Genomic DNA, 57671 nt, shown 5'->3' on the forward strand with positions numbered 1-57671 from the left:
CAACATTCTGAACTGGAGAATGAAAAGATTCCTCTGGAAGCCTGGAAGAAGGATGCCTACCAGTTGTTCGCTTCCAAAATGAGTGATCGGGAGGCTCGTTTCCCCTGCATTCCGGCGACTCAGGCCTTCGCCATGGGGCATCTCCGATATGGTTTTGTGTCTTATTTGGATCCCGAGTCAGCACACCGTAGACTCGCGGACATCATTACCGAATACGGCCGGGAATCGCGTTCTTTTGGTGATTACTCATCCCTGATTGTGTTTTTTGAATTGGAGAAAACGATAAGAACCGTTTTGGACTATGAAGCGATATTCTGGGATTTATTAAGCGAGGTTAGCGTTTTGGATGTAAAGCCATGGCCTTCAGACATTCCGGAAAACCCGGAAAATCCCTTGTGGGAATTCTGTTATGACGATGAGCGATACTTCGTCTATTGCGGGACACCCGCCCACATCTCCCGTCAGAGCCGGAGTTTTCCTTATTTCATGCTGGCTATGACGCCTCGTTGGGTACTGGACCAATGGAATGCTCATCCCAAGAAAGCAGCGGCAATTGGCCCTAAAATCCGTGAACGACTAGCGGAATACGATGCCGTACCCGCCCATCCTGAACTAAAACAGTATGGAGCTCAGGGGAATCTTGAATATAAGCAGTATTTTTTGAGAGACGATGATACCTCCCCCTCTCGCTGCCCTTTTCTTCGCGCACTTCAAGCCAAAAAGGTACAAGAATAGAAGTGTTTCCCTTACTTGTCCTAAAAGAGCCCTCCTCCGAATAAGCTGTACTCTGCAGTGATAAGGAGGAGCGTTTCATTAACTGGATTAAGAAAGGGACATGACCATGGAAATGTATATCAAATATATTCTGATCGGACTAGCTATCGCCATGCCTGTCGGAGCGATCACTGTGGAGATGACAAAACAGGGTTTAAAAAATGGATTTGTTCATGGCTGGGCTGTGGGACTGGGCGGAATGACCTTGGACACCACATTAATTATAGCGATGTATCTTGGGTTTGCCTCCTTCCTCTCTCTGCCTTACATTCAGATTCCGCTCTGGCTTGTTGGAGCAGGCTTTCTTGCTTATCTGGGTTATGATTCGATCAGGAATGCAGATCAGGATATAACGCCCGCCGATGAAAAAGTGAAGAAATCATTTTGGAAAACATACCGTAACGGTTTGTTAGTTGCCATTTCCCCGGGTAATCTGATCTTCTGGGTATCCGTTTTTGGTGCGGTACTGTCTGATTCATATCGTTCTGCCGGGAAGGAAAGCTTCGCGATTGCAGCTTGCGGAGTGCTGTGCGGCATTCTGATTCATGATCTTGGTTTGGTTTCCCTGGTTTCCATGACACGAAAAGTGATGAGCAGAAGAATGATCCGTTTGGTCTCAGTTGCTGCAGGCACACTTCTTCTCGGTTTTTCATTCTATTTCTTGTATGAGTTCGTGGTGTCGCTCTGGACATATATTCTGTAATTGCCTTCGTTGGACAAACTTCATTATCCCTTGAATACTTAGACAAAAAAGGAACCTGAGTGTCGGGTTCCTTTTAATATTCCTGTGCCCATCTCCCCAGCAGGGGTTGAGATTGCTGCCGCCTCCGTATTCCTAAATCCGGCTAATCCCGCTGCTGTCAATAACAGGGTAGAATTGCAGGCTTCCATTGGATTGAGATTCGTCGGTGCAGGCAATATTAGAGTGCTGGTTCGGATATGGAGGGCAGGCCAGGAAATCTATTACGGATTGGAAAGCAATATTTTTGACAATAACATTATGATCAACGTGAGCACGGTAGATGCCGCACCATTAGGCTTGCAAGACTATCAATTGATTATTGAAAACCAGACACCCGCTACGACAGCATTTGTCACTGGTCCACTCGTATTCACCGCTACAGCCTACGGCCAGTAATATGGAGTGTGGAGATTAAATCTTACTCTTTATATTCCTGATGTAAAATCCCCCGATCCTTAGTTACAAGGATTGGGGGATTTCTGTGAGAAGATTTAATTTATGAGCTCGTGCCGGCAGCCAAAACTGCAACAATATCGCCATTGAACCCTTCACTCATATTAGTTGTAACCCACGCCTTGATAATAGTAGCCCAGCGATTTCATGAAGTCGGCATTCAACATGTTTCGGCCGTCGAAGATGTTGGGCTGCTTCATCTGTTTACTGAGCTTACTCCAGTTTAGGTCATGATACATCTTCCACTCCGTACATATAAAAACAGCATCTGCATCTTTAAAGCCTTCCTCAGGGGTAGTCATGGACTGAATGTTTGAATTCTTCAAATATGAGGGAAGTTTGGCGACCGGGTCAAACAATTTAATATGTGCTTGTCCGTCAGTCAATTCCTGAATGAGACGGATCGCAGGAGCTTCCCGTATGTCATCCGTATCGGGCTTGAATGCCAGGCCAAGAACCACTATTTTTTTGCCTGCGAAATCACCTAACCTTCTTCTAGCTTTCTCAACCATATACAAATATTGTGTTTCATTAACCTCAACGACATTCTTCAGTACCTGTAGTTCCGTATTATTATCCTTTGCTATACGGAGTAAAGCTGCAACGTCCTTTGGAAAACATGATCCACCATAACCAATTCCCGCTTGCAGGAAGCTGCTGCCAATCCTTTGATCAAGTCCCATCCCAAAAGCAACCTCTTTTATATCTACCTCGAGTTTGTCACTTAATCTGGAAAGTTCATTAATATAAGAAATTTTTGTGGCTAGAAAAGCATTCGATGCATATTTAATGAGCTCTGCGGTCCGCGGTGTCGTTACGACAATGGGACATTGGACTGAAGCGTAGAGGGTCTGAAGCATGTTGGCCGCTTTATCACTCGTCGTGCCAATAACAACCCGGTCTGGATTTAGAGAATCCTCCATTGCTTTGCCTTCCCTTAAAAATTCAGGATTGGATGCAACATCATAAGGATAAGATGCTGCCTGAGACCGCAATATCCATTGAGTCACTTTTTCCTGCGTCCCTACGGGTACGGTACTCTTATTAACGATGAGTTTATAACCGTTCATATAACGACCAATATCTTGTGAAACCTGCTTCACATAAGTTAAATCTGCATTTCCATCAGTAAGCGATGGAGTCCCGACACATATAAATATTACATCATTCTCCTGAATAGCTTTTGCTTGATTTGTAGTAAACATAATCTGACCGGATTTAAGATGTTTTACCAGTAGTTCCTTGAGACCCGGCTCATAGAAATAAAGTTCACCTTTCGTTAATTGATCGACCTTGTGTGCATCTGTATCAAGTCCTACTACTTTCAAGCCCATCTCGGCAAATACCAAGGCAGTGGTCGTACCCACATAGCCTGTCCCAATCACAAGTATTTTCATTCTTCGTCACCCTTCCTTTTCGCTTCTAAGCCAGCCAGGGTAGAACCGATCCCCACTACCGTATTAACAACAGCGTGTGATAGTTGCTTGATATGGACATTACTTAATAGAATGCTGTCTCTGATGTAGCAGCTTTCAATAGTGGAATCTGCACCAATAGAAACGTAAGGACCAACCACACAATCTTCTAGAATACAGCCTGCTTCTATAGAGACTGGGGCAATAATCTTGCAGTTTTTTAGAATCACCGAAGGATGAATATCATTTTCAACTGGCATCTCCCGAAGCATTTTTCGATTGGCATCAAGCCATCTCTGTAAAGTTCCGACATCAATATTTGCTATTTCAGCTTGATGATAAGATACCGAATAGCCCTGTTGGATCAGCCATTGGATCGCATCTGTAATTTCATACTCTCCTCTGGCCGAAGGTTCTATCTTTTTGGCAGCTTCGAAAATAGAAGAAGTAAAACCGTATGCACCTAATACCGCAAGATTTGATTTGGGAGCTTTCGGCTTCTCTACAAGCTTCACAATCCGGTGGTCTTCCACCTCTGCAATGCCATAATCCTGAGGACTGTCCACTTCCGATAGAAGCAGCGCAGCATGATTCCCATGTTCTTCTATTTGCTTTTTAAGTTGAGAGAGTGAAATGGAAATTAAGTTATCCCCCAAGAGTAAAATGAATGAGTCCTGACCAATAAAATGCTCTGCTTGCAATATGGCATCTGCGATTCCTTTTGGATCTTTTTGATAAATCAACGTAATATTCGTACTCCACCTAGTGACATTCTCTAAGCTGCTTCTAATGAGTGATTCTTGCGATTTTTGGATTACTATTCCGATCTCAGAAACCTCTTGTTCGACCAATTTATCTATACAGGAGTGCAACAAGGGAGTATTGGCTACAGGAATCAATGATTTTGGATAAGAGAAAGTGAATGGATACAAACGGGAACCTTTCCCAGCACAAAGAATTAGTCCTTTCAAGTCGTTTCTCTCCCTTCTAATTTTCACTTCTGTATACTCTATGAAAAACAAATATATTTGGATTGGACGAACATCTGATAGATTTTATAGAAAGGCTCTAACATTCTTTGAAACGTTTTTTAGAAAACTGAGTTTTCTAATACAATGAAGTGGTTCGTTCACATTTGTGAAATTTTCTGACGCCCATTCATTCCACAGGTCATTCGCATAAGATGACGGCAAAAGAGCCGTTGGCTTCATGCTAACCAAAGGAGACTGAAAAGGTATGAAAATAGTTCAAATATCAACGAATACACTTCCCGTTCCCCCAGAAGATTATGGCGGCACTCAGCGCGATATTCACTACCTGACAGAAGAGTTGGTTCGTCGAGGTCATGAGGTTATTTTATTTGCGAAGAAAGGTTCGAAAACCAACGCCACAAGGACGTACGAATATCCCACTGATGACCCGGATCAGCAGTTGGATTTCATCATTAAACGCATTCCTTCCAATGTGGATATTATCCATGATCACTATGGCATTGTTGCGAAAACAAATCCGCCCATTCCTACGCTCCACAACTCCCATTCCAAAAAGGCAAAAGGATCACAAATCCCCGTGTTTGTGAGCAAGAAAATTCGTGATAAGAACAAGAAGGGTTACTTCGTGCATAACGGGATTCGTCTTAGTGACTATACTTTTCGAACCAAGAAAAAGGGCTACCTTTTGTTTTTGGGTAGAATCATGAAGGAAAAAGGAGTTCATTTAGCGATTGAAGTTGCACAAAAAACTGGGAAAGAATTAATTATTGCTGGGACAATTAACAAGCCTGCATATCAAGAGTATTTCGATAGCGAAGTCAAACCGCATTTAAATGACAAGATACGATTTATCGGTCCTGTCGGTGGAACCAAGAAAATTAATTTAATTTCAAGAGCGAGCTGTGTGTTATTTACCTCTACATGGAATGAACCCTTCGGACTTGTGCTTATCGAGTCTTTGGCTTGTGGTACACCCGTACTTGGCTTCAAAGCAGGGGCCGTTCCAGAAGTGCTAAAAGGCTTACCACAATTATTATGTAACTCTACAGATGATATGGTTCGCAAAGTGAAATACCGTAACAAATTCCCCACGGCAAGAGTTTGCCGATCCTATGTAAAAAAGCGCTTTTCGGATAAAGTCATGGCTGACAATTTTCTTAAATTGTATAAAAAAGTTATTACGAATAAGGAATATAAAATTATCCGCCAGTCGGTGTGGAACACCAGAAAAAATATGATTCTGAAAAGGAGTTGAAATCGATGGCTTCAATTATAGCGTGTACCATGAGACCTGAATATATGGATAACATTTTTGCAAACTATGAACGACAGGAATGGCATAACAAAGAAATGATCATTATCCTGAATAAAGATAGTATGAATCTTAAAAAGTGGCGAAAGAAGGCAAAAGAATACGAAAATGTTAGAGTTTATAAGCTTCCTGAGAAATACAATCTGGGAAAATGTCTTAACTGGGCCATTGCCCGGGCAAAAGGTTCCTTTATTGCCAAATTTGATGATGATGATTATTATGGAGCTCATTATTTAAAAGAATCCATCCTTGCACTAAGAGCACGCAAGGCACCTATTGTTGGTAAACACACAACGTATATTTATTTTGAGGCGAAAAAAGCGCTTATGGAATACCGACCCGGACAAGAGAATGTACCTGGCAAAAGGATAAAAGGCGGGACATTGTTTTTTCGTAAAAGAGTATGGAAACATGTGAAATTTCCGGAGGATACGATCGGAGGATCAGATGCCAAATGGTCAAAAAAATGCCGCAGAGCTGGCTACTCCGTATATTATGTGTCTAAGAAAAATTACGTTTGTATTCGAAGAGAGAACATTCAGTCACATACGCAGAAACGGGATACTGAGGAATATATGAGAAATTGTAAATTGGTTGCCTACACGGATGACTTTATACCTTATACAACCGAAACTATTCCAGATGAAGATACCAGTAGAGAAGAATCCAATTCACTCTCAAATGGCTCAATTTAGCAAATTGCACATTTAAAGCGAAGAATGGGCTGTTCCTATAGTGTAACTACTTTAGGGACTGTCCATTCTATTCGCTGTTTTAAACAACATTGCCGCACATTTGATCATGATACCCTACCTTAATTTCCGAATACTTTCGTATTCAGTATATTTCTTTAGCCATTCAATGTCCTGACTTCTGTATCGTTTTAAAATTTTGTATTTTTGCTTTATCAAGTCTTCAGGCAACTTATATTTAGAGCGTTTAAAAATATACATCTTCTTCTGAGCTAACTCTCTGACAACCTGATGCAATGCTCTGTGTTGAGTATGGCCATATTCCCCTTTTTTATTGTGAGTCACAATCATGGTGATCTGAGGATTGGCTTGCAGCACCTGAGCGATATCTTTTTTCAAAGCCTTTCGATTAAAATCTCCTTCCCATTTGTCCTTATAACTCCACATTTCATACTCAGCTCCTACGTCTTTCATTGCTTTTTTAAATTCTCTTGCCCGCACTTTGTGTTTGCCATTGGTTACACAAATAACTTTCCATCCTTTTCCCTTTATAAGTTGAGCTCCTCCAAAGATTATTTCATCATCGGGATGGGCTACAATCATCAATTTATTGAACATTGTCTTCCCTCCAAATCTTCTAAATGAAGGAGTGATATAAGCTAAGCAGCTTATCGACGATGCCAGAGATATTAAATTGCTTCTTAACGAAATCACGTCCTGCTTCTCCCCAAGTTTTAGAGCTTTTCTTAGACCTTAATGCAGTAAGAATCAGACTTTCGATCTTGCTTATTTCAAGAGTTTCCTTGGCTCTGTGATCTCCGAAGTAATACCTCCAAGCAAGCTTAAAATTATCTGGCTTCACAATTCCAAAAATTCCTTTTGCACCGATCGCTATAACGGGCCGCTTGCAGGACATCGCTTCAAGAGCTACTCGACCTGTTCCTACAACAACGTCACTAATGGAGAAAAAGGACGATGTATCTAGGCGTTCACCCAATACATGAATACGACTACTGTGTTTTCTAGCTGCTAGTTTCTTGACACTACTCAATCCTGGTCCACCACCAACCACTACGACATGCATGATTGGGAATGAATCCATACAGCGCTGTGCCGCTCTTAAAAAACTTTTACATATCTCTGCTTTTTCATCCTCAATACGGCTGACATACAATAGCACTTTCGACTTACTGGCAATGTTTAATTGTGCGAGCAACTGCTGGTTTCTGCTGTATCTAAAATGCTGCGTATTAATTCCATTTGGAATTAATACAGATTGGATATTTTTCTCTTCCAGCCACTTTTTGACCGGCCAGCTAACGCTAATAACCGCGTGACGACTGTAACACCTCTTCATTATTTTCGTGATCAGTGCCCGTGGATAGTATGTCCCATGTATGGTGTAGACAAAAGGGATTTTCAGCTTTCTGCTGAGGGCGCTACCGATTATTCCGGTAGATTCATGGTGAGCATTAATGACGTTAATCTTATGTTTTATAATCCATTGCTCCAATCTTTGCCGGTCGTTTATTTTCGTAAATATCGGACAACCAAGCGTCCTGAACTTGGACAACAAACTCCCCCGTTTACCTGCTACATAAATGGAGACACCTCTCTTTTCCATCTCTTCGACAACGGCAGACACATATGTCTCTGTTCCTCCCACTTCAAATTTATCTATGATCATAAGCAACCGAAGAGTTGGCTTTTTCATGAATTCCCCTCCAATAAGGTTATGATTCTCACTCTTTATAGTATGGGGTGTTAATGCATGTCGTTACCGGAATTCACCCAGGATGACAAAACAGGCACTTTATAGGTTTACGAATTAAATCTCTTCATACGATTCTCTGTTTTTGAGCATAAAAAATCCCTTCCTTTTGACAAGAATAGGACATCTTCTGGATGTCTCTTTTTCTCTTGTCTACTAAAAAGGGATACTACCAATATAAACTTCTTACTTCTTAATTCTTAAGTTTCAGTTCGGCATCTGGACGGTTACCACTTCTTTTCCTTTCAAATTGTCATTGGTAAACTGCATCGCTTGATCGTATCCGGTATTCCGCAGTTGATCCCTCAACTCGTTAATAATGCTCATGGCAGCTTCATCCGATTTTGCAAAAACAGCTTCCTTCCAGGCGTCTCCCATCCGGTCCATCGAAGGTTTCAACATTTCCCATTCAGGCGCTTTGGTGATAACGTCACCCGGGTTATAGGCTGTAATGACCTGAATACCGTTTGGACGCAGTACCTTACGAGCATGATCCATTGCATCCAATCTGTCCTGATCTGCCCAGATGTCCCCACCTGCATACGAGTTGATGCGATCAAGTCCGGTTAACGATTCCAAACCAATAGAGATCCCTACGTTTTTGCGGACTTTACCGGATTGATCCGCTGCAAATTTATCAAACCATTCCTTATTGGCTACGGGTTTGCCGTCCTTCATATCCCATTGAACGCCTTGCACTCCGTATCTCGCCAGCATGAAACCTTCGTCAGAAGCCATGTAATCCAAAAACTTGAGCGCTGCATCTACACATGCGCCTTCGCAGCTCTTGGTGATAACCGTTACGTTGTTCCCCTGAATGCCAAGATCCACGGGACGACTCGGGTCGACATCAGCACGCTCTAACGGGCCAACAGGGATGTAATCGCTTCCAGGATGAGAGGTGACATATTCCTTGGAAGCATCCAAAATGGCCGGATAATGTGCCGCAAGGATGGCAATACGACCCTGATTGATTTTTTCTTTGGCGATGGGATCTGTCTGGGTAAAAACATCCGGATCCAACAGTCCTTCTGCCAGCAGTTTTCGATAGAACAGCATGTATTCTTCATAACCTGGAGTGAAGAAGCTGTGCTCAAGCGTACCATCGCCTTTGTCTACGTAGCCTGCTCCTGAATAAAACATCGTATTGCCGATACCTACAGACCAGCCATTACTGAATCCACCCAGCGGGAAGACAGGCTGACCGTTCTCCTGCAGGTTGGCGTCTTTAATTTTTTTGAGAAAAGCATAAAAATCCTCCTTCGTCACCACGGACTGCGGGTCCACACCTACCTTTTCGGCAATGTCCTTCCGTACATAGAATCCGTATAACCAATCAATACCGTCTTCGTTCGTAGCAGGCTGATTCTGCAGAAGAAGATATTTTTTACCGTCATACGCATTAATCGCTTTTTCATACAATGCAGGCGGAACGTTTTCTTCTGCGATGGATTTGGCCAGGTTCGGATAATTGTCCAATTTGTCGGATATATCGACTAACTGACCTTCTTTGGCTGCCTTGATAATCCCGTCAAGCTCGCCGCCCCAAGCAGGTCCGGTATATATATCCGGCAAATCCTGCGTGGCAAAAATCTGGTTTACCTTCTCTGTCTCGCTGCCTTTCGTATACTCCCACTCGAGGGTCACTCCGGTCTTCTCCTTAATAACTTCCTCTACAGGAGTAATTCCATTGTCCGATCCGCCCGAACCATTCCAATTATGCAGTATCTTAAGTGTGGTACCCTTACCCTCTCCATCGCCTTCTCCATTCCCCGCCGAATTCATGCAGCCACTCAGCAAACTTCCAGCCATAATGGACACGAGCAATACGAACATGCCTTTCGACCAAATCCTATTCAAACTAATCGCCTCCTGGATATGGATTCAATGAATCACGGTTAAGCGTGGGCAGATCAAACCGATATGATCAACCTTTAACCGAACCAATCATAACTCCTTTGACAAAATAGCGCTGCAGAAATGGATAAATGCACAGGATTGGGAAAACCGTAATGACCAGCAGAGCCATGCGCATCGATTCCGGTGTTGCCCCTGCACCACCGACACCGCCTACCGTCTGCCCACCTTGCTGTGCTGCTCGCTGCATTGAATTGGATAGTGCTTCCGCTTCCGTCAGCATTTCTTGCAGCAAGGTCTGAACCGGAATCAAATCCTTGTTGGATACGTAGTAGGCACCGGAGAACCAGTCATTCCAATGGGCTACTCCGATAAACAGCGAGATGGTTGCGAGTACCGGCCCAGAAAGAGGCAGAATGATTCTCACAAAGATTTGAAAGTCGCCATATCCGTCGATACGGGCAGACTCCTCCAGTTCCTCCGGGATGCCTTGCAGAAACGTACGAATAATGATGATGTGCATGAAATTAAATAACAGAGGCAAAACGTACACCCAAAAGGTATTGATCAGATGCAGTTTTTGCAGTGTGATGAAGAACGGAATGAATCCCGCACTGAAAATCGTGGGCAAAAAGATGTAAAAGGTAAAAAAGGAACGGCCCGGCAGTGTTTTTTTGGAAAGCGCATATGCCATAAGGGTACACAGGATTACATGCAGGAACGTCCCCAGCACGGTGCGCATGAGGGTAATTTGGTATGCCTTCCAGATGCGTGCATTATCAAAAACCTCGGCATAGTTCTCCAATGTAAATTTTCGGGGCAGAAAATAAATCGCTCCTTGCATCGAGTCCTTCCCCTCATTTAATGAATAGGCCAAAATATAAATAAACGGGTAGATCATGGAGAATCCAATTAACGCGAGAAAGGTATAGTTAAACACCGAGAATACAGACCATTTTCGTTCCATATCTTCACCTCCTTAAAACAGGGATACATCACTGACTTTGCGGGCTATGCGATTGACGGTCAATACCAGGATAAGTCCTATAATACTTTGGAATAATCCAACAGCTGCGGCATAACTAAGGCGCCCTTCGCGAATGCCGGAGTTGATGGCGTGTACATCCAGTACACTCCCGATACTCGCGGTCGCTGGGCCATTCAGCAGAAGCAGCTGTTCGTAGCCTGCGCTCATCAGGCTGCCTACGGCAAGAATGAACAAGATGATGGCCACGTTGCGAATACCTGGAAGTGTCACATGCCACATCTGCCTGAAACGTCCTGCACCATCAATCTTGGCAGCTTCATAGAGCTGCTGATCGATCCCTGCAATGGCGGCCATGAAGATGATCGAATTCCAGCCGATGTTCTTCCAGATGTCCGATCCAACAATCAGTTGATAAAACCACGTTGGATTATTCAGGAACTGGATGGATTCTGCACCCATCGCTCCCATGAAGTCATTTACCGGTCCGCCATATGGCGTCAGCAGTCTCTGCATCAGCGTGACCACAACGATCCAGGATACGAAATAAGGCAAGTAGGACAACGTCTGAATTGTCTTATTAAACCGGATCTTGCGAACTTCATTTAACAGGAGTGCGAAAATAATGGGCATCGGAAAGCCGATCAGCAGTTTCATAAGACTAATGATGATCGTGTTGCGGATAATGTCACCAGATTGATAATAATTAAAGAACTGTTCGAAATACTTGAAACCTGCCCATGGACTTCCGGTAAATCCACCGATGAAGTTGTAGTCCCTGAAGGCAACCTGAATTCCGTACAAAGGGACATAAGAGAACAGAAAAAACCAGACAATGCCTGGCAGCATGAACAAATAAAAGAGTTTATGCTGCCAGATTCGCTTCATCAACCGATTGTTGGTTGCTCTCGTCTTGATCACATTCCCACCTCTCCTTTCTCAAAATGAGAGACATTCGCTGCCTCTGCTATACCTACAGCAACTTCAAACGCAGCGTAATAATTTCAAATGGCTTGAACGATAGCGTGATCATCGATGGATCTGTCATCGGAATCGACGAAATGATGTTCTCCATCAGATCCGCTTTCCATGCTTCCGCGGTGTCGATTCCAAGATGAATGACCGTATGGGCATGTGTTCCGGATGTTTCATACAGGCGGACGATGACCTCGTCTCCATCTTCGGCCTTTTTGACGGACTCCACCATGACGTGTGCATGATCCGGCTGCAGGAACGATTTGGAAAGCGGCAGAGTTCCAGCCGGTTTATCACGTACAGAGGATAAGGGAACTGTACGCAATGGAATATTCAGTTCATTACCTCTCCGATAGATCTCGGCTTGAACATGATTACCTTGATGCGGATATAACGAATAGGTGAATACGTGTTCCGCACGATCAGCTTCCGGATCAGGATACGAGCTGCTGCGCAGTAGGTTAAGGTCAAGTATGTTATCAAGGGCTCTGTGACCGTACTTGCAATCATTGAGTAATGCGACTCCGTAATCAGGCTCCGAAATATCTATCCACTGGTGGGCACAGATCTCGTCTTTGGCAAAATCCCACAGGGTATTCCGATGGGTCGGTCTGGACAGACTGCCAAACTGGATCTCGCAATGAACCTGATCTGTACGAATATTCACCGGAAAAGACGTGCGAAGCATCTTGGCGTTTTCCCGCCAATCCACATCAGATTCAAAATCGATTCGACGACTGCCCTCCGTAAGAATAACGCTCTGAGTTAATTTGGATTCTCCATAGCTGTATTGAAAGATCAGTCCAATCCTCGGCCCTTCATGAAGCTCTTGAATGTTATGCAGTGTTAAAGGCATACCAGGATGCTCTGAATAATCATGACTGAAATCCCAAGCGTCTCCTTCATCATGATATACACGGAGATGATTTCCCTGATGTCCTTGAGGAATGATTTCTCGCCCTTCTGCTTTATCCAAGATCGATATGATTGCACCGTACTGATCAAACTTCACGAAAAGCACGTCATTTTCTATGAAGCGTTCTTCCACATTTACATGTAACACTGAATCCAGCGTCTCCGATCCCATTTCGATGCACGTTCCGACCTCACCCACCGTACACTGGCTAGGATATTCAGGTACAACCATGTATCCCATGGAGGGAACAAGTACCTTCATCCACCGTCCTTGCAGATAAAGCCATTCCTTCCGCTGCCAAGGCAATGAATTGAACACCACTGTAGGTGAGGATGTGGACTTGCTGCTTGAAGCGATCCGATCCGCCAAACTGCTGTAGGTTTCTGCAATCATGTTTTCTGTTTGGGTCAACAACTCCGCATATCTGATAAGTGATTCATCGTAAACCCGCTTGATCGAAGATCCCGGAAGGATATCATGAAACTGATATAATAAAACCTCTTTCCATATGAGTTCGAGCGTATCGGATGGATAGGATTTGCCTGAATGGGCTGCCGCCAGAACAGAGGCAAATTCCAATTCACGCAGCGCTTTTTCCATTTTCCGATTATACCGCTTGCTTCGCGCCTGACTGGTTAGCGTACCCTGATGCTTTTCCAGATACAGCTCCCCCCGCCACGTTTGAAATTTGTCTCGGTCTTTATTGAGCCTTTCGAAAAATGTCCATGAAGGCTCCTGTATAACGGGAGACAATCCAAGCAGGTTCCTGGTCCGTTCGAGCCGTTCCAGATGCTCTTCACCTGGTCCGCCTCCCCCATCCCCTATGCCGAAGAGCATCAGCGCATGGCCGGATACATTTTTATCCAGATATTCTCGCTCTGCCTTGGCAATGGATCGGGGTGCTGCCGGGCTGTTGTACGTATCCTCGGGTGGCATATGCGTTAAGACTGCTGATCCATCAATCCCCTCCCACATAAACGAATGATGGGGGTGTCGATTGTACTCACTCCAGGAGAGCTTCTGGGTCATCATGTAATCAACTCCGGACTGTTTCAATATCTGGGGCAAGCTTGCCGAATAACCAAATACGTCAGGCATCCAAAGTGACTTCATCTCCAACCCGAACTCCTGTTGGAAATAGCGCTTGCCATACAGAATCTGCCGTACAAGAGATTCACCACCGGGGACATTTGTATCCGACTCCACCCACATGGCCCCCTGTGGTTCCCATCTGCCTTCACGCACGCGTTCCTTGATCTGATCATACAATTTGGGATAATGCTGCTTCATCCAGTCGTACAGTTGAGGTTGACTCGCACCGAATACGTAATCCGGATAACGTTCCATCATGCGAAGCACGGTCGAGAACGTTCTTGCACCCTTACGGATCGTTTCCCGGATCGGCCATAACCAGGCCAAATCGATATGTGCATGGCCTACAGCACTCAAGGTTAAGACTGGATCTCCCCCTTGCAAACCGAGCTGTTCATCCGTACGTTTTTTCGCTAGCCGGACACGTACTTCGGAAAAATCGGTCAGCTGCAGCGAAACGTCATAGAGCGCCTGGTATATTCTCTCCTTGCGAGCTGATCCAGCTGCCAGGCAGTCTGCCGTTTCCAGAAGAACCTCGATATCGTAGTACAAACTGCGAATGTCTTCCCGACAGACCGCGATAACGGCCTCTCTTAAAGATCCTCCCTGATACTTGCCAAATAAATCGTTATTGCCCGCTTCCGCCCATACTTCAATCTCATCTCCCCTGACAAATCTCTCACTCAGATGAACGACCCGCTTGCCGGGCAATCCCAAGGAGAAATCAAATTCGGAGTTAATGGTCGTCAACCCTTGGACAGGCGTTCCTTCATGATCAAACAGACATTGTTCGCCACTGACATCCAACAAGAGAACAATGCGCTCATGGCTGCTGACACTACGGGCTGGCAATGGGCCTGCAAAACGGAACCAGGCACAGTCCCAGAGCTCACCCCATCGTTCTCCCTGCTGAAGAGTCACTTCCCTTCCCGACATCCGAGAATCGTAGGACACGGGCTCGGATGTAACCCATGCCTTCACTTCCAGTTCGGTCAGCGGATCATATATGGCTTCCCGAAGTTTGTTTAACGTCTGTTTTAACCGTTCTGGCCTTACCGGTTCATATGGCATGTTCGTTACTCCTCTCTGTTACGATGATTGGGGTATGACTCAAGAAGACCATCGCACATGTACCTCTGCTCGATTCTCGTTTCCATGCTCATATTGAATGAGCACGGTTCGCGAATCCGGGTCCCACTCCCAGACAGCGGCTACTGTTTTCCCTTGAACAGAATACTGGGCAGATACAGGTTTCGCCTTACTATACAGCCGTGCAGCAGCCTGCATGCGGGCAGGCCCTCTCGCCTCAAATTGAAAACCTGTGGCCGACTCGGAAAGAGCTTCAATTCGGGAGGATGCCGCAATGAGGGAAACTCCTCCAGCCGCTGGACGTCCTGAATCAATATCATAGAGAAGTGCCTGTTCTCCCGGTTTCAGAACAACTTGGTTCAGTACCGCGAGCTTCGCATCGAACAAGTCCACAACGGGACCCGGTACGGCCAGTGGTTCCTCGCTCACCGACTCGTCTAACGCAGCTGCGATGATGTAAGGCCCGCGCTTGATTTTGAAATATGACCTTGCTACCCACTGCATAGCTGGTCGGTTGAGCATTCCAATCAAATCCTGGACCGCATGGCGGAGACGATCGGCCCCTGCCTTGGACAACGTGAGATTAGCCGGATGTTCGTTCAGCCAAGCCACTCCTCCTTTTCCCACTTCTTTGATACCACTCTCCATCTTCTTCAGACCAAGCTGCTCGAACAAATGCTCCCGCGGGGAATGATACTTGGTTCCGAACTTCTTCTTCCCATCTTGTTGCTCGAGATTCCACCACGCACGAATAGCATGATAAGGGTCACTGTCATCGCCAACATAGATCAGTGCCCCGCCATCCTGCACCCACTGCGCCAGAACGTAATGAATATCCGGATACTCTGGTTTGATAAATTCATAGCTGAGTACGAGAACATGGTAAGGTGACAAATACCCCGGATATCGTCGCACATGATCCAGTAAAAGAGGGCGAACGGGTATCCCGTATTTTAGTAGCGGGAGCGCCAGACCGTAAAATGGAGAGAAATCAAGCAGCTCGGTATCGCCCTCTTGCTGAAAGCCTTCAGGGTCTGTTCCATCATATTTCCCCGGATGAGGCGCCTCAGGATCTGGCTTCATCCGCTGAAACATTGCGGAGTCAGCGATAAGAACGCCAACTTGCAGCGGAATCTGATCGATCTCGATCACATTCTGGTCCAGGTTACCCAGCGTATGCATGACTTGCAGCAGCGTCGTTGCGTAGTCTGCCGGAATGTTCTCCTTACCAGCACCTTCTTCCGCCGGATAAGTTCCTTGAAATATTCTTCGTGGCCACGGCGCAACTTCATAATGGGCAACCCCGGGATGCAGCAGCGAAGCAACCACGGTCTTCAAATAGTTCTGCTTGTAATCCGCCCAGGTGTAATTGGGGTTATCTTCGATCGGATCATGCAGGAACCACATGCGTCTGTCGGTTCCGCGGACCAGTTCCTGCATGACGCCATATTCAAGGTAAGCGGTTTCAAATGTGCGTTCCTTCCGAACCCCTTCATACACATTGGGTGTGCGGGATGTCCCCGTCCAGATCTGCGCGATGTATCCGTCGATGGAGGCCAGCTCAACCAGTTGAGATTGCGGACTGACGATTCGCCACTGCGTGTAATTGATCAGGCTGTGCGTTGGAACATAAAAGCGGAGAACACGGCCATATCGTTGCAATGCATAATCCTTCATCTCGGCACATAACCGGTCCAGAACCCGGGTATATAAATATGCCTTTAGTTTGGAGGCTCGATATTGTGCATCAGGAGAAGCATGCGGCGGAATCCAGAGTTCTTTGTAATACAGCTGCCACTCCCTCTTAAAGGCTTCAGAATAACCACCGTTCACCCAGAATTCAGGTTCTTCCAGATGGATGGCCTCAACGCCTGCATCTACAGCAATTCGAATGTGCTCCGCCAGATAGCGTCCAAACGAAAGAGTAGGTACCATGTACGGAATAACGGGCTGATCGCCGTGAAGAATCATCTGCTCGTGGCGATTCATCTGCGCTTCATCCCAATGGGGTATGCCACCCACCTCGCCATCAAGGTAGCTGTTGTAATTTCCCCAGGCTACTCCGGTCATGAGATGCACTATATATCCCTTCTCTTTCCATTGCTTGATGCGTTCCGGCATTGACTCGTCAATGCCATATACCATCACAAAGTCAGTTTGCAGGTCATAGTCGGGATGATACGGAGCGGACTCCTGAAATCCGGTGCGTTCTTCTTGCCGGTCTCTTGACACATTCTAACCCCCTTGTGGTGATGCAGGTTTGGATTGCGTTGTATGATTATCCATCATTTTCTAGACTATAATATATGAATTGAATATATTCAATATGTTTTTTTTGAAAACAAAAAACCTTCCCGCATTAAACGGTGAAGGTTTACTATGTGCATCCATGTTAAATTTGAGGAACTTTAGCAGTGGTTTGGCGTACCACTAGTTCCGGTTCGATCAGTATCTTGCTATAGGTTTTCGCTGTTTCATGTCCATGCAGCACTTCAAGTAATTTCACCGCAGCCTGGTATCCCATATCGCGCTCAAACTGATTCACATGAGTAAATATGCTGAATTCCTCCACGATGGATGTGGGATCATCAAAGCTTACAATGGACACATCTTCAGGAACCCGGAGACCTGCCTGCTTGGCTATTTGATGAATTTGTACACCGAGCCTTCCGTTCAGCGAAACGTATGCTGTCACCATTCGGTTTACGATATACCTGTACAGGGGATGGGACTCTGCATCTTTCAGCAAGCTTAATGGTTGGAAATCTGTAATCATATGTGCCGGGTTTATTAACGCCCCTTTGCCTTTCAAAGCATCGATATAACCTTCGATCCGTTCCTGGACAGTGACGGTTTGCAAAGGTGAATCCGAACAGATGGCGATATCCCGGTGCCCGAGCTCCCACAGATGCTCTACCGCAAGTTTTGTACCGCGTCTTCCATCCGCCGCAATATAGTGTGTCTCGACACCAGGCAGATAGCGGTCGATCAGTACAAAAGGAAAACCGGAGAGCTTCATGCCAAGGATCTCCTCGTTGTAGTTTTCCTCATCAACAGGAAAAATTAACAGGCCTTCAGCGCCGAGTGCCTTCAGTTCCTTGATGACATCCTTCTCTTTATCCAGCCTGCCATGCGTGAACATAATCATGCTTCGATAGCCTTTCTCGCTAAGAGCTTGTTCAATTCCCTCAACCAGTCTGATGGCAAAGTAATCATGGATGGATGGCATAATCACACCGACCATCCCTGCAGCCAGTGTGCCTTCTCTTCCCTTTATTGCAGCAGCCGGCGTTGAAGTCGAAGGTACGATATCGTTTTCTTCTGCCACAAAACTGCCCTTGCCAGGCACCCTGGCGATCAGCTTCTCATTCGCTAATCCTGTCAAGGCATTGGCAACGGTGATTTTACTGACCTGAAACTGATCCATCAGTTCCTTCTCTGTCGGTATCCGGTCACCGGGCTTCATCTTTTCTGTCGTTATGATCTGTCTGACATAGTCCTGGATTTGCTGATACAACGGAACACGTTCGTTTGTATTCATTCGGATCACATCACCAATTCATTCGTAATATTTGAGATATATAATATATCCTTTCACATAAGAGCGCAATAAACAAGCTGAACTTATCCGGAGTTTGACACAAGATCTCCTAGAGTTATCGTAATTAAAATGTCTCTTTTCCATAAAAATTGGGAACTTTTGTCGAAGCTCTTGCAATAACATATATGTATATATTTAATATATCTTGAAGTGAGATGTGTTGCCTGGCTTTTAAGCCGCAAAAGGAGGACGGGATGACTGAGGGATACACACGCTCATATTTCTGATTATAACAAGGAGTGAATTGGCCATGGCTCGTAGATTCACGATTCTCTGTTTAGCCTTCCTCTGTGCTTTTTCCTTAACTGCCGGAGCGGCATCCGCCTCGGAAACCAGTGTTCAAACCGCTAAACCTGGAGATTCCAAAGCTAACCGTGAACTCCCCCGTTTCAAGAAACCGAAACATCTGGATGCAGCCGATATCTATGATGCGCCAGGTGATATCAAATTACTGTTTGGAACGTTACAGGGAATAGTAAACAGGAAACAACCGCGAATCTATCTGATCGAATCCCAGGAAGAAGGAAAATTGACCTGGCTCAACGATCTCGATGTACCCTATACACTTCATCAGGATTATTGGGACGTGTTTTCGACATACCGCAGTGAAGTCAAAGGCATAATTGTGTATGATCCGAAGTTACCTGATTCAATTAACGTGGCAACCACGCTTGCCGGTCTGAAGGATGCTGTAGTTGCCAGTCCGGAGCTGGCGAGCCAATTATCCAAAGCACCGTACAACCTGAAGATCCTCGATGATCTACAGGGTAAGTTCAGCAGCCGACTTGATGCGTACACCTGGCAATATGAGCATCTGTGGAAGAAGACAACCCACCAGATGTTAGTTGGACTGGATCCGGATACAGCCATTCGTATTCCATCCGGTCTTCCCGAGTCATTTGTGACCATTGCAGAGGAGAAGCAGCCCATACGAGATGCTGGCAACCGAGACACGTATTCCCTTGACCTTACTTCGCTGCTTGGGAAATCAGAGGTTTATCTCCGGTTCGATGACGCCTTAACCCAGGATGGCTGGGGCCCAGCCGTGCATGAAGTTACCGTGAAGGCGGATGGCAAAATCATTGCAAACTTCGTTGCAGGAACACCTGAAGAAGAAGCTTTTCTGTATGACAGACAAAATTCCAAGGTTGCCGAGGGGCAAGGCGGTCACCGTTTCGCCGATAATGGCAATTATTTTGTATATGAATTCAGCCCTCCTGCGGGAACCCAAGAGCTGACGGCTGAAGTGGACATGTGGAACCAGTTTAAGGTATCGGCTGGTAATATCCGCCCGCTCTCAGCCGAGCAGCAAGAACCCTATGCCTATTTACGGGATTACGCGGTCGCTAACAAAGCGATGGTATTTTGGCTGGATTCCAATGTGCCTGATCAGAAAGCACTTTTTGAGAAAATCATGTCCGACGTGAAAACCGGTACTCCCTACCTTGGCTGGTTCAGCAATGATGTGGAAGGTGAGTTCAGCTCTGTTGAGATTGCTTCCCGATATGGCGTCTATGTACTCGCTGCAGACTGGTTCAGTAATCTGACTGTTTTCTCGGGAACCGAGCCAAAGTTCAAACCTGTCCAAAAATCTCCACGTCCGGAGTTGGAGAACAAAATCTACGTGACGTATACCTTCACTGAAGGCGATAATTTTCAGTACAACCAGCACCGCATGCGTGTCATGTGGGAGGATCCGGCGCGAGGCAAAGTCCCCATCAACTGGACTTCAAGCCCCCTTCTCTATGAGGGTGCACCAGCGATACTGAATCATTATGTGAATACTGCAACCCCCAATGATTTGCTGATTGCCGGACCATCCGGTGCAGGATACCTTTATCCGGGTGCATGGCCAGACTCAAGCTTCCGTCCATTTTTGCAGCAGACCGAAAAATACCTGGAAAAGACAGGGATGAATATCTCGTATGTGTTGAACCGGGAAGACAGCGAAAATATACCTCTCACGCCATTTAAAGCAAGCGCTTACGAGAAAGACTACCATTCACCAGGACTGTTCATAAGCTATGAAGACACTTATGGTGTTGAGATCGTTGGCGAGAGTTTGCCGGTGTCTACAATTCGTGGAATAAGTACAGCCCAGGACGGATTGCAGGTATTGAATGAGGCAAAAACGAATTGGGATGGAAAGTCGCCGTTGTTCATTTCCCTTGGGTTGCTTGCCTGGAGCATGACGCCATCCGATGCACTCGCACTCACCGAAGAACTGGGAGCGGAATTTAAGGTTGTGCGAGCGGATGACTACTTCTCCCTCATTCGGGAAAGTTACCATTTGCCTGCTTCCAAGTAATCTCCCATACTCATAGAGAATTTCGACTGATATACGCATAGAACGCATAGAAGCATCGGAACCCTTTGCTAGGGATTCGATGCTTCTTCTTCATGTTGATCGATAATAGATATTTTTAAGTCGACCATACAATAAGTAAATTATTTACTTGGCTTTTCTGGCTTGGAATGTTTGCCAGCCTCCAGTTTCGCAGCTGCCTCCAGCAGAAAGACACCGCTAAGCTGTGCAGTCAGGTGGAGTGGATTCTGGGCTGGTTGACCCCAGGCCTGACCGAATAACCCGCTTTTCCGGCTGCCTTTCAGTAACGCGTCTGCATTGCGATCAATCGCTTTCTTCAGATTCTTGTTATGACCAATGTCATATAACTCCGCCAGGTAACGGATCAATATGCCTTTGAACAAGGCACCATCTCCGTCCCCATCCTCTAAGAAAATCCCCGTCTTCTCATTCGTCAAGGACTTCAGGGATCCCGCGGCTGTCTTCTCTGCATCTTGCAAATACATCTGATCTCCTGTAATCCGGTAAAGCTCCACTCCGGCTCCAATGAATGTACCTTGGTTGTATGTGAAGATCCAAGCTTCATTAACATCAAGCGTGCCATCCTCGCGCAGCACCAAACCATCCGCTACGAGTCCCGTTTCCGGATTTACAAGATATTGTTTTTCCCAATCATATATCTTTTGCGCCCATTCCAGGTCCTGTGTATCACCAAAGCGTTCATATAACCTTGCTGCCAGAATGGAAGCCGGTCCGCTGGAGCATGCATTCCGGTTATACCGCTGATCCTTCTTCCATGCCATACCGCCCAGATCATCCTCCCACCAGGCTGTTTTAATGTCTTTCCAGAGATCCAGCACGTATCCTTTCATTTCTTCACTGCCTGTCGCATCATATAACCGAAGAGCAGCAAGGGCAAGCCATTCCATATCATCGTAGAACTCATTATGAAGGGAACCATTGTGTTCAATTATACTGCGTACCAGTTCTTCCGCACGATCCGTGTACGCTTCGTCTCCTGTCCGTTCAAATCCGTCTACCAGTGCATCAACCGCATGAGCTTTCCACCAATAATTCAGGGCTTGCTCTCCTTCTGGTGTCGATGGATAAGCGTTATTCATCATTTTTGTTTCATCGTTCCAATAGTATTCATGCAGCTTCTCTTGTGCCCACTGTGCTTGCCGGGTATATTGATTTTTGCCTCCACCGCTGGCACCCATTGTGGTTACCAAAATAATACTGAGTACAACCGTCAGACTTACGATTTTCTTTTTTCTCATCCTAATCCATCCCTTCTTCGTCATGAGATTATTCTTTCACTGCACCGAGAACAATTCCGTGGATTAAATAACGCTGTAGAAAAGGGTAAATCAGCAGAATCGGTATCATGGAGACCAGTATTTTGGCAGAATTCAATGTGGTGTTAGAAATTTTATTATACTGCTGCAGCTGTTCAACGGAGAGATTCTGCATCTGATCTCGCGTGAGACTAAGCTGCTGCAGATAGGTCTGAAGCGGTATTTTGGAGCTGTCGTTGATTAGAATGATTCCGTCAAAGAAGTTATTCCAGTGCCCGACAATGACAAATAGCATAATGGTCGCCAGACTTGGCATCGAGATCGGGATGAAGATTTTGAGCAAAATTTTCATTGGTCCTGCTCCGTCAATAAATGCGGCTTCTTCGAGTTCCTTCGGAATTCCTTTGAAGAAATTCATCAGAAGAATCACATTGAAGACAGGAACGGCACCTGGCAGTACGAGCGCCCATATGCTGTTGATCAGTCCGAGCTTGCTAATTACCATGTACCAGGGAACAATGCCCCCACTGAACAACATCGTAAATACGATAATCCACATGTAGGTGTTCCGGGATCTGAACTGTGTGACACTGCGTGACAACGGATAGGCCATAAGAATGGTCAGAACCATATTAATGGCGCCCCCCAGCAGCACCCGTTCTACGGATATCAGAAAAGCATTCCAAAACTTCGTATCTTTTAAAATCTGTGCGTAGGATGAGAAGTTCAACTCCACTGGGAAAAAGTAGACCCTGCCGGCATTCACAGCCGTACTGCTGCTGACGGAAACCATGATCGTATTCACAATCGGGGCCAGGGACATGAATGTAATCAGGATCAAAGTAAACATAATCAACAGGCGGGATAGCCTGGAACCCAGCGTTTTTGATTGAATCATGCTAACCCTCCTAGAAAATTCTGTACCCCGCATATTTTGATGCCAGTCTGTACGAAACGACAATCAAAACAAAGCTGATAACCGATTTCATCAAACCAATGGCCGTCGCGAATGAATACTGCATATTGATCAAACCCATGCGGTACACAAAGGTATCAATAATATCACCTGTTTCATATACGAGCGGATTGTACAGGTTGAATACCTGATCAAATCCTGCATTCAACACATTGCCAAGACTCAGCGTACCCAGAAGGATGATGGTCGGGAACATGCCTGGCAGTGTAATGTTTAGCGTCTGTTTCCAGCGATTCGCCCCATCCATTGCAGCAGATTCATATAAGGCAGGGTTAATTGCCGTTAATGCAGCCAGATAAACGATGGTTCCATAGCCAAATTCCTTCCAGGTATCCGTCACAATAAGCAGCGGCCTGAACCAGTCATTGCTCGCCAGAAACATAATCCGTTCCAGACCGAGGATTTCAAGGAAATTGTTAATCATCCCGTCAAAGGAGAAAATCATCGTGAGCATCGTACCCAGAACGACCCAGGACATAAAGTGCGGCAAATACACAATGGTTTGAATCGAACTCTTGAATACCTTCAGCCGCACCTCATTAAGCAGAAGGGCGAATACAATCGGGACAATCAATCCAAGCACTATTTTCCCGACCGCAATGACCAATGTATTGATAAAAATCTGCTTCGCGTCCGGCAGTTGAAACATATAGGTGAAATTGCTAAGTCCTGCCCATTTGGAGCCGAATATGCCTTTGGCAGGAATGAACTTCTGAAAGGCCATGATTACACCAAACATAGGCACAATGGAGAAAATGAACAGCATGACCATGCCGGGCAGCAGCATAAAATGGTAGGTCATCTCGTCAAATCTCTTACGTTTCTTTTTGCCTGGGTAGAGCACTTCCCTTTGCGGATGTATCGTCGTTTCCACTTGCGCCATTGTCCGTTCCACCTCCATCCTGCACGTCTATAGGCAGGTCTTATCGGTAAAAGCACTTGCGGAAGTCTGGTACCAGGCTTCCACAACATTGCGCTCCTACTTCACTCCGGTTATTTTTACCTTTTGCTCATCTCGTTGACTTCTTCCGTGATCTCATCTCCACCTGTGCGTTTCCATGTGTCGACAAACGTATCAAATTCGTCTACCGGAGCTTGGCCCATAATGATCTTGAGGATCGTTTCTTCCTCGAGCTTCTGCAGGTTCGCCCACTTCAGCTTCATGGTCTCTGTTGTTCCATAGAAGCCTGCAGGAGTCACTTCCAGATTGGGGTTATTTGCTTCACGTTGTCCTTCAATCCGTGAGAGGTATTCGCCGTAGGTGTTTACGTCTATGGCATTTCCTTTCTCCTTGAATTCCTGATAAGCCTTGAATGAAACGACCCGGTCTTCCTGAACTTTGGAAGCATCTCCGGTCTCATCGGCTTTCATTAAATCTTCGTAATAGCGCTTCAACACATCGTCATAATCGACTTGCATCGGGATTTGTGTTGGATCGTTGTTCCAACGGCTCGCATCGGTCAACATCTCATCGGGATGTTCCTTCTTGTAATTGATCGCATCCTCTGTTAATGCGTAGAGGAAATCCGTTGTGAGGTTAACTGATTTCATGATCGCTTCAGGGTGGGCAAAGTTCTTGTTCACCACGACGATCCCTCCCCCTACAGGATCCTGCCGAATCGTTTTGAACTTGCCGTTCTCATCCAGTGGTGCCGATACTGCAACCCAGACTGCATCCGGATCTTGTTTGATGGAGTCTTTGTAGTTGGTATAGCCGATCCACCATGGATTAAAAACCATTCCCGCCTGTCCGTTAATTACGAGTGCCTCTTTCTCTTCACTCGACCGGACAGCAAATTGTTTATCAATCAAACCTTCCTTATACATGGCACTGACTTCCGCCAGCGCTTGCTTCATTTCCGGCTGAACTGAGCCGTATACCACTTGACCATCTTTCTCGATCCAGTTCATCGGAAAGGCACCATGCGCAGCAAATATCGGGGTGAAGTTCATTGCATTGGAATCCATCACCATGCCCACCGTCTTGCCTGTGCCCGATACATCCTGTTCCACAAATGTTCTGGCGAGATTCCACACATCCTCCACAGATTCCGGCAGCTTGGCGCCCACCTTATCCACCCAATCTTTCCGAACCCACAGCAATTGGTGCTGATTCCCAATGTTTGTCATGGGAAGACCCATGATTTTGCCGTCCACCTTAACCTGATTCAGCAGCAAATCCCCATAGGATCCGTAGATATTCTTCACACCTTCGGACGCTGTCTTCTCGTATACCTCTGTCATGTCGGCGATCAGATCATTATCAACCAGCTGGTTAAAAATTTCGCGGCTGACCAGCATCACATCGGGCAAGTCACCCGTGGTCATGGATAAGGACAACTTCTGATCCATGTCGTCCGTTTCCCAAGCAACCTTGGCCTTGACATTCACCCGATCTTCGACATAACGTGTGGCCAAATTGTCCTCAATGGTATCGCCGGGAGGCAAGTTATTGACATGATTCGTATTTCGACCAATTGTGAATTCTACGGGTGTCTCATATTTACCATAAGGTTCGTAGTCCTGCTCCGATATCTGAGGCTGTGCGTTATCACTGGTCCCCCCGCTGCAGCCGCTGAATACAACCAGCATCATACAGGCCATCAGTAGTGAAGCGATCTTACCGCGTTTGTTCATCCTGTCATCCCCTTCATTTGATTTGCTTGAATAACAAAATTGTATGCGTTTTCAATTTTGGCGTATATGCAATTTTTTTCGGATATGTATCACTTTTTTCATGACCTCCACTTTCCTGCCGCCATCGTTCATCACTTGTACGGAGAACTAAATAAGCGGCTGCCGCAGCAACCGCCTTCATTTCTAACGTTTTGTTTTGAGCCTGTCTGTTGTTTAGTTGTTATGCTGAAGAAGTCGGGATCACCATAGACACTTCTGTTCCGTGTCCCGGCTCACTTCGAATGGCGAGTCCATAATCCTGTCCATAATACAGTTTGATTCGGTCATTTACGTTCCTCACCCCGCATCCCCCATTTTCACTGGTTAGCAACCGCACGATTTGTTCAGGCATCATGCCTACGCCGTTATCCATTACAGCTAATTTTATACCTTCACTCACCCGGCTGATCGTAATCTGAATGCAGTAATCCGTCGCATCCGGCTCTACAAAACCGTGTTTAATAGCATTTTCTACAATAGGCTGTAAAACAAAATGAATCACTTCAGCTTGCAGCAACTCTTCATCAATATCGTAATCCACGTCAAACAGACCATCATTCATAATGAGCTGCAAATCCAGATATGCCTTAATATGCTGGGTTTCAGCCTCAATTGTGGTCATATGTCTCCCCTGGTTCAATGTCGTTCTGTAGAAACGGGCTAATGCCGATACCATATAACTGGTTTCAATGTCTGCCTTCTTCTCGGCTCTCCATCGGATAAATGAGAGTGTATTATACAGAAAGTGAGGATTAATCTGGCTGATCAGCCTGTTATATTCACTTTCCTTCTTGGCGATCTCGGCGTGATATACCTGTGAGATCAGGCTGTTGATTCTTCTGAGCATTTTACCGATGCCGTTCGTCAGTTCACCGAATTCGTCCCGGGATGAACTCTGAATGATCACTTCCAGATTGTTCCGTTCAACCTTGTCAACCTTGTACTTCAGACGAAGAATCCGGCGCGTAAAGTTGTTGGAGATGACATAAATCAGCAGAAAGGTAATGATCAGGCTGAGAATAATGACAAACAGAGTTATTTGAAAAATGCCCATTGCATTTGCATACGCATTGGTATTCAGCAGACTATAATGGATCGTCCAGCCATTGCTGGAGAGTGATCGGTTTAGGCTCAGATCGCTGGAATCCCTTTTCTCCAATCCCGTTGCACCACTCTGCTTTCTGTTCTCCTGAAAAATAACCTGCTGATCCGAGTCTTCGATATGAACGGACACATGCTCAGACAGATTATCCAGATCTCCAAAGATGCTGTCATGCTGAATGGAAATCACCATAAAGTTGCTGTCTTTCGGGTTGCTGATCAGTTCCTGAACCAGATATAGCTTCTCCCCGTCCACAACCCAGCGCCTGCCTCGGAAACCGTCGTACCACGCTTGGCTCCTGAACTCCCCGATTGGCAATATATTATTGCGAATACCAAGAAGCTCTCCGGAAGTATAGAAGGTAATCCCTTCAATATTATCGTCCATCATTTTGATGTTTGAGATCAATGGCTCCATAATGTCACGAAAATCCAGGTACATATTATAATAATTATCATCGTAATCTTTGGTAAATATCTGCGAAAATTCCCGATTAAGTACCATAAACTCGCTCAGCGTATTGTACCGATTGATTTTGTAATCCATGATGCTCGCCACCTGCTCCAGACTTGCTTCCGCTTCACTTCGCAGCTCTTTCATCTGAATACGGTAGGATTGAATGAAGGAGAGCAGTCCAAGCAGAAGAATCGGAATAAGGGCAATGACCAGATGAGAAAGCAGCAGCTTGTTACGGAACCTGATATCATTGAATCTGCTCTTGATCCACCCGATCATGAAGCACCCCGCACTCTCTGAACTGTAACGGACTGATGCCGAACTTGTTTTTGAACAGCTTGGCAAAGTAGGAATGGTTGTCAATGCCGACAGCCACCGCAATGTCATTGATTTTCATATTCGAGTGAACCAGCAAATGACTTGCACGGCTCAGCCGGTAATCCGTCAAATATTTCGAGAAGTTCTCCCCGGTTTCTTTTTTAAACAAAATGCTTAAATATCCTGGTGACAGGTACACATCGTGTGCTGCTTCAGACAATGAAATATCTTTCTGATGATTATCCTTCACGTAGTCCTTAACCTGCCGAATAACCTTCATTTCCATGGATTCAGGTTCAGACTGCCCACCGTACGGGCTCAGTTTTGTGATATCCACCATGACCTGCAGAAACTCTTCCTTCACCAGTGGTTTAAGCAAATAATTCACGACGCCCAGTCGAATGGCACTGCGGGCATATTCAAACTCATCGTATCCACTGCAAATGACAATATCCAGGTTCTGCTGCGTTTTGCGTGCTTGCTTGCTAAGTTCCAATCCGTCCATGAGTGGCATTTTGACGTCAGTGATCAGGATATCAATTGCATTTTGAACCAGAATCCGTTCCGCGGTTTTTCCGTTCTCCGCTTCCATGATGTGAAAAGGAAAGCCATAGTGAGCAATCAAATTCTTAATTCCTTCTCTTTGAACAGACTCATCGTCAACAACCAGAACATTAAACATCATGACATCTCCTTTGCGAGTGAAAGTGAGAGGATATAGAGAATGGGAAAAACATGTTATTCATGATATGCCAGTTACAACGTAGTATATCATAGAATTAAGAAAGGGCTTTCATTTATAATCAGCATTTCAATAGCCGTCTTTTTCAGACCAAAAAAGCCGCCAATTTAGCGACTTCTCCAGCGTAACGATGTTCACTTGTATCTACATCTGACCATTGTTGGAACTTGCCATAGGTCTATTTCGTTTAAGAAACGATAATTTCTTTTTCCATGATAAAATCATCCATCACATATCCATGGCCAATATCAGCAACTTGTTCCCGAACCGTCTGGAATCCTTTTTTCTCATACACAGCAATACTGGATTCGTTATGACGATTGACTGTCAACCAGATCAGGTTAATGCCTCGTTCTATACATAGTTGCTCCAGAAAAGCAAACGCTTGGCTGGCGAAGCCCTGTCCCCTATGTTCCTTGCCGATATAAAATTTACTCAGGAACAGCTTGCCCTCTTCTTGTCTTACTGATATATATCCGACAGGAGAGTCATCACGTTGGATGAAATAGTATTCGTATCCCTGTTGATCGATCTGTTCCTTAATGGCTGACTCGGATTGATATTTTTGGATCATGTAATCAATTTGCTCAAGAGTAATGATAGCTACATAATATTCCTGCCAGATTTCTGCGGCCAAACGGGACAGCTCTGCGATTTCTTCTGATGTGCTAACTTGCGGAAATATAAGATTCATGGGTATGGCCTGCCTTTCGTGGATCTCTCTGGTATGACTCAGACTCCCTAAATATTATCAAATATTCCGATAGAATGTTAGTCACATCAAAGTTTCATTCCTCTAACCTTCAGGTATTCAAAATAGGTATCTCCCCAAGCAAATGTTTCAGGTTAATTGCATCCCACGGCATGTGCTCGGTTATGCCTAATCCAACGACTTCGGTCTCTTCAGACAGTTCCTTGATCAGGTGAAGAAGTTGTGGTATTGGCATGGTACCCGCTGGAGACAAGTCGTACGGTTTATCAGGGTTAGCGAATAACAGAGAACGGAATTTTGTGGGGTCCAGTACATCCAGATCGAGATGAATTGCAAGATGTTTGATGCCACTCTTTCTAATCCATTCTTTAATCACTTCAGTGCTGTTGGATAACTCCTCTGTTCCAACTGTTTTGATCCCCAGTCTATGAATGACTTCCGTTTCTTGTTCTGTAGGAGCTGTCAATCCCGCCATAAATACATTCTCAGGTTTCAGAGGCACTTTCACGTGTCTTGCGAACTCCGGATCTCCCTCTCCCAGAAGATTTCCCAGCGGTAGTGTATGTCCATTATCATAGCCTACATATCGTACCAAATCACTGTGAGCATCGATCCAGATCAACCCTAATTCACCGCCATATCGTTCGTTAAGGTAGGCAAATGGAGCTTGTTCAACCAAGCAATCGCCACCAAACATAACAATGCGATCAGGCTTATGGGCTTGGATGATATGCTCGGCAGCCTCTAATTGTTCCAGCAGCTGTGTTCTTCCATGCATACCGTTCTCATTTACAAGCGGAGTTCCATCATATGCTTGAACGGGAACTTTAATAAGTGGTTGATCATGATCCGGAGCCAGCCAGGCTAGGAGTTCGGCTCCAAAAGAATAGTTAGGATTGTCGCCCCCTTGCCATTGCGGCATTAACAGGCGTATTGTTTTTTTAGACATGTCATACTCTCCTTTACTTGAAAGTAAGGCTAGTATAAACTGAACGAAAATATAATCGTAGTACGCACTTTAATGGTAGGTACTACCCGGAAGGATAGTGTACATATGAGTATGGCTGAATATAAAGGCAAAGTGAAGAACATCCAGGATACCCCTTTTGGTTATACGGTGTCTGTAATCGGCGGCAAATGGAAAATGGTCATTCTCTACCTTTTGGCCGAAGGTCACACCGTTCGCTTTAATGATCTGCAAAGGCAGATTGGAGCCATTACGTATAGAACATTAAGTTCACAATTAAAGGAATTGGAAGCAGACGGTCTGGTGAACCGAAAGGAATATCCTCAAATACCACCCAAAGTCGAATACAGTCTCACAGCCAAAGCGGAGACGCTGCTTCCGATCATGGAAGAGTTGTGTGAGTGGGGTGTGAAGAATCAAAACAACTAATATAAAGCCATTCAATTATGTTTCAGGTTCAAATGTTGATCTATCGATCTCCACTGGTTCAATGGGATTAAACAAAAAAGGGTTTCCTTTTAAAAATTCTCTTATACACGCTTGAGCATATGGTTGTTCATCTATTAATCTTGAGGTTTCTTCCGGATCAGAAGCGTGATGACAGTAATTCTCAATCATAATCATGATAAAGAAACATTCCAAGTCCCGAATAACATCCGTTCCTGGTCTCCTCACCTTTTCATAACTTTGAATAAAAACCATTCGGTCTCTTGGATAGAGTCCCACTAGAGCACCTGCCAGGTCATAGAGAAAAAAGCCGTAACCACATCTTCCAAAATCAATGGGAAAAGGTTGATCACCCTTGAAAACGATGTTACCGATATGCAAATCAGCGTGGATCATTCCGTAATTTTGTTTATTTACGTCCATATCGGCAAGTGTAGCGAAAATCTTTTCGGCAGCATGCTGATATTCTGTCCAGGCTTGATGTGATAGAAAACGTGTATAATAGTGCTCCAGCTTAGCCATCTCACCTCTAAAAGAGTCTGCTCCCCAGACCGGCCTTACAAAACCCGGAGGTGAGATAAACTTGGCCGCTGCTTGATGAAGTCTCCCCATCATGTCTCCCATTATAGCTGCATGATTCCCTGTAATTTCACCGTTTAGATGCTCTCCTTCCACCCACTTCATCACCGTGACATACGGTCGTTTATAACCCTCAGCTGTGTTGATCTCCAGAACATAAGTACCTTTTATTGATGCTACTCCCACTGGGGCATATATCTCATCCAAAGCATTTAAAGATTGAAGAAAGATAAGTTCTGACTGGATTGCTTCCTTGCTCCAACGATCGGAATGAATGCGAAGCAAATACGAATCCGCTGTACTTGTTTCGATTTTGTATGTAATCGTATCCGACAATTGAATAAACTGAATGCGTTCCCACGCCAAATCATACTGCTGTAGCGCTGATAAAGCGACATTTCTGGCCCGTCCTAGCAGAGACTTTCTTTGCTCAGCCGTGTCATAGCGAAAAAAATCTTTCATGCACCTTCCTCCTCATCATCCTTTAAATTGAGCCTTGCTTCTGTCCTAAACAATTATAGGTTTCTTGGTGCAACCGAAATATGTAATGATTCATTATTAATTGACTTTTACCTTTGTTTATAGGTGAGTTCAAGAGGGTGAAATTTTTTTAAAATAGTCGAAGAACCATGACATTGAGATGACCATGGTTTAATTGTTCTTTGAGTATTTAGAGATAGCAGCAGACAATCCTTAGGGCTGATTTATTTAAGGTTTATAATTACCATGCTATCTACTGACTCCTGTTCGGTTATTTATAAAGTCTTCAAAAGCATCTTTGTGTTGCTGGTTAAAGAGTTCTGGAACGAAATCAGGGCTGAAAAATCTCAGTTCAATGCTCTCCTCATTGCTAGCATCCAATTGACCTCCGATAACTTTTCCGTGATACATAAATGCGATAGTCTGAGCCTGATCTCCATTGGGATATTCATCAAAATACTTTGTATATATGCCAACCAAATCTCCGATCGATACAATTAAACCCGTTTCCTCTTTTATTTCCCTAATTGCAGTTTCTACTGCTGATTCTCCCAGTTCCATTGCACCTCCGGGGAACCCCCATGCATTTCGATCCCTTCTTCTCTGAAGTAAAATTTCTCCTTTATTGTTCTCAATAATCGCCCCCGAAAAATTCAGGATAATCATGTCTTTTCCGACCTTACTTCTGATCCATTTAATATAATCCATATTTCCTCCTCATTTAGAAGACAGACAAATGGTGGTGGTCGGTTTGCCTTAGAATGCCATAGAATCAAACAACAAGGCACCCTGAATGCTTCTGTTGTAGTTCGATTAATAAGCTCTCTACTGATTAAACTCAGAGTTCGAGTACAGTTACAAAGCTCACCGTGACACACTTCACCATTTTCGTTGAAGCCTAGGCTCTCATACAGCTTTTTTGCAGCCAAGTTGTCTGGGCTATACGGAATCCAACATAATCGCGCAGGACCAGCTGGGAAAGTTCGAATGAACTCTATCGTTTTCTTCAGCGCTTCACGACCATAGCCCTGTTTCTGGTGCTCTTTATCAATCATGAGTCGTAAAATACAGTAGTTGTTGTCAGCGATTTCAGGAAGATCATAACCGGTGATTCCATATGTAACCATAACAAAACCTACGGGTTGTTCATCTGCATAAATCGCAAACGGAAAAGGGAAACCTCCATTGGTTGCAAGAACATAACAAGAAGCTACACTTGAAAGATTCGATGCAGCATATTTTTGCTGTTCTTCTGCTACTTCCAGGTTAAATATGGCACGTCGGTTATCCAGTGTAATTTTTCTGAGTGTAATCATGATTTACCACTTCCCTTCCATGCATAGATTCTTTAACTACCTCATTTGGCAAACTCCCTAATCGTTAGTCACCTCATGACTTTCAATTTCGCTGTCTTTATTAAAATTCAGTCTTAACAAGCTGTCATCAACTCCAAAACCCGCTCTTCCCAAGTAGTATACAAATTGATGAGAAGGCTCATTTACCTTTTGTGTTGGTTCACCAAGTAAATCAATAATCTCCGTTTCTGTCATGCCAATAAGTTCATACTTGTTTATCAAGCTGTACACCATGCTATTTCTTTTCTCTGGTTCTGTTAACCATGATTCTTTATCAAACTGATTATTATTACATGCACTAAGAATTAGTAGTAAAAGTACAGAGAGCATCATTCTTTTCATGAGATAATCCTTTCACCCATCTATTGTAGTACAGATTAAATATGTTTTTAAAAGATTGATAAACCTCCATCTTTACATTAATGTCTGAAAAAATTTATTTTTCACTTCTATCTTATTGTGTTCTGCCCATTCATTCAGTTCCCTTAATCCTTCGTTCTCCTCATCCTTGTCAAAATAAAAACACAAATCCATAGGTACCAATCGCCGATTATATAGTTTAAAACCAATTCTTCTATAACCCATATAAATAGATTCAATCTGAGAAGATTCATACTTGTTGGCTTTTGAACAGATGACATAATCGGTTCCTAAAGTAAACGTCAGTTTAGTGAAGAGCATTTTCAACAGCACGATGATATAAGTCAAAATCGTTATGCTCATAAACGAGTAAAAAAATCTGGACCATTGATCATCGCTTTCATTCAGATTAATAAAAAAAACAATTTCTAATATGGACATCGCTAGTAAATTTATTTTGGCCCTTGGATAGATTGTTTTAAATGTTTTTTCCATACCTTCTCTCCTTTCTCCATTAAAGTTCAGCTTAAGCTATCATCCTATATTCACAAAGGTTGTTTGAATCCATTCCAAACCTTTCATTTAAAGTCCACTAACTGACAGATATGAAAGTAACATACTTATGATAACCCATATTACTCCAATGAAGAAGAATTATATAGTTAAGGGAATATATTCAATATCCAAAATAAATAGTTGTTAAAACAAAAAAGTCGCCATATAGGCGACTTGATGTACAAATATTCTAACAATGATATCTAAGCGTGCTGCCTTGTCACTTTTCTCCTACATTTTCGCACCAGCTCGAACCAGAATCTCTTCAATTTCCTTGTAGCCTTTATTCTTCGCATGACTGAGCGGTGACACACCATCGCGATCCGAAATGTTCACATCTGCTCCATGATCAATGAGTAATTGAATCGTCTCCTGCTGACGTGCATTGCCATCGTTTAATATGATTGCTTCGAGCAGTGCCGTCCATCCCAATTCATTAACATGGTTCACATTCACTGAAGTTTGAGTCAGCAGTTCACGCACTACATCCACATATCCATGCTCCGAAGCCGGAATAAGCGCTGTTCCTCCATATCGATTCGTGATCGCCGGGTCCGCTCCTGCCTCAATCGTAAGTTTCAAAATATCCAAGTATCCTTCAGCGCCAGCGTACAGAAACGGGTTATTCTTCATATCGTCCTGTACATTAACATCTGCACCAGCTTCAATTAACATCGCGGCTGATGCCAGATCATTATTATAAGTCGCAATCATGGCAGCCGTTCTTCCGTTCTCGTCTTGAGCATTAATCTTAGCGCCCTCTTCGATAAGTTTTTCGATACTTTCGGTGTCTCTTTGCTCCGCTGCCTCTAACAACTGTATGTCCAGTGAAGTCATCGACATCTTCTCCTCCAATGTATAGTCGTTATTCTGTTCAGACACGCAGCCTTGGACGATGAAAATACTGCTTAATAGGATGACCATCATCAGCGACTTACTCATACTGCCTCCCTTCCTACGGTGTCACGATTACCGATGAAGCGACACTCCAGTCCCCTACTGGGCTTAACGTATAGGTAGTGCCTGACGTCAACTTTCCATCATTGACAAGGTCAAACACTCCAGTTGCACCTTTTCGGCTTGAATATTTATAAGTGGCTGTCAGAACGTCACCGCTAGGTGATGTTAACGTTACACTTCGACCAGAGAACAGTTCATCCCCAGGATCTTGCGCAAGCGTAACTTCAATTGAGGTTTCGCTTACAGCCTGAGCATTTGCAATCTCCAGCGCATCAAACGATCTCGCAGTGAATGAAGCATTGTCGATGTTTGCCCAGTCAGAAGAAACCGTATATGTGACACCGGATTGCAGCGTTTGACCTTCAGGCAAACGGAACTTCGGTTCTTGTTTGCCATCTGTCGATTGCGTGAACGGAACATATTTGGCAACGATTGGCTCGCCACCTTCTGGCGTAATTATAACTTGTCTTGCCTGCATGGAAGAGATTACTTGATATATTTTGCCTCCAGCTTGCTCCTGATCATTCAGCACAAATGCATTAGCTCCTCGTCCACCGCTGTAAGCCGAAATAATATAACCGTAATCCACTACACCGTTCTCTTGCAATGCTTCAATCTCGAATGTATCGTTTGTTACTTGACTGGCAGTCGTCATATTTAACTTCGTGCCACTGCCTTCAAAGGAACCAGCATCTTGGCCTTTATAAGTAAGGTTATACGTTTCCCCCGCATTTTGAACGGAGGTTGGGACGATATATGTCGCGATGGAGCCTGTTTTCAAACGAGGCATATTGGTTAACGTCAGTCCACCACTGAATGCAAAATCTGTCTGAGCCTTGGCAAATGCTTCATCCGCTGCTGTCAGCGGCTTGTCGAAGGTGACAATTAACGTAATGGCATTCAACGATCGAACACTCTGGATTTGAGCCTGGTCAGAAGGAAGCGCCTGACGGGCCGTTTGCAGCAGCACCGCTGCTTCGCCTCGCGCTGCTGAGCCGTTCTCAGAGTAGAAAGTGCTCATCCAATGGTGCACGGATTTTACATCGCGCTGCATTGCTTTGGATACGACTTGTTCGAGTTCTGCATCCGACACATGACTTTGCGGATTAAATTGACCATCGTTCGCCTGCATGATGCCGAGTTCAACGAGCTTTGATGCATAAGGTGCATACCACGCGTTCGGATTCACGTCCGTCAATTCGACGTTTTCTCCTGTCTTGCTCTCCAGATTAAATGTTTTATACACCAGTGACGCTAACTCTGCACGGCTAATGGCTCTATGTTCACCCATGGATTGATCGGCATATCCGTTCATGATTCCCAAGCTGTTCAGTTCTTTGACAGCAGCGTCGATCTGCTGATTGGTAAGCTGTGTCGTTGCTGCGGCAACGTTAGTCACGTATGTAGCTGCATGTACTTGATTAGAAGTTAATGGGAATACAGAAGTACCTAATGCAGTTATGGTTAGAAATGTAGCGATTTTTCGGGTTGTAGGATTCATGTTTGAATTCCTCCTCTATAGGTTGTAGTTGCCTGTACCTATAGAATAGAGGACAAAAAGAAACTCCCAAGGACAAAAATATTAACAAATTATAAACTGGATCTAATATTTCTCGAAACTTATACGGTGAACCGGTAGCCCGCGCCCCAGACGGTTTCAATGTAATCCGGATTTTTGGGATCCGCCTCCAGCTTCCCACGCAGTTTGCGAATATGGACGGTAACCGTTGCAATATCACCGCTGGAATCCATGCCCCAGATGCGCTCAAACAGATCAGATTTGCTGAATACCCGGTTGGGATGACTCGCAAGAAATACGAGCAGATCGAATTCCTTGGTTGTGATCGCAACCTCTTCTCCATTGGCAAAAACACGGCGTGATCCCTTGTCGATGTGAAGACCACGAATGTGGATTTCATCCTGCTCAGCTGGTTTGTTTTTGCCGAGGAGTCTCTCGTATCGGGTCAAATGAGCCTTTGCTCTTGCAACCAACTCGCTTGGACTGAACGGTTTAGTGATAAAATCATCGACGCCCAAATTGAAAGTCCTGATCTTATCGATCTCTTCCTTTTTCGCGGAGACGACAAGGATCGGCACCTCCTTCACCTCGCGAATGCGCCTGCACAATTCAAAACCGTCCAGTCCCGGAAGCATCAGGTCCACAATGATCAGATTGTAGTTTCCCTCCAGTGCCCTCTTCAGCCCTTCATCTCCGGTATGGCAGAGGTCCACAGAAAATCCGTTGAGCTCAAAATAGTCCCGTTCCAGTTCCGCTATCGTTGTTTCGTCCTCTATGATCAAAATGTTAGTCATTGCCTCTTATCCCCTTCTCGTCCATCAGCCGTTTCAGTTTAATATAAATGATCGTACCTTCACCCCGTTTGCTTTTCGCCCAGATGAAGCCTCCGTGTCCATCAATGATCTGGCGGGCTATCGCCAGTCCGAGCCCACTTCCGCCCGTTGATGAATTGCGGGATTGCTCTGCCCGATAGAAGCGTTCAAATATATGAGGCAGCGCCTCTTCCGGTATTCCCTTCCCATTGTCCTTAAAAGCCATCGTAATCCATTCGTCATCTGCTTGAAGCGTGATGCCGAATCGCTTGTTTTCATTTTCCATATATTTGAGTGCATTATCCACTACATTCACAACGGTGCGTTTTAATTTATCCAGATCCACAGAAGCCTTGACCGGACGAGACGCCTGATTATCCCAATCCAAGGCAACTCCCTTGTCTTCCAGATCATATCTCAGCTCTTCAATGCTGTCTTCAAGAAAATCGACGAGGTCTACCACCTTGAACAGGAACGGCTCTTGATTCAAGTCGAGCTTTGAATACAGAAACAGTTCATCCACCAACTTATCCATACTGACTGCTTTGGAGTGAATGATATTTACGTATGTCTCCATTTTCTCCGGCGTGTTGGCTACTCCATCACGAATGCCCTCGATATACCCTTTAATATTGGTGATCGGTGTGCGAAGGTCATGCGAAATGTTGGAAATCAGTTCTCTGCGGTTCGCTTCGTCTTGCTGTCGTAACGCATTGGAGCGCTGCAGCTGATTCCGCATGCTTTCAAAAGCCTCGCTAAGCTGTCCAACCTCGTCATTGGAACTGAGCTGAAGTTTAAAGGATAGATTCCCATTCTTAATATGTTCAGCTGAAGTCTTCAATTGATTCAACGGCTTAATGAAGCTGCGAGTGATCCAGCGGAACAAGAGCAGGTTCGCAATGATGAGAACACCGATAAGCAGGAGTGACATCACAGGTAGCAGCTTGCGCGTAAGCTCCGCAAAGGGACTTCTCTCACGAATAACGAAGATACTTCCCCGTTCTCCATCTGAATACTGAAAATCAAATTTCGCATACGCATAGAAACGTTCACTAATGTTGAAAGTGCTCCGAATCTGATAATTGTTAAGATCATAGGCAGGCAGTGCTTGCTTCAGCTCAGGCTGGTTGAAGGTCAGCGATTCGAAGATCTGGCTATTCTCCCGTCTGACGTAAAGCCCTGACTTCTCGGCTCGAAGCTTCATATCGTACTCACGCAGCAAAACCTTGTTTTGCAGCTCGTCGGGATCATTTTTGGCCAAAAACTTCATCTCTTGAAAGATCGCTTCTCCCTGCTCAGTCAGTGGATTGATCTGATAATGTACCTTGTAAATATCACGAAAACTCTGCAAATCCCCTGTAGCCGCAATCGTATAAAGACTTGCCGTAAGCAGGATGAACAGTAGACTTATGACGAGCATGCCCGTGAAGGACAGTAGCATTTTTATTCGAATTGACATGGGTTCCCCTTCTTAAACATGCTATAGGATTAGTTAGTGCACATGTTAACACAAGATCGATCCCATTGCCCATATGCAAAAAAAGAGTGCCCGTAATCGCATGACGATTCGTTATGTATGTAACCAAGTTAGTTCGTCAATTAAAACGAAACACCCGTATCAGGAACTTACCTGGTACGGGTGTTTTTAAACGTTCTTTGAAAACATCGGATTCACTGGTGTCCTACACTACAACGTAAATTTTTGTTGTGGGACTTCAATTTCCTTAAGCACCTTCGCTGGATTACCTCCAACAACCATGTTGTCCGGAACATCCTTGGTTACCACAGCTCCGGATGCAATGACAACATTGTTCCCGATGGTCACTCCTGGATTGATAATGGCTCTTCCGCCTACCCAAACATTATTACCGATCGTTACCGGTTTACCATATTCCGGCCCCTTATTTCTTTCGAAAGGATCGATCGGGTGTGTAGCCGTATAGATATGAACACCTGGTCCAAACATGCAGTGACTGCCTATCCGCACCTCGCAAACATCCAAAATGGTACAATCAAAATTGGTATAAAAGTGGTCGCCCACATGGATATTATAACCGTAATCGAACCGGATGTTGGGCTCCATGCCTATATGCTCCCCCGTTGACCCCAACAATTTCTTCAACATGTCTGTCCTGAGTTCCTCATCCGTTTCGGTACTCTGATTAAACATGCGTGTCATTCGTCTAGCATATGCACGATCACGCGTCAATTCAGGGTCCCAGGCCATATAAAGCTCTCCGTCCAGCATCTTCTGTTTTTCCGTTTTCATCGTATGTTTCACATTCCTCTCTGTTTTCTAATCATCTACGTTACCTCCGCTTTTCCACCAGTTCCAGCGAATAGGAGAGGCTTTCCAGCGTCATCGTAATTAATCCGTACATATAATCCTCATCTGGTTCGTCCAACAATCTGAACTGTGGCATATGCATCTCTGGTATGTACTTCAGGCATTCATTGCGAATAATATCCACATCTGCTGGCTGTACCAGATTGCCCGTTAATGCAAGTGTTTCCGGGTTCATCACAACAATCAGGCTCGATATCGCACGGGCCGCTAGCGGATGAAAGGTGTCTCGATTATGGAGCTGCCTGAACTGTTCATCATGGGTCAATCCTAACGGTAAAAAGGCGATCTCTCCAGCAAACCGGGTATTCCCCCTGTGTATGTGTCCATCTATCATGATGCCTGCACCTGGAAAAGAGCCTTCAATGAATGTGGCAACGACAATGGACTTCTCATCTTCGTATTCCTGCTTCTGATACAGACCGTAAACGGTTAGGTTCATGTCGTTTTCTACAATAACCTCAACACCATGTTTTTCTCGTATGGAGGCGGCGAGCGGAACATGAACCAGGTTTGGGATATCAGACACATTGATGACTCCTTGATGAACCGCACCTGGAACACCAATACCCACAGCTCGGATTTGCGGATAATTCTCTATAAGCCGATCAATCAGCTGATAGATGAATGCATCATTCATTTGCTCTAATTCCGTCATCTCGCATCCTTTTTCCACCGCCTCTCCCGCCAGATTAACAACGGCATAGGTGATGGAGTGCTGATCGATCCCAGCCTTGACCATAAGGCAAACGATATAGGAATAGTTTTCGTTATATTTATAAATCTGAGCAGGCCGACCTCCACTCGATTCCTCCAAATCGAGCTCTACGAGCTCACCCGCATCCAGCAGATCAAGCAATATGCTGCGGCAGGTCGCGACACTCAAGCCTGTTGCCTGTGCCACCATGGACTTGGTACCCTGTCTCATCGTTTTTAACGTTTGACGCACCAATTCCTGGTTCATTTTCTTAACTCGCATCGTGTTGTTTGTAATGGGCCCCTTCGTCATTTTTTCCACCTCCATTCACTTATAAAAACACTTTCGTTAAGTATTAACATAATTGATTTATTCAGTCTTGTCTACACATTTAATCATTGGGACATCGTACATAACATGATAATTAGATTTATAAAAATTCCTTATGGGCAAAATTTCTCTTTGGGTAAAATTGCACATTGGGCAACGAGTTGATATGATAGATGTATTCTTTAACTCATGGAAGCAACCGGAGGTGAGACCAATTGAAACAAAGTTTACGTGCCATTAAGAAGGAAGCCACTGCAAGTGCTCTGTCTGAAGCTGCATTTCAATTAGCATTAGAGCATGGAATGGACGGATTTGTAGTTGAGGATGTCGTACAGCGTGCCGGATACTCGCGAAGAACGTTTGCGAACCATTTCTCCTGTAAGGAAGAAGCTGTGGTTATGGCAGGCGAGCATTTTCACAGGATGGACGAATACTTCGAAATGATCAGTAACCTGCCCGAAGATACAACGCCGCTTGAGGTCATGTATCAGTTCATTAAGATGCAATTGACTGAAGAAGTTCTTCGTCGAATTCATCAGATTTTGGAGTTGTCTAAGTCTTATCCGAGCTTAATGCCCCACACGCTTACCCTCTTAAATCGCTTGCAACATGGAGCTAAATTGATGTTAAGTGAATTGTTCGGAGACCGCTACCCGGCTGGTTATAATCACTTTCTTGCAGGAGCTGTGTGTGCAGCAATCATCCCTATGCTGGACGGCAGTGTCCACATACAACTACCCGGGCTCTCTTCAGGAGAAAAGGAAGAATCTATTTCATTCGATGAGTACATAGATTCTATGTTTAAGTATTTGCGAGATGGATTTTAGATCAATAGAGATAAAAGGAGAGAAATCAATTCAATGTCTAAATTACTCTACAGGCTGGGGAAAACGGCTTACGACAAACCGTGGTATTTCATTATTGGATGGATTTTGGTGCTCGGCATTGTAGGAACAGCGCTTGGTATGAACGGCGTGCATGTCTCCTCGGACATTAAACTCGAAGGAACAGCATCCCAAAATGTTTTGGACAAATTGGAAAAAGAACTTCCTGAAGCCTCTGGCGGCCAGGGAAGCGTGATATTTAATATTCCTGAAGGTGAGCGGCTGGATACGCCAGAGAATCTGGCAGCTATCAGTAAGGCAGTAAGCGAGGTCTATAAAAACGATTATGTAATTAATCCTGCTGAGTTAGCTGCTGCAAGTGGCGCTGATGCCTCAGCCATGCAAGAACAGGCCAGTCAAAGTGCGGCTGCAGCCGGCCAAGCGAGTGCGGATCCAAGCAACCTGCCTCCTTATGGCCCATTGATGATTGATGGAATGCCTGTACCCGGGGTGTTGATCTCAAACGCTGGGGATGTTGCTCTATTCCAATTTCAATTCACCGTACAACAAAACTCTCTGCCAAAAGGTGTCACGGATTCAATAGTGAATGCCGTAAGCGAAGCTGAACAAGGTACCAACATCACGGTATTACCTAGTGATTCCTTGAAAGAAGTGGGTATTCCAATCGGAACGAATGAAATCTATGGTTTGATCATTGCTGCAATTGTGTTGTTCATGACGCTTGGTTCAATCGTTGCCGCAGGTTTGCCGATTGTCATTGCCCTCTTTGGAGTGGCGGCTGGTGTAGGTGGCGCATTTGCCATATCCAGTTTCGTAACGATGACATCCTTTACACCTGTTTTGGCCCTCATGATCGGACTCGCCGTCGGCATTGACTATGCGTTATTCATCGTCAATCGTCAGCGGAGACTGATTTTTGACCAAAATCTGAATGCACGCGAAGCAGCCAGCAGAGCTGTCGGCACTGCAGGTAGTGCCGTGTTCTTTGCTGGATTAACGGTAATCATTGCACTTTGTGGAATGCTGGTTATTGGCATCACCTTCCTGAGCATGATGGCCATTGTTGCATCGGTTACCGTACTCTTCAGCGTACTTATCGCCCTAACTCTTCTCCCGGCATTGCTGGGTCTTCTGGGTGATCGCATCTGCTCTCGTAAAGCAAGGGAGAACAATCAGTCCAAAGCACATAAAAAATCAAACGGTTTTGCGAACCGCTGGATCTCTGGTGTCGTGAAATTCCGTTGGCTTGTGATTGTAGGCGTCATTGTTATTCTGGGAACTGCTGCAATCCCGGTTGCCAAAATGGAACTGGGTATGCCTTCCGGTGCTACTGCCAACCTGGATACTACAGCACGTCAAAGTTATGATGCCATCACGAAAGGTTTCGGGGAAGGATTCAACGGTCCCCTGCTCATTGTCGCCGAACCAACAGATGCTTCCAAGACCGTATCCCTGCAAACATTGGGCAGTATCGCACAGGATCTGCAACAATTCGAGCATGTCTCTGTCGTGACACCTGCTGGTGTGAGTGAAGATGGCAAAATGGCGATTTTAAGCCTCATTCCGGATTCAGGTCCAACAGACTCAGCAACCAAGCAGCTTGTTGAAGAATTGCGTTCCCCGGACTCTTCCATTGCGGTTAATCACGACATGAAACTTGGTGTTACCGGACTGACAGCGGTCAACATTGACATGTCTGCCAAACTGGCTGAAGTTTTCCCGGTGTATATCGGAATTATAGTTGTTCTATCACTACTCATTCTTCTTTTGGTCTTCCGGTCCATCCTCGTTCCGATCAAGGCAACGATAGGGTTTTTGCTTAGTATTTTGGCCACGTTCGGTCTGACCACTGCCGTCTTCCAATGGGGATGGGCAAAGGCACTGTTCGATTTTGATACGGGCGGTCCTCTGCTTAGCTTTATTCCAATCATGGTTACAGGGATTCTCTACGGCTTGGCCATGGACTATCAGGTCTTCCTGGTATCCTCGATGAGGGAATCCTATGTACACGGTCATCGCGGTAATCAAAGTGTTATGAATGGTTATCAGATGGCAAGCCGAGTTGTGGTTGCAGCTGCCATTATCATGGTGTCCGTATTTGCAGGATTCATTTTCACACATGATATTATGATCAAGCAGATTGGCTTCGCCTTGGCCTTAGGGATTCTGATTGATGCATTTATTGTTCGAATGGCACTGGTTCCGGCTGTCATGTCTCTCTTCGGAGATAAAGCCTGGTGGCTGCCAAAATGGCTGGAACGTTTGCTTCCTAACCTTGATGTTGAAGGCGACAAGCTCATTGCTGAACTCAATGCAAAAGAAAAACAGTAAGGTAATTTTGACGAAGATTGTATTTAGCCTCTGACATCATTTAGATTAATCTCGTTATTTAATCCAATTGATTGTGTTATCTATATAATCAATCAAACAAAAGCACTTTCTTGGTTGCATCCTTGTCTGGCGACAGGGATGCATGACCTTGAAGGTGCTTTGTTTATGTGGGAGAGTTTGAGAGGGTTCATTTTACCCGTTCATGCACTAAGTCTTTCTGAAAAGCCAGAACCTTGTCCCAGTCGCCACTGAAAATAGGGATACTGTAATACCCCACTCTTTCATAAAGTGCTGCAGCTTCCGGCTGAAGTGGCCCCGTTTGGAGCTTCAAATTGGTATAGCCAAATTCAGCAGCAAGACGCTCGGCTTCAGTAAGGATGGCTTGGGCAACTCCTTTACGACGATAACCGGGTCTTGTGTACATGCGCTTAACCTCAACGGATTGATCATCCAGCGGCCTGATGGCTCCGCATCCCACCGGATGCCCATCCAGTCTGGCAACAATGAAAGCTGCGCGCGGCACCTCGACGTCCGATTGCTGAAATCCAGCGGTTCCATCTCCCCCATATAACAGGCCAAGCTCATGGCTTAATTCCCTGATCAACTGTTCTGAATCCTCACTGCGAACATCCTCAGCAGCCGCTCGTACGACCAATGACATAACTCAAACCCCCTTAACTCTATTGGTTTTATTGGCATTACCGTATATATATAAAGTAACACCCGTATCAGGCAGCGTCAATTGTTCCATCGATAGATCTTTTGAATAAGAGATTATCTACAACAAAATGCCGCCAGTTGGCGACTTGATGACCATAATCTTGTGTTATATTGTGATGCACAGTCTCACAAGAACGAACGATAAGGACTTTATTTTAACCACATAAAAACGGTTATAATCACGACGATAACCACTCCTGTGCCGACCCAACCCAAACTGCCCATCAGCTCTGCCAAGTTTCCAAATTGCGCACGATCCAACCCATCCTTGAATGTGCCAGCAGCATTTTTTTGATGCTCTTCTTGTCTTAAACGCTCCCTTTTTCTTTCCGGAGTTTCTTGATCTGTGTTCATCATTATCCCCTCCTCTTGATATAGCCTTAAGCTATAGCTGGATATAATTTAATGGAATTACATTATAGCTTCTTTTCTGTGATAACTTTTCTGTAACACATTGAAGAGGGGTTATGGTTATGACAAAAAGTAGCATTTTGGGTTACCCGCGTATTGGCGCAGATCGGGAATGGAAAAAAGCACTGGAAGCATTCTGGTCAGGTAAACTGGAAGAAGCAGCGTTTCATACACATTTACAGGAGATCCGGCTGGCTCATTTGCGTAAACAGCAAGATCAAGGAATTGATCTCATTCCAGTCAACGACTTCAGTTATTATGACCATATCCTGGATACAGCCGTGATGTTCGGGATTGTTCCGAAGCGTTTTACATATGACGGCGGTGCTGTTCCTCTATCCGTGTATTACGGCATTGCCCGGGGAACGAAGGACGCTGCAGCTAGCGAAATGACAAAATGGTTTAACACCAACTATCACTATATCGTCCCTGAACTGAATGATGTAACCCCGGTGTTTACCGAAAATAAACCCCTTATCGCTTATCGCGAAGCCAAAGAAAACCTCGGGATCGAAGGAAAGCCGGTTATTGTTGGTCCGTTGACCTTTTTGAAGCTCTCCAAGGGCTATGATAAATCCGAGACTGAAGCTTGGATTGATCGCTTGCTTCCCCTGTACACGCAGCTGCTTCAGGAACTGGCAGAAGAAGGTGTTCAATGGGTACAGATCGATGAACCCGTACTGGTCACCCAATTATGCGAGACAGACTTACAGCTGCTGCAGAAAATATATCAGACGTTTGCAGCGAAGGTTCCCAGCTTGAACATATTGCTGCAAACCTACTTCGAGTCCGTGGAGAACTATAGCGAAATTATTGCACTTCCGGTGCAAGGAATCGGATTGGATTTGGTACATGGACTCTCCGCTAATCTGCAATCCATCAAGGATTTGGGCTTCCCGGCGGACAAGGTTTTGGGAGCGGGCGTCATTGACGGACGCGGGATCTGGAAAGCTTCACTGAAGGAAAAACTGGCTCTGCTCGAAGAACTGACTGAATTCGTAGCACCTGAACGTCTAATCGTTCAGTCGTCGTGCAGCCTGCTGCATGTGCCTGTCACAACCGAACGTGAGACGAAACTTGCGCCTGCGTTGAAGAGTTCTCTCGCCTTCGCAGATGAGAAGCTGAATGAGATTGTTCTTTTGACAAAAGCGTGCAATACCGACAGTACTGACCTCCTTGCCGAGATCGATAACGCAGATCAGGCACTGCTGTCTCTTCAACAATCCGAAGAGCGCTACCGCATCGATATTCAGCAGGCTGTTGCATCACTCCGTGTACAAGAACCAGAGCGCTCCCTCCCATTTGCCAAACGTCATGCCGCTCAGCAGGAGAAATGGCAGCTGCCTCTTTTTCCGACAACTACGATCGGAAGTTTCCCCCAATCCGCCGAGGTACGCAAAGCGCGTCAATTATGGCGCAAGGGCGAATTAGACAACGAGCAATATGCCCACTTTATCCGGGAGCAAATTGATACCTGGATTAAAATTCAGGAAGACATTGGGCTGGATGTTCTCGTGCACGGAGAATTTGAACGTACAGACATGGTGGAATTCTTTGGTGAGAAGCTCGCTGGCTTCGCGTTTACCCAGTTTGGGTGGGTGCAATCCTACGGTTCCCGATGTGTGAAACCGCCGATCATTTTTGGAGATGTGGCATTTGTCCAGGAAATGACGGTTGAAGAAACCAAATACGCCCAGTCACAGACCAAGCAGCCGGTAAAAGGAATGCTGACCGGACCGATTACCATTATGAACTGGTCTTTTGTCCGTGAAGATATTCCCCGTGAGCACATAGCTTACCAATTGGCATATGCGCTCAGACAGGAAGTGGAAGCTCTCGAACAGGCAGGCATTGGCATGATCCAGGTGGATGAACCTGCTGTTCGCGAAGGCCTACCTCTCAAGGAAAATGAACAAGCGGACTATCTTGCCTGGGCAGTCAAAGCTTTCCGCATTTCCACATGCACGGTACAAGAGACAACCCAAATTCATACACATATGTGTTATTGCGAATTCCATGACATGATTGATTCAATTCAAGCCATGGACGCTGATGTAATCTCCATTGAAACTTCCCGCAGTCATGGAGAGCTGATTCACAGCTTCGAATTAAACACTTACAAACTTGGCATTGGGTTAGGGGTATACGATATCCATAGTCCGCGTATTCCAAGTTTGGAGGAAATGACAAACATGATTGACCGCGCTCTGCGTGTACTTGACCCCAACCTGTTCTGGATTAACCCGGATTGCGGTCTGAAAACCCGCGGACGTGAAGAAACGGTTGCTTCCTTGCGAAACATGGTTGATGCAACCAAAATTGCCCGTGAACAATATGATACAGTCAAAGTTCTCTAATCGTTAAAAAAGCAGGACATCCCTCTTCAGTTTAGGGTGTCCTGCTTTATTTGTATTACGTATTTTTTTGAGGAGACTTAATCAGTGCTTAGTCCTGCAAAAATTCGATCAACGCCGCATTAAATGCTTCAGCATGTGTGGCATTAAAGCCATGCGGTCCACCCTCAACAACCACAAGGCGACTGCCAGGGATGGATTCATGTGTGCGTTGTCCGCTGACTTCAAGCGGCACGATAGCATCCGAATCGCCATGAATAACCAGCGTCGGGATATTGAATTTCTCCAGGTCTTGACGGAAATCGGTAAGAGCAAAGGCAGCAATGCAATCCAGAGTACCCTTAGGTGATGCCAGAGCAGCGATATCCCGGTTATATACGCGGAAAGGTTCGCTCACCAGATCTGTACGATCGCCTGCAGCGAAAAAGTTATTCGTAAATCCATCTAAAAAGGCTAGGCGATCTCCCTTAACCCCATTTTGGAATTCTGCAATCGTTGCATCGTCCAATCCTCCTTGAGGATTGTCTTCTGTCTTATACAGGTAAGGAGGCACAGCACCTGCAAATACCGCTTTGGAAACCCGCTCTGTTCCATATGTTCCGATATAGCGAGCCACTTCGCCGCCTCCCATGGAGAAACCAACCAGTGCAGCATCGCGCAAATCGAGGTGTGTAATCAATTTATGTAAATCAGAAGCAAATGTGTCATAGTCATAACCATCCCAAGGTTGGGAAGACTGACCAAAGCCACGACGGTCATACGTGATAACACGGTAGCCCGCTTCAATCAGGGCAGGTACTTGCTTCTCCCAGGATCGTCCACTCAAAGGCCAGCCATGAATAAGGATGATGGGTTTTCCCGCGCCATGATCTTCGTAATACAGTTCAATCGGTTGTGCATTCTCTTCGCCTACATTTACTTTAGCCATGGAAAATCCCTCCGTTTAGTTATGATCTATTAGTTTGTTACTATTCAAATGCTACATATGCAATCTAGTATTGTCAATTGTACCCAAGAACTAAATAGAAACATGCGATTTTATTTCGAAGAATAGAGTGTTTGATCATCAGAAGAGGAGCTCTCATGTTGCAGCAAAAAAGCCGCCTGATAGGCGACTTCTTATGCAAATCTATTTTTTCAAAAAATATAATTTCTAACTTAGCTTAGTGGGCACTCGTTGCCGCGCCTGCTGCTGGCGATTTATGCAAAGCCATGCGTGCTACTGTTATTCCCCATGTAACTACAGCAATCAAAATGAGATTGATCACGATCGAAGTTACGGACGTTCCGCTATATATCAGTCGAACGTATCCCCGTACGGCGTTAGATGCAGGCAGGAAATCCCCAATGTGACGATAGAATGGTGTGAGCATTTCGGTCGCGATAATGTTACCTGCTGTCATGAGCTGGAAAGGAATCATGCCCACGTTAAACAGTGCACCCAAACCTCCAAATAGTACAAAAGACATTTGTGTCAGACACACGCAGGCGATGTAAACGAGAATATGGAATCCCCACATTTCCCAGAAGGAAGCGACAGGTGTGACAAACAACATGGCTACACTTGTAATAATTAGAGGAGCTACGATACACACGATTAATAACAGAAGCTGTCTTGCCCAGAAAATGTTCCATCGATCGTACTTGCGGCTAAGCATCATGGTCGACAGATTTAATTGAATATTCATGGTCATGACTGCAATATAGGTGATAAAACCGAGGATCATGGGCAGCATGCTAAGTGCAAAATTGGTGATATTATTGGTCTTAACCACATTTGTCGTTACCACTTCTTTTTGAACGATCCCCGATAGCTGAGCACCTACACTGGTAGATATGCCTTCAGCTGAACCTTCCAAAATGGATCTGGAAACATCCGAAGCGGCCTGATTGACATAATACGTTAATTCCCCTTTGCCCTCGTCCATGTTGGCAGAGAACTGAGCAGGAATGCTTACGATCATACCGATATCCCCATCATTCATCACTTGCTGCGCTTCTTCCAGAGTTGAGTAATTCTCTGTTTTATAAGGCACACTTTCCTTGATCATTTTTTCGATACTCTGTCCCTGGGCTCCATCGGAATTAACGATACCTATACTAAGTTGATCTACTCGTTCTGTCGCTCCGTTGTATCCTGTTAACCACACAATGGTAAATATTAATGGAACGACAAACGCAAAGACCAATCCGATCTTGGTTTGTAGAATCTTAAAGAAATCTTTTAATACTGAAAAAACGGTCATGAATTTCTCTCCTTCTTGGATATGCTCCGGGTACTAATTAATAGGCTAGCATATAATAGGCTATGCATGTATTTCGGCAAAAAAAGTCAGCTGACGGATCAGCTGGAGATCTTTTTATAGATTTTGTTAAGCAAAATGGCAAGTTGATCTGCCCCTTCAGGGGTAATTAAATCCCTCAATGAATGATCCAAATCATCCATCAGCGGGAGAACCCGTAAATAAAGCTCTTTCCCTTGCTCAGAAAGTCGCAGCAGGATTGCTCGCCGATCAACAGGATCTGTACTTCGAATAATAAGATCCTTCAGTTCCAATCGCTCCAGTGTTTTGCCAACACTCGTTTGATCTTTACCGTGGAGTTCGGATAACTTCTTTTGAGTGATGCCTTCGTTTTTATACAGCGATGCCAGTACACCAAATTGTTCGGGTGTTATACCGTAATCCTGCAGTAAATGTGTGACTCTTTTTTTGTGAACAAAGTATGTTCTGGATAGTAACAAACCAATGGGATCATTCTCTTGATGAGGTGACATTAGGTTAAACCCTCCCCGAAATACTAGCATAGCCTATTAATATTCTTTATGAAGAATATCTTTAATTTTAACCTTTGTCAATCTTTAGTTTCTTCCGCGTCGGAAGAGGTTCTTGTGAAAAATACACAAAAGCCGCCATACAGGCGGCTTGTTGCATATCTATTTCGCAAAACCATTGTTGTAAGCTACGATTACTCGAATCGATAGGTCCAGAATGTTTCTTTGCCGAATCTGTTCTGAATTTCTTTATCACTCAGTTTTTGGTTACCGACAAGCTCCGCAGCCTGAAACTGCGATCGGTGCGCTTGAATGGATCCCATTTTTTGTTCTATAAATTCAGCTACATCAACGATCACATCTGGTTTCCCGATGGCCTGCGCATGGTTTTTGGAGAACGCGACGCAATAAACGTTTGGACGCTTCTCTGCCGGAATTCGGGAAATTGTCCGGATGACGGCGGCTCCGGTAGCATCGTGATCCGGATGAACGCTGTAACCTGGGTAAAATGTGATCACCAGAGTCGGATGAAGTTCCTCAACCAGTGTCATAATTCGAGTGTCGAGCAAGTATGGATCTTCAAATTCGATCATTTTATCGTGAAAACCGAGCATTCTCAAATCCTGTATTCCAATGGCCTGAGCGGACTCTTCCAATTCCTTCTTCCGGATGGCTGGCAGAGTAACCCTATTGGCAAACGGCGGAATGCCCATATTGCGACCCATTTCTCCCAACGTCAAACAAGCATAGGTGACGAAGGCGCCACCATCTATGTATTTGGCCAACGTTCCGGCAACGGAGAAGGCTTCGTCGTCAGGATGGGGATACACCACTAAAATACGTTCATTTTCGTATGTTTTATTTTTCATGCTGTTTCTATCCTCCGCTTTCATCAGAAACTCTCCCGACTCAATTGAAATGCGACAACCAACTTGCCTTGACTATCGTGGCCAGCCAGAATTAATCGATCCTTTTCATTTTCGTCGATGTGTGTAAGGCCTTCTGCATATACCCAACCTGCAGTAGTCTTTAAGCCCACTCGGTATGGGTTCGTACCGGAGATGGATCCCTGTGTATATCGTATGGATGCATTCGAAATAAAGGCCGACGCCGGGTGACGAGTGCTGTCGAAATGATTCGCGTATGCACCGGTGGTCATTTCGAGGTGTAAGTATAGATCCTGATCGATGAATTGATTGATCCGGGCTTGAACATCTTGAGGTTGTATAAGCTGCATAGTAATCTCCTTATATGGTCTAAAGATCTAAAATACTAACTCCATCTTAACATATGTCAGGGGATAAAGAACAATTAGTGAGGACATGCCCACTTACTTCTGAATAGTTCTTTTCATGAGTAAACTGCTGCATGCTTCAATTCGTGTATGAATCGAATTCTGCTGTAAATGAAATTGCCGTCCCATTTGCAGTCTCATCCTCCGGTTCAATGGCAATCTTGCCGTTCATCAGTTGTACAATTCGACTGCAAATCGCTAGACCCAGCCCTGTACCTTCAGTCCGGCGAGTTATGCTGTTATCAACCCGATAAAACGGATGGAACAACTGACTTCGTTTCTCCAAAGGTATTCCGATCCCTGTATCCTTGACCGTAATTTGAAGCCGAACCTTGCTCTGATTGCTTGAGAGAAGTTTTGCCACTACGTTAATACTTCCTTCATTCGTGAATTTCAATGCGTTCCCCAGCAAATTAAGGATGACCTGTCTGAATCGTCCGTCATCTCCAATCAAAATCTCTGGAACATCGATATCAACGAACACGTTTACTTGAAGTTTTTTATTTAAAATACCTGCATGGAGAATTTCCAGCGTCTCTGTTATGGCTTCCCTGACACTAAATGCTTCCTTCAACAACTGCTCATGGTTGGAGTCCAATTTACTATAGTCCAGGATGTCATTCACGATTCGCAGCAATGACTTTCCGCTTTTTTGAAGAGTGGCGACATACTCCTTCTGTTTGTCACTTAGGTCAGTCGCCGCTAACAATTCCGTTATACCCATCACCCCATTCATGGGTGTCCGGATCTCATGATTCATTGTAGCAATGAACTCATTTTTAACTTGGTTGGCCAATTCCACTGCTTCTTTTTCAATTAAAAGGTGCTTCTGTTCATTCAGCAGTCTCCTTTGTACCGATAATGATGGAAACACCACGTCTTCCGAAGCTTGATGACTATAAAGAGGTGACTTAACAAACTCCACATCTGTCATCATATACTCATGTTCTCTCATCAATTTGAGCTGCAAGGAAGAAGAAATGGTGGCTGCGTTATAAGCACATACGGATACCATCCCAAACTCTTGCACTACACCACATGTTTGCCGCTCGTAATCAATCAGATTATCTTGGATCTTTGCTTCACTATGCTCTCCCCACGTCATTACATTGGCCCAGGTGCGGATGGACTCGTTCTTTTTTTGAACCGATCCCATCAAATCTTGAAAATGTGTTAATATGTGCTGAAAGTCAAAATCTCCCCGCGATCCATAATACTCCACATTGTTTGCATAATGCAGATAACCAAGTTGATCATTTGATATAACTTCGGTTAGCCTTTTCATAATTTCATCATATGCGGTAACCTGCTCTATCAGTAAGATGTGATGACCGTGGTCAATACCCGTTATGATATAAGAAACAGCATTATCAACATAACGATCGAAATCCTCGAACAAGTAAATAATATGTCCTCCGTTCGTGACACTAGTCAACGAATTTAACGGTACTGCTTGTTTGTTCATATAAGGACTCCTTGAATATTTCTTATTTTCTACTATAGATGATAAGGATTCATACGTCACACTATATTATATAAACCATTTGAGTTGATCCTGAGCATAGATAACGTAAAAAAGCCGCCAATAGGCGACCTTTTTAGTTAATTCATTATTGTATCTGATTAATTTCAGGAGACCGGAACTAGCACTCCCTTAACAAATGTCAGGTTATTCTCTAAATTCACGCTTTATTTCCACCAGTTTCTCTAAATGAGGTTTAATCTTTCTCAGGGTGAAATCTTTAATCTGTTCTGTACTCGCGAAATCTCCCCACTCCATATTGTAAGCGGCCCTATCCTTGAACGGTTGCAGTGTTTCATCCAATGACCTTAACTCACTGGCAATGGATGCAAGCATATTTTTCGTATCTTGTGGAATTAATTTGGGTTTGTCTTTCCAATAGTTATAACTAACCTCGTACATTGTCATGAATATATCAGCTTGCAATGCAAGTATAAACATATCCTCCTGGTTTTTAGAAGTCATGACGGTGTGATTCGCCATAAACCGGGGATCCGAATCGGATATGTAACTATCACTAAATTCAATAAGCGTTCCAAGATATTGATCGGCTTCTTTCGATTGGGTCTTGGCCAACTCGATGAGCTTCTGTACCTTAGCAGGATCTTCCTGATAACTTACCCTACTAATTTTCTCTATGGTTTCTGCCAGAGGAATATACGAATGTCCCTGTCTCAAAAGCGTTAAGAAACCTGTATTATTTTTGGCTTGGTAGAGCTCCTTTAAGTTGTCCGTCTGTTCTTTCGCAGTATTGTATCGATAGTTAAAGAACCCGATAATGAATAGGAGAATTGCTGCAAAAAGCCAGACCGGCTTGGGAATTTTCTTTTTCAAATGATCATCTGCCGTTCCTTGGGTATTAAATGCCAAGATTAACGTATAATAATTGGCATATCTGAGAATTGTAGCATACCACCAACCCAACGAATACAGGAGATCATTACCAAATCATTTAACCAGATGTTCTTCTCTTTCCAATAAACCATCCCGTAATACCAAACAAAAGAATCCCAACAAGCACGAGAATTTTTTGAGACGGATCGAAATTAAAATATGAAGTAAGTGAATTTTGTACGGCGCGTATTACAATAACCAATAAATAAGTAATGATCCATCCGAAAATGGTTCCAAACAGTGTCCAGCTTAGGACTTGATCCGATCGACTAGGCTTTACTAGAAAATAGCATGCAACGATTGCAACTAAAGGCAGATAATAATAAATCGGTAACGGAGATATCTCCATGAGCATACTAAGCAACCATAAACCGATGATCCCTCCGTATATGAGGCCATGAAGATTCATCTTTTTATAGAAAATGATATACAGCCCGAAGAATAAGAGAATAAGTACCGGCAAAACAATCAGGCTGGAAAGAAAAATCTGCAGACCTGGAAAGCTGCCTGGTCCTTCATCCGGAAGTGTCCCTATATAAAAAACGTCAATTAAAGGTATCGCGAAAAAATAGAGTGTAAGGACAGTAATTATACTTCCGAGCAACGAATAAACCATTTTCATGATGAGATTCCTCCCAAATACGATCTAGTGCACATGATGAGAATGGGTCAACTAAAGATCATCCCCGTCATAGTAAAAATAAGATTCATATAGACGTGCATCACAATGGAAGCAACAATCCCCTTAGATCGTATGGCGACCCCGCCCATAAAGAAGCCGCCAATGGCAAAAGCGATACACACCCAAACCGAAAAACCCAAGTCATAATGAGACATGCCAAATAGAAGACTAGTCACAATTAACCCATAGACGTTCCCAGACCATTGGACATATTGGTGTAGTGCAACACCTCTCCATACCCATTCCTCCAAGATTGAGTTCACCAGCGAAAAAATCAGTCCGTAGTACAACAAAAGTTTTAATTCATTTCTCTCTAGATCATTTAAATAGGAAAAGATAAAGTAAAACGTCCCCAGCGCCATGATCACTGCAAAAATGATAAGAAATCTCCATAGCGGATCTGCCTTTCCGCGCCATATAAAGGGAAAAGAAATGCTTGCCCGAAAGTTTCCAACACGAAGAATTTCAGAAGGGAAAACGCTGCGCGGACTTATAACCAAGAATGGCAGTACATAGGCAATCACACTAAATCTTGAAACAATAATTCGAACTTCGTCTGGTACTCCTTGAGCATAACAAATGGCGTTAATCCATTCCCTTAGAAAGTGAGACATGGTATAACCGATCAGGAAAATAAGTATTATTTTGATACCCGGCCGAATCAAACTCTTAATTTGCATACTTGTCTCCATATCCCATTTTTAATCTTGCACTATAAGTATTAATAAAAGAATTCGATATGATGTAACATAACATAAGGTAACCACAGACTTAAAGACTTAATTATGACTTTAATCTTGCACAAGCCTCTGGCTGCCTTCCTCACAAAACAACACCTGCAATACAAAAACAATCCTGACAACAAAGGTTGTCAGGATTAGCAATACACATTCATTTTTTGATTACTTGTCTTTCATTGTAACAACCAGGGTTCTCGGTAATCCATTCTTAATGGTGATCGAGTAAGGACCTTCCTTGAAATCAAAGCTTTTACTTTCCAACGTCTCCAAATCGACGTCCTTATAGCTTGTTAAGATTTGATTCGTGGTTTCCTCACTAATATCCAATGCGTGTAAAACAAGAACTGGATACTCAAGGTCAGAGCCAATATAGTATATCTCGTTTAAAGTTCCATTTTCTTCGATTTCAAAATGAATCTTGTTCGTGTACTGATTGTCATCATTAATCATTGCGGGATCGGATACCGTAATAATGGTGCCTTGTCCATCGTAAAAGGTTGTTCTTTTAAAATCCAAACCTTCCGTTGAGATGGGCTGAAGGAAATCCAGGTCTTTATTTTGGCTGACAAGTTGGTTAAATTCCGTTATGAAATCCCGCAGTTCTCCTTCCGGTGTGTACTTTTTCTCTTCTGCCTTTGGCGCTTCAAACAATTTTTTCTGAGATTTGAACAAGACCTGATCCTCTTTTGAAAATTCGATTCGAACCGTGGCACCACGTTCAATTCCATCTTGACCGTTATAGATCCATACATCATAAGGATTATTTGTTTCTTTCTCGGCAGGCGCCCCTGCCAGTCGTTCAACCTCCGATTGGCTCATTCCCTCCTGGATTTGCTTGTAAACCTCGGGGGTCAATCCGTTTTTACCACCGCAGGCCACTAGCAGTGACAGAAGCAAGACCGAGACCCATGTGTAATTCCATTTCTTCAAAGCTAATCTTCCTCTCTCCTATGTAGTGGACACGACAAGAAACAAACCGCGTCCGGCAGCTTTCACGGATGAAAGCAAGGCCTTCATTGTCTGGTTAATTATTTCACTTCAAATCCTTATTTTCTCTCATGAAGCAACTTTTGTATATAGATATAAACTAATTTAGGTAATTTGACACGTGTATGACTACACTAAAACAAGAAGAGATGAACCATATAATTTCTCTTTTTTCATCTCGTTTGTCTCTGTATGATTAACGGTAGCTCTACATATGTTCACTTATAAGTGCCTATCACTAATCTTCAATCATATCTAGAACACGGCACCGGAAGGAGATACCCCTCATTGAAAGCTTTCATACAATTATTGCATTTTGGCTATCATCAGGCGATGAGCTGCATTTTTCCTGTGGCCATATTCGGCACGCTAGCCCTTACCAGTGTAATAGAAATCCCTTTTTTCCATCGTTATGATGCTATTCTACTTATACTGCTAGGCGTCCAATATCTCATGTATCGCAGTGGATTGGAGACCCGGGACGAAATTAAAGTCATATGTGTGTTCCACATCATTGGATTGGTGTTGGAGCTGTACAAAGTCCAAATGGGTTCCTGGTCCTACCCTGAGCTCGGATATACCAAACTTTTTGGTGTACCCTTGTACAGCGGTTTTATGTACGCAAGTGTAGCGAGCTTTATGTGCCAGATCTGGCGCAGATTACGCATGGACATGACGGGATGGCCTGGATTCGCACCATCGTTTCTGCTTGGAGGAGCCATCTATCTCAACTTTTTCACCCACCATTTTATACCTGATTTTCGTTGGTGGCTAACGGCGCTGGTGTTTATTGTTTTCTGGAAAACATGGATCATCTACCGCGTACGGACGAAGACATATCGCATGCCTTTGTCGCTCGCTTTTATCATTGTAGGTTTCTTCATCTGGGCTGCCGAAAATATTGCTACGTTCTTTAATGGTTGGAAATACCCTGACCAGCACGATGCCTGGCAGTTGGTTAGTTTCAGTAAAATCAGCTCGTGGTTTCTTCTGGTCATCATTAGTGTTATCATTGTTGCCCAGCTTAAATATGTCAAAGCAAATCGTACTGCAAGTGGCCCTAGAATGGATTAGAATGTTTGATTAAAGAGAAGTTGGCTATTTATAAATTACTCCCTTTAGTAAAAATTGGGAGACTTGTTCCCATATGAAACGTATAACAAAGAAAGTCATCCTAAATTAGAGGGGGTTTTTAATGGATGAGGAAACTTTCTTGGCTATTTGGATTCATGTTGGTATCAATCATGTTAGTAATTGGGTGCAGTCAGGCTAACACACCGAATGAATCCAAGCTGCTCTTACCTAATGAAAAATCAACCCTGTCACCCACGGAAGAAGCCACCATTGCTGCTCAAGTTTTCAAGACGAAAGAATATACCATCGGCAAGGTCCCGGAATGGCCTTTGCCCGAAGATGTTGTTCTGGAACGATATGCAGAAATGGAGCCCTCCTACGCTGAACG

The 57671-nt window shown here is 44.5% G+C and carries 54 protein-coding genes (2 of these 54 cut by a window edge); 12 read left to right on the forward strand and 42 right to left on the reverse strand.

Annotated elements, in window-relative coordinates; all coding sequences use genetic code 11:
- The 3 genes from AB3N00_RS04155 to AB3N00_RS04165 form a co-directional block, all read left to right on the forward strand.
- Positions 1–735, forward strand: partial view of a YqcI/YcgG family protein gene (locus AB3N00_RS04155; RefSeq protein ID WP_413033438.1) — the 3' portion only. 15 nt of this gene lie to the left of the window's left edge; 735 of the gene's 750 nt are visible here — the last part of the coding sequence; its start codon lies off the left edge, out of view; its stop codon occupies positions 733–735.
- Positions 736–841: 106 nt separating this feature from the next.
- Positions 842–1477 carry a LysE family translocator gene (locus AB3N00_RS04160; RefSeq protein WP_413035184.1) on the forward strand — a complete coding sequence of 212 codons (636 nt, stop codon included), beginning with the start codon at positions 842–844 and terminating at the stop codon, positions 1475–1477.
- Between the two features lie 84 nt (positions 1478–1561).
- On the forward strand, positions 1562–1912 hold the full coding sequence (locus tag AB3N00_RS04165; RefSeq protein ID WP_413033439.1) for a hypothetical protein: 351 nt from the start codon (positions 1562–1564) through the stop codon (positions 1910–1912).
- A 161-nt stretch (positions 1913–2073) separates the two neighbouring features.
- Here AB3N00_RS04165 and AB3N00_RS04170 read toward each other — a convergent pair whose 3' ends face one another.
- Both AB3N00_RS04170 and AB3N00_RS04175 read right to left on the reverse strand, forming a co-directional pair.
- Complete coding sequence (locus AB3N00_RS04170; protein WP_413033440.1) at positions 2074–3366, reverse strand: UDP-glucose dehydrogenase family protein; 1293 nt, start codon at positions 3364–3366, stop codon at positions 2074–2076.
- Positions 3363–4355, reverse strand: a complete 993-nt coding sequence (locus AB3N00_RS04175; protein WP_413033441.1) for a sugar phosphate nucleotidyltransferase — start codon at positions 4353–4355, stop codon at positions 3363–3365. The genes AB3N00_RS04170 and AB3N00_RS04175 overlap by 4 nt, the downstream gene beginning before the upstream one ends.
- Before the next feature lie 265 nt (positions 4356–4620).
- On the opposite strand from AB3N00_RS04175, the gene AB3N00_RS04180 reads away from it, so the two are divergent.
- Both AB3N00_RS04180 and AB3N00_RS04185 read left to right on the forward strand, forming a co-directional pair.
- Complete coding sequence (locus tag AB3N00_RS04180) at positions 4621–5631, forward strand: glycosyltransferase family 4 protein (protein WP_413033442.1); 1011 nt, start codon at positions 4621–4623, stop codon at positions 5629–5631.
- A gap of 5 nt (positions 5632–5636) precedes the next feature.
- The gene (locus AB3N00_RS04185; protein WP_413033443.1) at positions 5637–6383 is read left to right on the forward strand and encodes a glycosyltransferase; all 747 of its coding nucleotides are present in this window, start codon (positions 5637–5639) and stop codon (positions 6381–6383) included.
- A gap of 114 nt (positions 6384–6497) precedes the next feature.
- Here the strand turns inward: AB3N00_RS04185 and AB3N00_RS04190 are convergent, their stop codons facing one another.
- The 8 genes from AB3N00_RS04190 to AB3N00_RS04225 form a co-directional block, all read right to left on the reverse strand.
- Positions 6498–6998: a PIG-L family deacetylase gene (locus AB3N00_RS04190; protein ID WP_413033444.1), complete on the reverse strand. Its 501-nt coding sequence runs from the start codon at positions 6996–6998 to the stop codon at positions 6498–6500.
- A gap of 19 nt (positions 6999–7017) precedes the next feature.
- The gene (locus AB3N00_RS04195) at positions 7018–8094 is read right to left on the reverse strand and encodes a glycosyltransferase (protein ID WP_413033445.1); all 1077 of its coding nucleotides are present in this window, start codon (positions 8092–8094) and stop codon (positions 7018–7020) included.
- A gap of 264 nt (positions 8095–8358) precedes the next feature.
- Positions 8359–10011 (reverse strand): extracellular solute-binding protein, encoded by a 1653-nt coding sequence (locus AB3N00_RS04200; protein WP_413033446.1) that lies wholly within the window; start codon positions 10009–10011, stop codon positions 8359–8361.
- A 67-nt stretch (positions 10012–10078) separates the two neighbouring features.
- The gene (locus AB3N00_RS04205; RefSeq protein WP_413033447.1) at positions 10079–10975 is read right to left on the reverse strand and encodes a carbohydrate ABC transporter permease; all 897 of its coding nucleotides are present in this window, start codon (positions 10973–10975) and stop codon (positions 10079–10081) included.
- A gap of 12 nt (positions 10976–10987) precedes the next feature.
- A complete protein-coding gene (locus AB3N00_RS04210) occupies positions 10988–11914 on the reverse strand; it encodes an ABC transporter permease (RefSeq protein WP_413033448.1) in 927 nt (308 codons plus the stop codon).
- Between the two features lie 52 nt (positions 11915–11966).
- On the reverse strand, positions 11967–15047 hold the full coding sequence (locus AB3N00_RS04215) for an alpha-mannosidase (protein ID WP_413033449.1): 3081 nt from the start codon (positions 15045–15047) through the stop codon (positions 11967–11969).
- Positions 15048–15086: 39 nt separating this feature from the next.
- A complete protein-coding gene (locus AB3N00_RS04220) occupies positions 15087–17297 on the reverse strand; it encodes a hypothetical protein (protein ID WP_413033450.1) in 2211 nt (736 codons plus the stop codon).
- Between the two features lie 160 nt (positions 17298–17457).
- Positions 17458–18606 (reverse strand): GntR family transcriptional regulator, encoded by a 1149-nt coding sequence (locus AB3N00_RS04225; protein ID WP_413033451.1) that lies wholly within the window; start codon positions 18604–18606, stop codon positions 17458–17460.
- A 310-nt stretch (positions 18607–18916) separates the two neighbouring features.
- Between AB3N00_RS04225 and AB3N00_RS04230 the strand changes: the two genes are divergently transcribed.
- Complete coding sequence (locus AB3N00_RS04230; protein ID WP_413033452.1) at positions 18917–20974, forward strand: GxGYxYP domain-containing protein; 2058 nt, start codon at positions 18917–18919, stop codon at positions 20972–20974.
- Positions 20975–21114: 140 nt separating this feature from the next.
- On the opposite strand, the gene AB3N00_RS04235 is transcribed toward AB3N00_RS04230, so the two are convergent.
- From AB3N00_RS04235 to AB3N00_RS04275, 9 genes are all read right to left on the reverse strand, one after another.
- Positions 21115–22251, reverse strand: a complete 1137-nt coding sequence (locus AB3N00_RS04235; RefSeq protein ID WP_413033453.1) for a glycoside hydrolase family 76 protein — start codon at positions 22249–22251, stop codon at positions 21115–21117.
- A 28-nt stretch (positions 22252–22279) separates the two neighbouring features.
- The gene (locus AB3N00_RS04240) at positions 22280–23167 is read right to left on the reverse strand and encodes a carbohydrate ABC transporter permease (RefSeq protein WP_413033454.1); all 888 of its coding nucleotides are present in this window, start codon (positions 23165–23167) and stop codon (positions 22280–22282) included.
- Between the two features lie 10 nt (positions 23168–23177).
- Positions 23178–24128 (reverse strand): ABC transporter permease, encoded by a 951-nt coding sequence (locus AB3N00_RS04245; protein WP_413033455.1) that lies wholly within the window; start codon positions 24126–24128, stop codon positions 23178–23180.
- 116 nt (positions 24129–24244) lie between these two features.
- Entirely contained in the window at positions 24245–25882 is a 1638-nt protein-coding gene (locus AB3N00_RS04250) for an extracellular solute-binding protein (RefSeq protein WP_413033456.1), read from the reverse strand.
- Between the two features lie 13 nt (positions 25883–25895).
- Positions 25896–26063, reverse strand: a complete 168-nt coding sequence (locus tag AB3N00_RS04255) for a hypothetical protein (RefSeq protein ID WP_413033457.1) — start codon at positions 26061–26063, stop codon at positions 25896–25898.
- Positions 26064–26102: 39 nt separating this feature from the next.
- Positions 26103–27758: a sensor histidine kinase gene (locus tag AB3N00_RS04260; RefSeq protein ID WP_413033458.1), complete on the reverse strand. Its 1656-nt coding sequence runs from the start codon at positions 27756–27758 to the stop codon at positions 26103–26105.
- Positions 27727–28479 carry a response regulator transcription factor gene (locus AB3N00_RS04265; RefSeq protein ID WP_413033459.1) on the reverse strand — a complete coding sequence of 251 codons (753 nt, stop codon included), beginning with the start codon at positions 28477–28479 and terminating at the stop codon, positions 27727–27729. The genes AB3N00_RS04260 and AB3N00_RS04265 overlap by 32 nt, the downstream gene beginning before the upstream one ends.
- A 247-nt stretch (positions 28480–28726) precedes the next feature.
- On the reverse strand, positions 28727–29233 hold the full coding sequence (locus tag AB3N00_RS04270) for a GNAT family N-acetyltransferase (protein ID WP_413033460.1): 507 nt from the start codon (positions 29231–29233) through the stop codon (positions 28727–28729).
- A 109-nt stretch (positions 29234–29342) separates the two neighbouring features.
- Complete coding sequence (locus AB3N00_RS04275) at positions 29343–30200, reverse strand: arginase family protein (protein WP_413033461.1); 858 nt, start codon at positions 30198–30200, stop codon at positions 29343–29345.
- A 105-nt stretch (positions 30201–30305) separates the two neighbouring features.
- Here AB3N00_RS04275 and AB3N00_RS04280 point away from each other — a divergent pair, with 105 nt between their 5' ends.
- Positions 30306–30647, forward strand: coding sequence for a winged helix-turn-helix transcriptional regulator (locus tag AB3N00_RS04280; RefSeq protein ID WP_413033462.1), 342 nt, complete (start codon positions 30306–30308; stop codon positions 30645–30647).
- Positions 30648–30662: 15 nt separating this feature from the next.
- Here AB3N00_RS04280 and AB3N00_RS04285 read toward each other — a convergent pair whose 3' ends face one another.
- From AB3N00_RS04285 to AB3N00_RS04335, 11 genes are all read right to left on the reverse strand, one after another.
- Positions 30663–31706: a phosphotransferase enzyme family protein gene (locus tag AB3N00_RS04285; protein ID WP_413033463.1), complete on the reverse strand. Its 1044-nt coding sequence runs from the start codon at positions 31704–31706 to the stop codon at positions 30663–30665.
- A gap of 267 nt (positions 31707–31973) precedes the next feature.
- Positions 31974–32432 (reverse strand): NUDIX hydrolase, encoded by a 459-nt coding sequence (locus AB3N00_RS04290; RefSeq protein ID WP_413033464.1) that lies wholly within the window; start codon positions 32430–32432, stop codon positions 31974–31976.
- Entirely contained in the window at positions 32387–33040 is a 654-nt protein-coding gene (locus AB3N00_RS04295) for a GNAT family N-acetyltransferase (protein WP_413033465.1), read from the reverse strand. Before AB3N00_RS04295 ends, AB3N00_RS04290 begins: the two co-directional genes overlap by 46 nt.
- Before the next feature lie 57 nt (positions 33041–33097).
- The gene (locus tag AB3N00_RS04300; protein ID WP_413033466.1) at positions 33098–33421 is read right to left on the reverse strand and encodes a hypothetical protein; all 324 of its coding nucleotides are present in this window, start codon (positions 33419–33421) and stop codon (positions 33098–33100) included.
- Between the two features lie 72 nt (positions 33422–33493).
- Entirely contained in the window at positions 33494–33934 is a 441-nt protein-coding gene (locus tag AB3N00_RS04305; RefSeq protein ID WP_413033467.1) for a hypothetical protein, read from the reverse strand.
- Positions 33935–34225: 291 nt separating this feature from the next.
- Positions 34226–34936: an ankyrin repeat domain-containing protein gene (locus AB3N00_RS04310; protein ID WP_413033468.1), complete on the reverse strand. Its 711-nt coding sequence runs from the start codon at positions 34934–34936 to the stop codon at positions 34226–34228.
- Between the two features lie 13 nt (positions 34937–34949).
- Positions 34950–36455, reverse strand: a complete 1506-nt coding sequence (locus tag AB3N00_RS04315; protein ID WP_413033469.1) for an S-layer homology domain-containing protein — start codon at positions 36453–36455, stop codon at positions 34950–34952.
- Between the two features lie 119 nt (positions 36456–36574).
- The gene (locus AB3N00_RS04320; RefSeq protein WP_413033470.1) at positions 36575–37267 is read right to left on the reverse strand and encodes a response regulator transcription factor; all 693 of its coding nucleotides are present in this window, start codon (positions 37265–37267) and stop codon (positions 36575–36577) included.
- A complete protein-coding gene (locus AB3N00_RS04325; RefSeq protein ID WP_413033471.1) occupies positions 37260–38744 on the reverse strand; it encodes an ATP-binding protein in 1485 nt (494 codons plus the stop codon). The genes AB3N00_RS04320 and AB3N00_RS04325 overlap by 8 nt, the downstream gene beginning before the upstream one ends.
- A gap of 228 nt (positions 38745–38972) precedes the next feature.
- On the reverse strand, positions 38973–39554 hold the full coding sequence (locus tag AB3N00_RS04330; RefSeq protein WP_413033472.1) for a sugar O-acetyltransferase: 582 nt from the start codon (positions 39552–39554) through the stop codon (positions 38973–38975).
- Between the two features lie 40 nt (positions 39555–39594).
- Positions 39595–40608, reverse strand: coding sequence for an ROK family protein (locus AB3N00_RS04335; protein ID WP_413033473.1), 1014 nt, complete (start codon positions 40606–40608; stop codon positions 39595–39597).
- 263 nt (positions 40609–40871) lie between these two features.
- On the opposite strand from AB3N00_RS04335, the gene AB3N00_RS04340 reads away from it, so the two are divergent.
- Together AB3N00_RS04340 and AB3N00_RS04345 are read left to right on the forward strand one after the other, a co-directional pair.
- Positions 40872–41483 carry a TetR/AcrR family transcriptional regulator gene (locus AB3N00_RS04340; protein WP_413033474.1) on the forward strand — a complete coding sequence of 204 codons (612 nt, stop codon included), beginning with the start codon at positions 40872–40874 and terminating at the stop codon, positions 41481–41483.
- A gap of 33 nt (positions 41484–41516) precedes the next feature.
- Positions 41517–43832: an MMPL family transporter gene (locus tag AB3N00_RS04345; RefSeq protein ID WP_413033475.1), complete on the forward strand. Its 2316-nt coding sequence runs from the start codon at positions 41517–41519 to the stop codon at positions 43830–43832.
- A 187-nt stretch (positions 43833–44019) separates the two neighbouring features.
- Here the strand turns inward: AB3N00_RS04345 and AB3N00_RS04350 are convergent, their stop codons facing one another.
- Together AB3N00_RS04350 and AB3N00_RS04355 are read right to left on the reverse strand one after the other, a co-directional pair.
- Positions 44020–44493: a GNAT family N-acetyltransferase gene (locus tag AB3N00_RS04350; RefSeq protein WP_413033476.1), complete on the reverse strand. Its 474-nt coding sequence runs from the start codon at positions 44491–44493 to the stop codon at positions 44020–44022.
- 209 nt (positions 44494–44702) lie between these two features.
- Positions 44703–44906, reverse strand: coding sequence for a DUF6366 family protein (locus AB3N00_RS04355; RefSeq protein WP_413033477.1), 204 nt, complete (start codon positions 44904–44906; stop codon positions 44703–44705).
- Between the two features lie 119 nt (positions 44907–45025).
- Here AB3N00_RS04355 and metE point away from each other — a divergent pair, with 119 nt between their 5' ends.
- Positions 45026–47320, forward strand: a complete 2295-nt coding sequence (gene metE, locus AB3N00_RS04360) for a 5-methyltetrahydropteroyltriglutamate--homocysteine S-methyltransferase (RefSeq protein ID WP_413033478.1) — start codon at positions 45026–45028, stop codon at positions 47318–47320.
- An 88-nt stretch (positions 47321–47408) separates the two neighbouring features.
- Here the strand turns inward: metE and AB3N00_RS04365 are convergent, their stop codons facing one another.
- The 10 genes from AB3N00_RS04365 to AB3N00_RS04410 all read right to left on the reverse strand — a co-directional run bounded on the left by AB3N00_RS04365 (position 47409) and on the right by AB3N00_RS04410 (position 56152).
- Complete coding sequence (locus tag AB3N00_RS04365) at positions 47409–48245, reverse strand: alpha/beta fold hydrolase (protein WP_413033479.1); 837 nt, start codon at positions 48243–48245, stop codon at positions 47409–47411.
- 235 nt (positions 48246–48480) lie between these two features.
- Positions 48481–49563 (reverse strand): YhgE/Pip domain-containing protein, encoded by a 1083-nt coding sequence (locus tag AB3N00_RS04370; RefSeq protein ID WP_413033480.1) that lies wholly within the window; start codon positions 49561–49563, stop codon positions 48481–48483.
- 98 nt (positions 49564–49661) lie between these two features.
- The gene (locus AB3N00_RS04375) at positions 49662–50093 is read right to left on the reverse strand and encodes a MarR family winged helix-turn-helix transcriptional regulator (protein ID WP_413033481.1); all 432 of its coding nucleotides are present in this window, start codon (positions 50091–50093) and stop codon (positions 49662–49664) included.
- A 191-nt stretch (positions 50094–50284) separates the two neighbouring features.
- Entirely contained in the window at positions 50285–50959 is a 675-nt protein-coding gene (bshB2, locus tag AB3N00_RS04380; protein WP_413033482.1) for a bacillithiol biosynthesis deacetylase BshB2, read from the reverse strand.
- Between the two features lie 23 nt (positions 50960–50982).
- A complete protein-coding gene (locus tag AB3N00_RS04385; protein WP_413033483.1) occupies positions 50983–51327 on the reverse strand; it encodes a YojF family protein in 345 nt (114 codons plus the stop codon).
- Between the two features lie 136 nt (positions 51328–51463).
- A complete protein-coding gene (locus AB3N00_RS04390) occupies positions 51464–52849 on the reverse strand; it encodes an ATP-binding protein (RefSeq protein ID WP_413033484.1) in 1386 nt (461 codons plus the stop codon).
- Between the two features lie 204 nt (positions 52850–53053).
- On the reverse strand, positions 53054–53830 hold the full coding sequence (locus AB3N00_RS04395; RefSeq protein WP_413033485.1) for a hypothetical protein: 777 nt from the start codon (positions 53828–53830) through the stop codon (positions 53054–53056).
- A gap of 28 nt (positions 53831–53858) precedes the next feature.
- Positions 53859–54422, reverse strand: a complete 564-nt coding sequence (locus AB3N00_RS04400; RefSeq protein ID WP_413033486.1) for a hypothetical protein — start codon at positions 54420–54422, stop codon at positions 53859–53861.
- Positions 54423–54469: 47 nt separating this feature from the next.
- Positions 54470–55162 carry a CPBP family intramembrane glutamic endopeptidase gene (locus tag AB3N00_RS04405; RefSeq protein ID WP_413033487.1) on the reverse strand — a complete coding sequence of 231 codons (693 nt, stop codon included), beginning with the start codon at positions 55160–55162 and terminating at the stop codon, positions 54470–54472.
- Positions 55163–55384: 222 nt separating this feature from the next.
- Positions 55385–56152, reverse strand: coding sequence for a hypothetical protein (locus AB3N00_RS04410; protein ID WP_413033488.1), 768 nt, complete (start codon positions 56150–56152; stop codon positions 55385–55387).
- A gap of 345 nt (positions 56153–56497) precedes the next feature.
- Between AB3N00_RS04410 and AB3N00_RS04415 the strand changes: the two genes are divergently transcribed.
- Positions 56498–57283, forward strand: a complete 786-nt coding sequence (locus AB3N00_RS04415) for a DUF817 domain-containing protein (protein ID WP_413033489.1) — start codon at positions 56498–56500, stop codon at positions 57281–57283.
- A 125-nt stretch (positions 57284–57408) separates the two neighbouring features.
- On the forward strand, positions 57409–57671 hold the beginning of the coding sequence (locus tag AB3N00_RS04420) for a hypothetical protein (RefSeq protein ID WP_413033490.1). 289 nt of this gene lie beyond the right edge of the window; only the first 263 of its 552 coding nucleotides appear in the window; the start codon lies at positions 57409–57411; its stop codon lies off the right edge, out of view.

The organism is Paenibacillus xylanilyticus (genome assembly GCF_047246825.1).
GTDB classification, from domain to species: Bacteria; Bacillota; Bacilli; order Paenibacillales; family Paenibacillaceae; genus Paenibacillus; species Paenibacillus xylanilyticus_B.

What these genes read in the sequence shown, in the direction of transcription:
- AB3N00_RS04240 (WP_413033454.1), bottom strand. Translation starts at nt 23,167, where the DNA reads ATGATTCAATCAAAAACGCTGGGTTCCAGGCTATCCCGCCTGTTGATT.
- AB3N00_RS04245 (WP_413033455.1), bottom strand. Translation starts at nt 24,128, where the DNA reads ATGGCGCAAGTGGAAACGACGATACATCCGCAAAGGGAAGTGCTCTAC.
- AB3N00_RS04280 (WP_413033462.1), top strand. Translation starts at nt 30,306, where the DNA reads ATGAGTATGGCTGAATATAAAGGCAAAGTGAAGAACATCCAGGATACC.
- AB3N00_RS04345 (WP_413033475.1), top strand. Translation starts at nt 41,517, where the DNA reads ATGTCTAAATTACTCTACAGGCTGGGGAAAACGGCTTACGACAAACCG.
- AB3N00_RS04325 (WP_413033471.1), bottom strand. Translation starts at nt 38,744, where the DNA reads ATGTCAATTCGAATAAAAATGCTACTGTCCTTCACGGGCATGCTCGTC.
- AB3N00_RS04195 (WP_413033445.1), bottom strand. Translation starts at nt 8,094, where the DNA reads ATGAAAAAGCCAACTCTTCGGTTGCTTATGATCATAGATAAATTTGAA.
- AB3N00_RS04390 (WP_413033484.1), bottom strand. Translation starts at nt 52,849, where the DNA reads ATGAACAAACAAGCAGTACCGTTAAATTCGTTGACTAGTGTCACGAAC.
- AB3N00_RS04385 (WP_413033483.1), bottom strand. Translation starts at nt 51,327, where the DNA reads ATGCAGCTTATACAACCTCAAGATGTTCAAGCCCGGATCAATCAATTC.
- AB3N00_RS04230 (WP_413033452.1), top strand. Translation starts at nt 18,917, where the DNA reads ATGGCTCGTAGATTCACGATTCTCTGTTTAGCCTTCCTCTGTGCTTTT.
- bshB2 (WP_413033482.1), bottom strand. Translation starts at nt 50,959, where the DNA reads ATGAAAAATAAAACATACGAAAATGAACGTATTTTAGTGGTGTATCCC.
- AB3N00_RS04270 (WP_413033460.1), bottom strand. Translation starts at nt 29,233, where the DNA reads ATGAATCTTATATTTCCGCAAGTTAGCACATCAGAAGAAATCGCAGAG.
- AB3N00_RS04330 (WP_413033472.1), bottom strand. Translation starts at nt 39,554, where the DNA reads ATGAAAACGGAAAAACAGAAGATGCTGGACGGAGAGCTTTATATGGCC.
- AB3N00_RS04350 (WP_413033476.1), bottom strand. Translation starts at nt 44,493, where the DNA reads ATGTCATTGGTCGTACGAGCGGCTGCTGAGGATGTTCGCAGTGAGGAT.
- AB3N00_RS04285 (WP_413033463.1), bottom strand. Translation starts at nt 31,706, where the DNA reads ATGAAAGATTTTTTTCGCTATGACACGGCTGAGCAAAGAAAGTCTCTG.
- AB3N00_RS04375 (WP_413033481.1), bottom strand. Translation starts at nt 50,093, where the DNA reads ATGTCACCTCATCAAGAGAATGATCCCATTGGTTTGTTACTATCCAGA.
- AB3N00_RS04185 (WP_413033443.1), top strand. Translation starts at nt 5,637, where the DNA reads ATGGCTTCAATTATAGCGTGTACCATGAGACCTGAATATATGGATAAC.
- AB3N00_RS04305 (WP_413033467.1), bottom strand. Translation starts at nt 33,934, where the DNA reads ATGGAAAAAACATTTAAAACAATCTATCCAAGGGCCAAAATAAATTTA.
- AB3N00_RS04180 (WP_413033442.1), top strand. Translation starts at nt 4,621, where the DNA reads ATGAAAATAGTTCAAATATCAACGAATACACTTCCCGTTCCCCCAGAA.
- AB3N00_RS04160 (WP_413035184.1), top strand. Translation starts at nt 842, where the DNA reads ATGGAAATGTATATCAAATATATTCTGATCGGACTAGCTATCGCCATG.
- AB3N00_RS04300 (WP_413033466.1), bottom strand. Translation starts at nt 33,421, where the DNA reads ATGAAAAGAATGATGCTCTCTGTACTTTTACTACTAATTCTTAGTGCA.
- AB3N00_RS04365 (WP_413033479.1), bottom strand. Translation starts at nt 48,245, where the DNA reads ATGGCTAAAGTAAATGTAGGCGAAGAGAATGCACAACCGATTGAACTG.
- AB3N00_RS04400 (WP_413033486.1), bottom strand. Translation starts at nt 54,422, where the DNA reads ATGAAAATGGTTTATTCGTTGCTCGGAAGTATAATTACTGTCCTTACA.
- AB3N00_RS04275 (WP_413033461.1), bottom strand. Translation starts at nt 30,200, where the DNA reads ATGTCTAAAAAAACAATACGCCTGTTAATGCCGCAATGGCAAGGGGGC.
- AB3N00_RS04190 (WP_413033444.1), bottom strand. Translation starts at nt 6,998, where the DNA reads ATGTTCAATAAATTGATGATTGTAGCCCATCCCGATGATGAAATAATC.
- AB3N00_RS04290 (WP_413033464.1), bottom strand. Translation starts at nt 32,432, where the DNA reads ATGGATTATATTAAATGGATCAGAAGTAAGGTCGGAAAAGACATGATT.
- AB3N00_RS04370 (WP_413033480.1), bottom strand. Translation starts at nt 49,563, where the DNA reads ATGACCGTTTTTTCAGTATTAAAAGATTTCTTTAAGATTCTACAAACC.
- AB3N00_RS04215 (WP_413033449.1), bottom strand. Translation starts at nt 15,047, where the DNA reads ATGCCATATGAACCGGTAAGGCCAGAACGGTTAAAACAGACGTTAAAC.
- AB3N00_RS04225 (WP_413033451.1), bottom strand. Translation starts at nt 18,606, where the DNA reads ATGAATACAAACGAACGTGTTCCGTTGTATCAGCAAATCCAGGACTAT.
- AB3N00_RS04355 (WP_413033477.1), bottom strand. Translation starts at nt 44,906, where the DNA reads ATGAACACAGATCAAGAAACTCCGGAAAGAAAAAGGGAGCGTTTAAGA.
- AB3N00_RS04235 (WP_413033453.1), bottom strand. Translation starts at nt 22,251, where the DNA reads ATGAGAAAAAAGAAAATCGTAAGTCTGACGGTTGTACTCAGTATTATT.
- AB3N00_RS04170 (WP_413033440.1), bottom strand. Translation starts at nt 3,366, where the DNA reads ATGAAAATACTTGTGATTGGGACAGGCTATGTGGGTACGACCACTGCC.
- AB3N00_RS04335 (WP_413033473.1), bottom strand. Translation starts at nt 40,608, where the DNA reads ATGCGAGTTAAGAAAATGAACCAGGAATTGGTGCGTCAAACGTTAAAA.
- metE (WP_413033478.1), top strand. Translation starts at nt 45,026, where the DNA reads ATGACAAAAAGTAGCATTTTGGGTTACCCGCGTATTGGCGCAGATCGG.
- AB3N00_RS04205 (WP_413033447.1), bottom strand. Translation starts at nt 10,975, where the DNA reads ATGGAACGAAAATGGTCTGTATTCTCGGTGTTTAACTATACCTTTCTC.
- AB3N00_RS04265 (WP_413033459.1), bottom strand. Translation starts at nt 28,479, where the DNA reads ATGTTTAATGTTCTGGTTGTTGACGATGAGTCTGTTCAAAGAGAAGGA.
- AB3N00_RS04260 (WP_413033458.1), bottom strand. Translation starts at nt 27,758, where the DNA reads ATGATCGGGTGGATCAAGAGCAGATTCAATGATATCAGGTTCCGTAAC.
- AB3N00_RS04255 (WP_413033457.1), bottom strand. Translation starts at nt 26,063, where the DNA reads ATGAAGGCGGTTGCTGCGGCAGCCGCTTATTTAGTTCTCCGTACAAGT.
- AB3N00_RS04295 (WP_413033465.1), bottom strand. Translation starts at nt 33,040, where the DNA reads ATGATTACACTCAGAAAAATTACACTGGATAACCGACGTGCCATATTT.
- AB3N00_RS04320 (WP_413033470.1), bottom strand. Translation starts at nt 37,267, where the DNA reads ATGACTAACATTTTGATCATAGAGGACGAAACAACGATAGCGGAACTG.
- AB3N00_RS04405 (WP_413033487.1), bottom strand. Translation starts at nt 55,162, where the DNA reads ATGCAAATTAAGAGTTTGATTCGGCCGGGTATCAAAATAATACTTATT.
- AB3N00_RS04310 (WP_413033468.1), bottom strand. Translation starts at nt 34,936, where the DNA reads ATGAGTAAGTCGCTGATGATGGTCATCCTATTAAGCAGTATTTTCATC.
- AB3N00_RS04250 (WP_413033456.1), bottom strand. Translation starts at nt 25,882, where the DNA reads ATGAACAAACGCGGTAAGATCGCTTCACTACTGATGGCCTGTATGATG.
- AB3N00_RS04315 (WP_413033469.1), bottom strand. Translation starts at nt 36,455, where the DNA reads ATGAATCCTACAACCCGAAAAATCGCTACATTTCTAACCATAACTGCA.